Source organism: Desulfovirgula thermocuniculi DSM 16036 (assembly GCF_000429345.1).
GTDB lineage: Bacteria > Bacillota > Desulfotomaculia > Desulfotomaculales > Desulfovirgulaceae > Desulfovirgula > Desulfovirgula thermocuniculi.
Window position 1 is genome coordinate 1 of record NZ_AUBR01000009.1, and the last position, 57,334, is coordinate 57,334.

58 protein-coding genes and 1 pseudogene (1 of these 59 cut by a window edge) are annotated in these 57,334 nt (G+C 61.8%); 17 read left to right on the forward strand and 42 right to left on the reverse strand.

The features are described from left to right. Positions 1–215 precede the first annotated feature (215 nt). Entirely contained in the window at positions 216–1,130 is a 915-nt protein-coding gene (locus G454_RS0103540; protein WP_027717484.1) for a selenium metabolism-associated LysR family transcriptional regulator, read from the forward strand. 51 nt (positions 1,131–1,181) lie between these two features. Here G454_RS0103540 and G454_RS0103545 read toward each other — a convergent pair whose 3' ends face one another. The 14 genes and pseudogenes from G454_RS0103545 to G454_RS0103610 form a co-directional block, all read right to left on the reverse strand. Then, positions 1,182–2,906, reverse strand: a complete 1,725-nt coding sequence (locus G454_RS0103545) for an NADH-dependent [FeFe] hydrogenase, group A6 (protein ID WP_027717485.1) — start codon at positions 2,904–2,906, stop codon at positions 1,182–1,184. 16 nt (positions 2,907–2,922) lie between these two features. Further along, positions 2,923–4,716: an NADH-quinone oxidoreductase subunit NuoF gene (gene nuoF / locus G454_RS0103550; protein WP_027717486.1), complete on the reverse strand. Its 1,794-nt coding sequence runs from the start codon at positions 4,714–4,716 to the stop codon at positions 2,923–2,925. Between the two features lie 11 nt (positions 4,717–4,727). Next, positions 4,728–5,093 (reverse strand): (2Fe-2S) ferredoxin domain-containing protein, encoded by a 366-nt coding sequence (locus G454_RS0103555; RefSeq protein ID WP_425387428.1) that lies wholly within the window; start codon positions 5,091–5,093, stop codon positions 4,728–4,730. After that, entirely contained in the window at positions 5,059–5,643 is a 585-nt protein-coding gene (locus G454_RS0103560; protein ID WP_027717488.1) for an ATP-binding protein, read from the reverse strand. Before G454_RS0103560 ends, G454_RS0103555 begins: the two co-directional genes overlap by 35 nt. A gap of 20 nt (positions 5,644–5,663) precedes the next feature. Next, positions 5,664–6,146 (reverse strand): NADH-quinone oxidoreductase subunit NuoE, encoded by a 483-nt coding sequence (gene nuoE / locus G454_RS0103565; RefSeq protein ID WP_027717489.1) that lies wholly within the window; start codon positions 6,144–6,146, stop codon positions 5,664–5,666. 90 nt (positions 6,147–6,236) lie between these two features. After that, positions 6,237–6,605: a DRTGG domain-containing protein gene (locus G454_RS0103570; RefSeq protein WP_211229934.1), complete on the reverse strand. Its 369-nt coding sequence runs from the start codon at positions 6,603–6,605 to the stop codon at positions 6,237–6,239. Continuing rightward, positions 6,598–7,932 carry a [Fe-Fe] hydrogenase large subunit C-terminal domain-containing protein gene (locus G454_RS0103575; RefSeq protein WP_027717491.1) on the reverse strand — a complete coding sequence of 445 codons (1,335 nt, stop codon included), beginning with the start codon at positions 7,930–7,932 and terminating at the stop codon, positions 6,598–6,600. The genes G454_RS0103570 and G454_RS0103575 overlap by 8 nt, the downstream gene beginning before the upstream one ends. 21 nt (positions 7,933–7,953) lie before the next feature. Beyond that, on the reverse strand, positions 7,954–8,364 hold the full coding sequence (locus G454_RS0103580) for an ATP-binding protein (RefSeq protein ID WP_027717492.1): 411 nt from the start codon (positions 8,362–8,364) through the stop codon (positions 7,954–7,956). 18 nt (positions 8,365–8,382) lie between these two features. Beyond that, positions 8,383–8,700 carry a DRTGG domain-containing protein gene (locus G454_RS0103585; protein WP_211229935.1) on the reverse strand — a complete coding sequence of 106 codons (318 nt, stop codon included), beginning with the start codon at positions 8,698–8,700 and terminating at the stop codon, positions 8,383–8,385. A gap of 292 nt (positions 8,701–8,992) precedes the next feature. Beyond that, positions 8,993–10,405, reverse strand: coding sequence for a [FeFe] hydrogenase H-cluster radical SAM maturase HydG (gene hydG / locus G454_RS0103590; RefSeq protein WP_027717494.1), 1,413 nt, complete (start codon positions 10,403–10,405; stop codon positions 8,993–8,995). Next, positions 10,377–11,468 carry a [FeFe] hydrogenase H-cluster radical SAM maturase HydE gene (gene hydE, locus G454_RS0103595; protein ID WP_027717495.1) on the reverse strand — a complete coding sequence of 364 codons (1,092 nt, stop codon included), beginning with the start codon at positions 11,466–11,468 and terminating at the stop codon, positions 10,377–10,379. Before hydE ends, hydG begins: the two co-directional genes overlap by 29 nt. A gap of 10 nt (positions 11,469–11,478) precedes the next feature. Beyond that, the gene (gene hydF, locus G454_RS0103600) at positions 11,479–12,756 is read right to left on the reverse strand and encodes a [FeFe] hydrogenase H-cluster maturation GTPase HydF (protein ID WP_027717496.1); all 1,278 of its coding nucleotides are present in this window, start codon (positions 12,754–12,756) and stop codon (positions 11,479–11,481) included. A 2-nt stretch (positions 12,757–12,758) separates the two neighbouring features. Continuing rightward, positions 12,759–14,186 (reverse strand): annotated as a pseudogene (locus G454_RS0103605) (aspartate ammonia-lyase); the annotation flags it as partial. A gap of 15 nt (positions 14,187–14,201) precedes the next feature. Further along, positions 14,202–14,450 (reverse strand): TM1266 family iron-only hydrogenase system putative regulator, encoded by a 249-nt coding sequence (locus tag G454_RS0103610; protein ID WP_027717498.1) that lies wholly within the window; start codon positions 14,448–14,450, stop codon positions 14,202–14,204. A gap of 309 nt (positions 14,451–14,759) precedes the next feature. On the opposite strand from G454_RS0103610, the gene G454_RS0103615 reads away from it, so the two are divergent. Beyond that, a complete protein-coding gene (locus tag G454_RS0103615; RefSeq protein WP_027717499.1) occupies positions 14,760–14,996 on the forward strand; it encodes a hypothetical protein in 237 nt (78 codons plus the stop codon). Between the two features lie 7 nt (positions 14,997–15,003). On the opposite strand, the gene G454_RS0103620 is transcribed toward G454_RS0103615, so the two are convergent. The 3 genes from G454_RS0103620 to G454_RS17600 all read right to left on the reverse strand — a co-directional run bounded on the left by G454_RS0103620 (position 15,004) and on the right by G454_RS17600 (position 17,982). Then, complete coding sequence (locus tag G454_RS0103620; RefSeq protein ID WP_169719303.1) at positions 15,004–16,053, reverse strand: hypothetical protein; 1,050 nt, start codon at positions 16,051–16,053, stop codon at positions 15,004–15,006. 101 nt (positions 16,054–16,154) lie between these two features. Beyond that, complete coding sequence (locus tag G454_RS0103625; protein WP_027717501.1) at positions 16,155–16,985, reverse strand: SPL family radical SAM protein; 831 nt, start codon at positions 16,983–16,985, stop codon at positions 16,155–16,157. A gap of 145 nt (positions 16,986–17,130) precedes the next feature. Next, on the reverse strand, positions 17,131–17,982 hold the full coding sequence (locus tag G454_RS17600; RefSeq protein ID WP_051275837.1) for a trypsin-like peptidase domain-containing protein: 852 nt from the start codon (positions 17,980–17,982) through the stop codon (positions 17,131–17,133). A 213-nt stretch (positions 17,983–18,195) separates the two neighbouring features. On the opposite strand from G454_RS17600, the gene G454_RS0103635 reads away from it, so the two are divergent. Further along, positions 18,196–18,660, forward strand: a complete 465-nt coding sequence (locus G454_RS0103635) for a bifunctional nuclease family protein (RefSeq protein ID WP_027717502.1) — start codon at positions 18,196–18,198, stop codon at positions 18,658–18,660. Positions 18,661–18,750: 90 nt separating this feature from the next. Next, a complete protein-coding gene (locus G454_RS0103640) occupies positions 18,751–18,966 on the forward strand; it encodes a hypothetical protein (RefSeq protein WP_027717503.1) in 216 nt (71 codons plus the stop codon). On the opposite strand, the gene pheA is transcribed toward G454_RS0103640, so the two are convergent. The 3 genes from pheA to G454_RS0103655 all read right to left on the reverse strand — a co-directional run bounded on the left by pheA (position 18,918) and on the right by G454_RS0103655 (position 22,554). Beyond that, positions 18,918–19,781, reverse strand: coding sequence for a prephenate dehydratase (gene pheA / locus G454_RS0103645; protein WP_035106821.1), 864 nt, complete (start codon positions 19,779–19,781; stop codon positions 18,918–18,920). The genes G454_RS0103640 and pheA overlap by 49 nt on opposite strands. A gap of 23 nt (positions 19,782–19,804) precedes the next feature. Beyond that, positions 19,805–20,818, reverse strand: coding sequence for a 3-deoxy-7-phosphoheptulonate synthase (gene aroF, locus G454_RS0103650; protein ID WP_027717505.1), 1,014 nt, complete (start codon positions 20,816–20,818; stop codon positions 19,805–19,807). A gap of 530 nt (positions 20,819–21,348) precedes the next feature. Then, the gene (locus G454_RS0103655) at positions 21,349–22,554 is read right to left on the reverse strand and encodes a radical SAM protein (RefSeq protein WP_027717506.1); all 1,206 of its coding nucleotides are present in this window, start codon (positions 22,552–22,554) and stop codon (positions 21,349–21,351) included. Between the two features lie 101 nt (positions 22,555–22,655). On the opposite strand from G454_RS0103655, the gene G454_RS0103660 reads away from it, so the two are divergent. Beyond that, entirely contained in the window at positions 22,656–23,519 is an 864-nt protein-coding gene (locus G454_RS0103660; RefSeq protein WP_027717507.1) for a flavodoxin family protein, read from the forward strand. 53 nt (positions 23,520–23,572) lie between these two features. Here G454_RS0103660 and G454_RS0103665 read toward each other — a convergent pair whose 3' ends face one another. The 5 genes from G454_RS0103665 to G454_RS0103685 all read right to left on the reverse strand — a co-directional run bounded on the left by G454_RS0103665 (position 23,573) and on the right by G454_RS0103685 (position 28,624). Then, on the reverse strand, positions 23,573–24,622 hold the full coding sequence (locus tag G454_RS0103665; protein ID WP_027717508.1) for a TRAP transporter substrate-binding protein: 1,050 nt from the start codon (positions 24,620–24,622) through the stop codon (positions 23,573–23,575). A 6-nt stretch (positions 24,623–24,628) separates the two neighbouring features. Beyond that, positions 24,629–25,996, reverse strand: coding sequence for a TRAP transporter large permease (locus G454_RS17605; RefSeq protein WP_051275839.1), 1,368 nt, complete (start codon positions 25,994–25,996; stop codon positions 24,629–24,631). 1 nt (position 25,997) lies between these two features. After that, positions 25,998–26,507 carry a TRAP transporter small permease gene (locus tag G454_RS20260; RefSeq protein ID WP_027717509.1) on the reverse strand — a complete coding sequence of 170 codons (510 nt, stop codon included), beginning with the start codon at positions 26,505–26,507 and terminating at the stop codon, positions 25,998–26,000. A gap of 29 nt (positions 26,508–26,536) precedes the next feature. Further along, positions 26,537–27,292 carry an IclR family transcriptional regulator gene (locus G454_RS0103680; protein ID WP_027717510.1) on the reverse strand — a complete coding sequence of 252 codons (756 nt, stop codon included), beginning with the start codon at positions 27,290–27,292 and terminating at the stop codon, positions 26,537–26,539. 165 nt (positions 27,293–27,457) lie between these two features. Then, positions 27,458–28,624 (reverse strand): CaiB/BaiF CoA transferase family protein, encoded by a 1,167-nt coding sequence (locus tag G454_RS0103685; RefSeq protein WP_027717511.1) that lies wholly within the window; start codon positions 28,622–28,624, stop codon positions 27,458–27,460. A 325-nt stretch (positions 28,625–28,949) separates the two neighbouring features. Between G454_RS0103685 and buk the strand changes: the two genes are divergently transcribed. The 12 genes from buk (at position 28,950) to G454_RS21340 (ending at position 41,119) form a co-directional block, all read left to right on the forward strand. Further along, entirely contained in the window at positions 28,950–30,020 is a 1,071-nt protein-coding gene (gene buk / locus G454_RS0103690) for a butyrate kinase (protein WP_245574304.1), read from the forward strand. After that, entirely contained in the window at positions 30,017–30,964 is a 948-nt protein-coding gene (locus tag G454_RS0103695) for a bifunctional enoyl-CoA hydratase/phosphate acetyltransferase (protein ID WP_027717513.1), read from the forward strand. The genes buk and G454_RS0103695 overlap by 4 nt, the downstream gene beginning before the upstream one ends. A 35-nt stretch (positions 30,965–30,999) precedes the next feature. Beyond that, entirely contained in the window at positions 31,000–31,719 is a 720-nt protein-coding gene (locus G454_RS0103700) for an alpha/beta hydrolase (RefSeq protein ID WP_211229936.1), read from the forward strand. A 14-nt stretch (positions 31,720–31,733) separates the two neighbouring features. Further along, positions 31,734–33,833: a hydantoinase/oxoprolinase family protein gene (locus G454_RS17615; protein ID WP_051275841.1), complete on the forward strand. Its 2,100-nt coding sequence runs from the start codon at positions 31,734–31,736 to the stop codon at positions 33,831–33,833. Continuing rightward, a complete protein-coding gene (locus tag G454_RS0103710) occupies positions 33,830–35,599 on the forward strand; it encodes a hydantoinase B/oxoprolinase family protein (protein ID WP_027717515.1) in 1,770 nt (589 codons plus the stop codon). Before G454_RS17615 ends, G454_RS0103710 begins: the two co-directional genes overlap by 4 nt. 119 nt (positions 35,600–35,718) lie before the next feature. Continuing rightward, positions 35,719–35,994: a zinc-ribbon domain containing protein gene (locus tag G454_RS0103715; RefSeq protein WP_027717516.1), complete on the forward strand. Its 276-nt coding sequence runs from the start codon at positions 35,719–35,721 to the stop codon at positions 35,992–35,994. Positions 35,995–36,140: 146 nt separating this feature from the next. After that, entirely contained in the window at positions 36,141–36,710 is a 570-nt protein-coding gene (locus G454_RS17620) for an HPP family protein (protein WP_051275843.1), read from the forward strand. Between the two features lie 18 nt (positions 36,711–36,728). Beyond that, positions 36,729–37,520, forward strand: coding sequence for a prolipoprotein diacylglyceryl transferase (gene lgt, locus G454_RS0103725; protein ID WP_027717517.1), 792 nt, complete (start codon positions 36,729–36,731; stop codon positions 37,518–37,520). Between the two features lie 122 nt (positions 37,521–37,642). Continuing rightward, positions 37,643–39,778, forward strand: a complete 2,136-nt coding sequence (locus G454_RS0103730; RefSeq protein WP_027717518.1) for a DNA translocase FtsK — start codon at positions 37,643–37,645, stop codon at positions 39,776–39,778. Positions 39,779–39,827: 49 nt separating this feature from the next. Then, complete coding sequence (locus G454_RS21335; RefSeq protein WP_156896655.1) at positions 39,828–39,965, forward strand: hypothetical protein; 138 nt, start codon at positions 39,828–39,830, stop codon at positions 39,963–39,965. 98 nt (positions 39,966–40,063) lie between these two features. Beyond that, a complete protein-coding gene (locus tag G454_RS0103740; RefSeq protein ID WP_027717519.1) occupies positions 40,064–40,912 on the forward strand; it encodes a Gmad2 immunoglobulin-like domain-containing protein in 849 nt (282 codons plus the stop codon). A 33-nt stretch (positions 40,913–40,945) separates the two neighbouring features. Beyond that, positions 40,946–41,119: a hypothetical protein gene (locus tag G454_RS21340; protein ID WP_156896656.1), complete on the forward strand. Its 174-nt coding sequence runs from the start codon at positions 40,946–40,948 to the stop codon at positions 41,117–41,119. Between the two features lie 135 nt (positions 41,120–41,254). Here the strand turns inward: G454_RS21340 and G454_RS0103750 are convergent, their stop codons facing one another. The 17 genes from G454_RS0103750 to recA all read right to left on the reverse strand — a co-directional run. After that, positions 41,255–43,330: a penicillin-binding transpeptidase domain-containing protein gene (locus G454_RS0103750; protein WP_035106811.1), complete on the reverse strand. Its 2,076-nt coding sequence runs from the start codon at positions 43,328–43,330 to the stop codon at positions 41,255–41,257. After that, positions 43,331–43,954, reverse strand: coding sequence for an alpha-ribazole phosphatase (gene cobC / locus G454_RS0103755; RefSeq protein WP_027717521.1), 624 nt, complete (start codon positions 43,952–43,954; stop codon positions 43,331–43,333). Positions 43,955–43,973: 19 nt separating this feature from the next. Further along, positions 43,974–45,068 carry a threonine-phosphate decarboxylase CobD gene (gene cobD / locus G454_RS0103760; protein WP_027717522.1) on the reverse strand — a complete coding sequence of 365 codons (1,095 nt, stop codon included), beginning with the start codon at positions 45,066–45,068 and terminating at the stop codon, positions 43,974–43,976. Positions 45,069–45,085: 17 nt separating this feature from the next. Further along, a complete protein-coding gene (gene cobS, locus G454_RS0103765) occupies positions 45,086–45,838 on the reverse strand; it encodes an adenosylcobinamide-GDP ribazoletransferase (RefSeq protein WP_211229938.1) in 753 nt (250 codons plus the stop codon). Positions 45,839–45,850: 12 nt separating this feature from the next. Next, positions 45,851–47,242: a cobyrinic acid a,c-diamide synthase CobB gene (locus G454_RS0103770; RefSeq protein WP_027717524.1), complete on the reverse strand. Its 1,392-nt coding sequence runs from the start codon at positions 47,240–47,242 to the stop codon at positions 45,851–45,853. A 13-nt stretch (positions 47,243–47,255) separates the two neighbouring features. Next, positions 47,256–48,209, reverse strand: coding sequence for an adenosylcobinamide-phosphate synthase CbiB (cbiB, locus tag G454_RS0103775; RefSeq protein WP_027717525.1), 954 nt, complete (start codon positions 48,207–48,209; stop codon positions 47,256–47,258). Continuing rightward, positions 48,197–49,759, reverse strand: coding sequence for a cobyric acid synthase (locus G454_RS0103780; protein ID WP_027717526.1), 1,563 nt, complete (start codon positions 49,757–49,759; stop codon positions 48,197–48,199). Before G454_RS0103780 ends, cbiB begins: the two co-directional genes overlap by 13 nt. A gap of 4 nt (positions 49,760–49,763) precedes the next feature. Next, positions 49,764–50,348, reverse strand: coding sequence for a bifunctional adenosylcobinamide kinase/adenosylcobinamide-phosphate guanylyltransferase (gene cobU, locus G454_RS0103785; RefSeq protein WP_027717527.1), 585 nt, complete (start codon positions 50,346–50,348; stop codon positions 49,764–49,766). A gap of 13 nt (positions 50,349–50,361) precedes the next feature. Beyond that, a complete protein-coding gene (locus G454_RS0103790) occupies positions 50,362–50,775 on the reverse strand; it encodes a DUF3842 family protein (RefSeq protein WP_027717528.1) in 414 nt (137 codons plus the stop codon). Positions 50,776–50,793: 18 nt separating this feature from the next. Then, the gene (locus G454_RS0103795; protein WP_027717529.1) at positions 50,794–51,066 is read right to left on the reverse strand and encodes a hypothetical protein; all 273 of its coding nucleotides are present in this window, start codon (positions 51,064–51,066) and stop codon (positions 50,794–50,796) included. Positions 51,067–51,129: 63 nt separating this feature from the next. After that, a complete protein-coding gene (locus G454_RS0103800) occupies positions 51,130–52,293 on the reverse strand; it encodes an LL-diaminopimelate aminotransferase (RefSeq protein WP_027717530.1) in 1,164 nt (387 codons plus the stop codon). Positions 52,294–52,321: 28 nt separating this feature from the next. Continuing rightward, positions 52,322–53,155 (reverse strand): PHP domain-containing protein, encoded by an 834-nt coding sequence (locus G454_RS22560; RefSeq protein ID WP_211229939.1) that lies wholly within the window; start codon positions 53,153–53,155, stop codon positions 52,322–52,324. Positions 53,156–53,174: 19 nt separating this feature from the next. Continuing rightward, a complete protein-coding gene (locus G454_RS0103810; protein WP_027717532.1) occupies positions 53,175–54,158 on the reverse strand; it encodes a dipeptidase in 984 nt (327 codons plus the stop codon). Between the two features lie 100 nt (positions 54,159–54,258). Next, positions 54,259–54,519 (reverse strand): stage V sporulation protein S, encoded by a 261-nt coding sequence (locus G454_RS0103815; protein WP_027717533.1) that lies wholly within the window; start codon positions 54,517–54,519, stop codon positions 54,259–54,261. A gap of 87 nt (positions 54,520–54,606) precedes the next feature. Further along, positions 54,607–55,113, reverse strand: coding sequence for a hypothetical protein (locus tag G454_RS0103820; protein ID WP_211229940.1), 507 nt, complete (start codon positions 55,111–55,113; stop codon positions 54,607–54,609). A gap of 132 nt (positions 55,114–55,245) precedes the next feature. Further along, complete coding sequence (gene rny, locus G454_RS0103825) at positions 55,246–56,763, reverse strand: ribonuclease Y (protein ID WP_035106834.1); 1,518 nt, start codon at positions 56,761–56,763, stop codon at positions 55,246–55,248. 262 nt (positions 56,764–57,025) lie between these two features. Next, positions 57,026–57,334: the end of a recombinase RecA gene (gene recA / locus G454_RS0103830; RefSeq protein ID WP_027717536.1), read on the reverse strand. The gene runs 747 nt beyond the window's last position; the window shows 309 of its 1,056 coding nt (coding positions 748–1,056); its start codon lies beyond the right edge, outside the window; the stop codon is at positions 57,026–57,028.

A 57,334-nucleotide genomic window follows, 5' to 3' on the forward strand; every position in this document is an offset into this window, starting at 1 on the left:
TCGGGAGCTTACTGGAAAGGGTAAGAGCTAACGCAGCAAAATTGCTCGTCGTATCCCCTCAATAAATTGAGGGGGATTACAGCCCCCTCGCGCTCCTCATTTCTCTAAGTAATTTAACTGCAAAACCAAAATAATTCATACTTTTTAGGTAATTAGTCTTATGATATGATTATGCCAGCAGGCCATAAATAAACGTAAAACCGGGGTTATGAACGATGAACATTAAGCAACTAGAGGCTTTCCTGCTGGTAGCCGAGTTACGGAATTTCACCAAGGCGGCAGGGTTGCTGGGCATGAGCCAGCCCGCTGTAAGTTTTCACATCAAATCGTTGGAAGAGGAGCTAGGAGTAACTCTCCTGGAGCGCAATGAGAAAAAGGTTGTACTCACCGAAGCAGGGCGCCTGTTGTGTCCAGAAATCAGGCAAATTATGCGCCATTACCGCAAGATCAAGGCCATGGTCAGTGAGCTCAAAGGCTTAAAAAGCGGTCACTTAATTTTGGGAGCTACCGGTACACCCGCAGAATGCTTTCTGCCTTTCTTTATTGGGGGCTTTCGGGAGCAATACCCGGGAGTCAGGATTACCCTGCAGTTAGGAAATAGTGCCAGCATAGCCCGCTGGCTTGAAGAGCGAGAGGTAGACTTGGGCATCCTAGGAGCCAGCCTGCGCTGTGAAAACGTCGAATATCACCCCTGGCTGGAAGACGATCTGGTGATTATCGTTCCCCCCTGGCACCCCTGGGCAGGAAAGCGCATATCTCTCGAAGAGCTAGTCCGAGAACCCCTGGTAGTCCGGGAACCCGGCTCTGCCACCCGCCAAGCCCTGGAAGGCAGGCTGGCAGGACAGGGTATGACCCTGGAACACTTTCCGACTGTTTTAGAGCTGGGGAGCAATCAGGCAGTAATTCAAGCCGTACGCGTCGGCTTAGGAGTTGCTCCGGTATCCCGCCATGCTGCCCGCAGTGCCCTGAAAGAAGGTCAGGTGGCGGAGGTGCAAGTACCGGGCCTGGAGGTGCACTACTACTACTACCTGGCCTGGCCCAGGCAAGAGAACAGCCTCTCGGCCAGCATTTTCAGGGGCTTTTTGCTAGACCGGGAAATCTGCCGTCGCCTGCTGGAAGGAGATAAGTAAGCCACCCGGGGAAGGCCGGGTGGCTTACTTATTCAGTAGCATCTTAGAATCTTAGAACCGCTCCCGCGGCGTGTAGTGAGTGTGCAATAATTCGTGAGACTTGTGCCCCGAAGGCTTGCCAAGGAACTCTCTGTACAGGGCCTGTACCGCCGGGTTCTCGTGGGACTTGCGCAGGGGCAACTGACGATCCACCTGGTAGATGGCGGCCACGCGTCTTGCGCGAGTCTCCCTATTGGTGGGGATCGGCTGTCCGCCGCCACCAATGCACCCGCCGGGACAGGCCATGATCTCAATAAAGTGATACTCCTTCTCACCGTTTATTACCGTATCCAGCACTTTCCTGGCGTTATCCAACCCATTGGCTACGGCCACCCTTACCTCGCACCCGTTGACCCCCACCACTGCCTCTTTTATTCCTTTCAACCCCCGCACTTCTTCAAAATCCAGGGAAAGGAGGGTAGCACCTGTAAGCAACTCATAGGCGGTACGCAGGGCGGCCTCCATCACGCCGCCGGTAGCTCCAAAAATGGCTCCCGCTCCGGTAGAGATGCCCAGCGGCTCATCGTAGTCCTCTTCCGGGAGAGACGCAAAATCAAAACCTGCTTGCTTGATCATGCGACCCAGCTCCCTGGTAGTGAGCACTACATCCACATCCCAATAGCCGCTGGCCCTCATTTCCGGACGCCGCGCCTCGAACTTTTTTGCTGTGCAGGGCATGATGGAAACCACAAAGATCTTTGCCGGATCAATGCCGGCCCTTTGAGCATAATAGGTCTTGGCCAGGGCACCAAACATTTGCTGGGGAGATTTGCAGGTAGAGAGATTTGGCAGCAGCTGCGGGTAGAAGTGCTCGATAAACTTAATCCAGCCGGGACTACAGGAGGTGATCAGGGGTAAAGGCCCCCCGTTCTGCAGGCGGTGGATAAACTCGTTAGCCTCTTCCATAATGGTCAGGTCAGCGGCAAAGTCGGTATCAAAGACCCGGTCAAAGCCTAACCGCCGCAAGGCAGCTACCAGCTTGCCGGTGACGATGCTTCCCGGTTCCAGGCCAAACATTTCCCCAACGCTCACCCGTACAGCCGGGGCAGTTTGCACCACCACGTGTTTTTCCGGATCAGCCAAGGCGGCCCATACCTCCGCCGTCTGGTCACGTTCATGGATGGCCGCCGTCGGGCACACCAGCGAACACTGTCCGCAGTTGACGCAGGACACCTCTCCCAGGGGGGCCAAAAAGGCCGGAGCAACTACGGTATCAAAGCCTCGTTCCTGGACGGCTATAGCGCTGACCCCCTGCACCTCTGAGCAAACGGCCACGCACCTGCGGCAGAGCACGCACTTGCGGGGGTCCCGGACAAGAGCCGGGCTGGAATCATCCACCCCGTAGGGAGACATTTCCCCTTCAAACCTGACCTGGTCAACTCCCAGCTCGGCAGCTAGCCTCTGGAGTTCGCAATTGGTATTGCGCAGGCAGGTCAGGCACTCCCGGGGGTGGTTGGAGAGGATCAGTTCCAGGTTTACGCGGCGCGCCTGCCTTACCGCCGGCGTGTTGGTGTGCACGACCATGCCCTCGCCGGCCTGGGCTACACAGGCGGCTACCAGGGTACGGGCTCCTTCCACCTGTACCAGGCAGAGGCGGCAGGCGCCAATAACACTTAATTCCTCCAGGTAGCAGAGGGTAGGAATCTTAACCCCTGCTTTCCTGGCTGCCTCCAAAATAGTGGTGCCGGGAGGAACTTGCACCGGTCGGCCGTCTATGGTTATATTAATAAGGGACATATCTCTCCCTCCGTAATCACAAGCTGTAAATAGCACTAAACTTGCATTTCTCCATGCACGTGCCACACCGGATACACTTTTCCACCTCTATCCGGTGGGGCTTCTTTTTCTCTCCGAATATGGCCCCGGCTGGGCAGACCACCCTGCAGCGGCCACATCCGTTGCATTTTTCTTCATCTATGGTATAGACCACCAGTTCGCGGCAGACACGGGCGGGACATTTCTTCTGATAAATGTGGGCCTCGTACTCCTCACGGAAGTAGCGAATGGTACTGAGCACCGGGTTTGGCGCCGTCTGACCAAGGCCGCAAAGGGCAGATGACTTGATGTGGTGGCCCAGTTCTTCTAAAAGTTCGATATCCCCATCACGACCCTCTCCACGGGTAATGCGTTCCAGGATTTCCAGCATGCGCTTAGTTCCGATACGGCAGGGAGAACATTTACCGCAGGACTCGTCCTGCACAAACTCCAGGAAAAAGCGCGCCAGGTCAACCATACAGGTGTCTTCATCTAGAACAATCATACCGCCGGAGCCCATGATGGCCCCCAACTGGGTGAGGGATTCATAATCCACCGGCACATCCAGGTAGCGGGCCGGAATGCAGCCCCCCGACGGTCCTCCTGTTTGCACTGCCTTAAACTGCTTACCTCCCGGTATCCCCCCGCCCAGGTCAAAAATAATCTCCCGCAGGGTGGTACCCATGGGCACCTCCACCAGGCCGGTATTGTTCACCTTGCCGGCCAGGGCAAAGACCTTGGTACCCTTGCTCTTTTCCGTGCCGATGGAGGCAAACCACTCCGGGCCGTTGAGGATGATGGGCGGAACATTGGCCCAAGTCTCCACATTGTTGATCACCGTTGGTTTGCCCCACAACCCGCTCTGGGCCGGGAAGGGGGGTCTGGGCCTTGGCTCACCGCGCCGCCCTTCAATGGAAGCCAGCAGGGCCGTTTCTTCCCCGCAGACAAAAGCCCCTGCGCCTACGCGGATTTCCACGTCAAAGCTAAAGCCCGTGCCAAAAATGTTCTGGCCTAAAAGGCCGTACTCCCGGGCCTTTTCAATGGCCAGGCTCAACCTCTGCACGGCCAGGGGGTATTCCGCCCGGACGTAGACGTAGCCCTGGTTGGCCCCAATGGCGTAACCGCAGATGGCCATGCCCTCCAAAACACTGTGTGGGTCGCCCTCCAGGATGCTGCGGTCCATAAAGGCTCCGGGATCACCCTCGTCAGCGTTGCAGACCACATATTTAGGGCTGCCCGGTGCCTTGGCCGAAAACTCCCACTTTAGTCCGGTGGGGAAACCGGCACCTCCCCGCCCCCGCAGGCCCGATTTCTTGACGCACTCAATTACTTCCTGGGGGCTCATGCTGGAAAGCACCTTGCCCAGGGCCCGGTAGCCGTCCCGGGCAATGTACTCCTCCACCGATTCGGGGTTGATGATGCCCGTGTTGCGCAAGGCAATGCGGGTTTGCTTTTTAAAGAAGTCAATCTGGTCAAAAGTGGCGGCAGTTCTGCCGTCCTCTGGAACCCGGTAGAGCAGGCGCTCCACCACCCGCCCCTTTAGGAGGTGTTCCTCGGCAATTTCCACTGCATCGGCGGGCTTAAGCTTGCGGTAAAAGACGCCTTCCGGGTAAACCACAATGACCGGGCCCAGGTCGCACGGGCCCATGCAACCGGTCTCCACCACCTTTACTTCCCGCTCCAAGCCCAGGCGGCTGATGCTTTCCAGGAGAGCGTTTTTCACCCCCTGGCATCCTGAGGAAATGCACCCGGCCCCGGCACAAACCAGGACGTGTGCCCTGTACAGGTTCATCCCTTCACCCCCTACTTAATGGTCCATTCTTTTATGACCTGGCCATTAACCAGGTGCTTAGACACAATTTCCCGGGCCTTCTTTTCATCCACGTGGACGTAGGTAACCTTTTCCGTGCCCGGCCGCTCCACTTCCACCAGGGGCTCATAGTGACACAGCCCAGCACACCCGGTCTGGCCCACGGTTACCCCCTTGAGCCCCCGCTTGCTGATTTCCTCCAGGATGGCGGTGATAACCTCCCGTGCCCCGGCGGCAATGCCGCAGGTGCCCATGGTCACCACCACTTTTACCTCCTCTCCCCCCTCCCGCAAGCGCATTTCCTCCTGGAGTCTCTCCCGTAACTTATCCAGCTCGGCGAGCGAGTCTATCCTGGCCATCTTCGCCACCTCCACACAGGTTGTTTATGCTTTCCGCCAGGTGCTGGCGCAACCAGAGCAGCACCTCCGGCGTTTGAAGAGGTATACCTCTCAGGCGTAACCGAATCTCCACGGTATCCAGCTCGAAAACCTGCCCGTTGTACACGTGCCGGTAGCACAGGTCCACCTGGTCGCTGCCCGCCAGGAGGCCCACCACCGTCCGGGGAATGTCCCCCAGAGGGGGCCGGTCCCAGCAGTAATAGGGAAAGGTTGCCACCACGGTGGTGCCCTGCCCGGGGGCGCTGCTCACTTCCAAGTGGCCGCCGCACCGCTGCACAGCCATCTGCAAGAGGGGCAGGCCTAGGCCCACCTTCTTGCCGCTCTTGGTGGTAAAGAATGGATCAAGCATGCGGCGCCGTACGTGCTCGGGCATACCCGGGCCGTTGTCCCCCACGACAAAGCGAAGTACACCGCTCTGGGTGTCCTCTTCCACGGTGATTTCCAGCCTGGTGGCACCGGCCTCCACGGAGTTCCGCGCAATGTCGAGAATGTGGTGGGCCAGCTCTTCCATCACGGGAAATCCCTCGCCTTTTAGCTGCGGTAAGCGGAAAGGATGTCCGGAATCCGCTCAGGCATCACCCGGGCGTGTACGTCCTCGTCCACCATGATGACCGGTCCCAGGCCGCAGGCACCCAGACAGCGCACCACTTCTAGGGAAAACTCCCCGTCGGCAGTGGTTTCCCCAGGCTTAATCCTCAGCTCCTCCCTTAAGTGTTCCAACAGCTGTTCGGCCCCTCGCACGTAGCAAGCCGTACCCTTGCAAACGCTGATGCGGTGCCGGCCCTTGGGATGAATGGTAAAGAAGGAGTAAAAGGACACCACGCCGTAAACCTGGCTTAGGGGCACGTTCAGGGCTAAAGAGACCTTCTTCAACACTTCACGGGGAAGGTAGCCGTAAATTTCTTGGGCCTGGTGCAGCACCTGTATTAAGGCCTGGGGCTGCCCGCGGTAGCGGTCCAGCAACGCTTCCAATTTACGAGTTCTCTCTCCCCCGCACTGGCAGGTAACGGCCATATTAAGACAACCCCCTCTTGGATTACCCTTTGCATTAAGTTTCAGAACTCGCCGCTTAATCAAGAAACCTCAGCTGCGTATTAAGGTGTATCACCCCCCTTGGATGCCAGGAACCAAGCCAGCTTTAGCCAATATCCGGTAAAGCCTCCCCGCTGCCTGAAAATTGTCCAGGGGCGTAGAAAAAATGGGCAACTTTTCTTTCTCGGCCAGCGCCACGGTATCTTCAGGAGGAACCCTCCCTCCGGTAACAACCACCCCGCTGATGCCAACCAGGGTGGCCACAGCCACCACGTTTCGATGACGCTGTATGGTAATCCAGAGATCCCCCCGGCGGGCATGGGCCAAAACATCGCTCATCATGTCCCCGCAGTAGGCACCGCGCACAGGCGGCAGGGGCAAATCCTTAGGATGGTGAGGCGTTAGCTCCAGTGCGGCAACTATTTCTTGCCAGTCAATCAACTTCCCCACGCTCCCTGGCCTGCCTCCACTCCCGCCCCATAGCCGGGGGTTGCTTTTGAGCCAGCTCCACTATTTCTTCGGCCAGCTTTTGCAGGCGCTCCCGCAACTCAAAGATGCAGTAGCTGCGGCGGGCGTAACCCTGCACAATGTCCTCAGCCAGGGCCCGGCAGCTGGGGGAGCCGCAGGAACCGCAGTCGAGCCCGGGCAACTCCCGGGATATCTTTTCCGCTTCCTCCAGGCGGGCCAGGGCTAGCTGAGGGTCTTCGGCCAACTTGAGAGCCGGTCTGGCTGATATTGACACCTTGCGGTGGTAGAATCCCAGTTCCCGGGGGAAATCCCACTCTTCCTGGGAGCGATGGGATTTCACCAGGTTGCCCATGCGCACCCGGGCCACAAAGGGATTTTGGGGCACCAGGGGTCCGCCAATACAGCCCCCGGTGCAGGCCTGGGCTTCAAGATAATCTATGTCGGCCAGGCCGCCCCTTTCTATCTCTTCCAAGACACCAATGACGTTGTGAATACCATCCACCGCCAGCAGCGAACCTGCGCGAATGGCCTCGTTTTCTCCTCCCGCCCGCCCCCAGCCAATTCCCAAACCTGAAGCCCGCAAAGGCAAGGGGTAAGCCTTAGCTGTTTCCAGCCGCCGGAGCAAAGCCCCATAAAGGTCGGACATGGATATGGCCCCGTCCACACTGGATATGCCCCCAAAGGGCTGCTTTACCTCCGTCACCTTGGCCGGGCAGGGAGTAATAAAAAAGGTGCCTACTTGATGGCCCGGAAAACCGGTCATGCGGCAGACCCGCTCCCGGGCCAGGCGGCCAGCTATTTCCATGGGGGACTCGATGGGGATGATGTGACCGAGAAGGCTTGGAAAGCGGACCTGGATTAACCGTACCACAGCCGGACAAGCAGAGGAAATCAAGGGCCGGGGCCGGTCAGGATTGCTTTGGAGATATTCCCGGATGGCCCAGGAAACAGCTTCCGCCGCCAAGGCCACCTCAAAGACCTCGTCAAAACCCAGTGTCAGGAGCCCACCCCACACTTTTTCCGGCGCTACCTCAGACTTGAACTGAGCCAAAAAGGAGGGAGCCGGCAGGGCCACAGTGTAGCGGAATTCCCCCAACCTTTCCAGGCTATCGGTAATGGCCAGCTTGGCCTGGTTAGGGCAAACGCGGATGCACTCTCCGCAGTCAATGCAGCGCTCCTCAATGATGCGCGCCCTGCCTTTACGCACCCGAATGGCCTCGGTAGGGCAGCGCTTGATGCAGTTGGTGCATCCCTTGCACTTGTTTTCGTCCAGGCGCACGGAGTGAAAGTACGGCTGCACGCTTTGTCACCACTTCACCCACTAAATGAAAATAGCAGCCCTTAACCTTGTGCCTTTGTTCACCTCGGACTGAATGTCCAAATCGTCAGCGCTTTTCTTGATATTGGGCAAGCCCATGCCTGCACCAAAGCCCATCTCCCGGATATGGGGCGGGGCCGTGGAATAGCCTTCCTGCATGGCCAAGGAAATATCGGGAATGCCCGGTCCTTCGTCTTCGGCTACAATTTCAATCTTACGGGGAGTAATGCTGGCCGTCAGGGTGCCGTGGTAGGCGTGGATGACGATATTTAGCTCCGCCTCGTAGGCTACAATAATGGCCCGCCGGACGATGCCGGGCTCCACGCCCACCTGTTGCAACACCTTTTTAATTTTCGCGGCAGCCTGCCCGGCCCGGCTGAAATCCATCCCCTGCACTTCAAACCTCAGCTGCAAGGCTACATGCCCCCGCACTTACGAACTACGTAACCCTGCCTGGTAGAGAATGCCACAGCTTTCAAAGAGAAACATGTTGGTGGCGAGCAGTGGCAGGTTCTTCTGCCGAGCCAGCTCAATTACCTCCGGCCCGGGCCTTTTGCCCCTTACGAACACTATGCCCCTGGCCTCCACCATTTCGGCCAGGCGGATAATTTGGATGTTGGTAAGTCCAGTCAGCAAAAGGCAGCCGGGCCGGGCATAACAGAGGGAGTCGCTGATGAGATCGCAGCCAAAACCGGAAGTAACCTCCCTATCCAGCAAATCGTCACCGTAAATCACTTCAGCCTTTAACATCTCGCGAACAGCATGTAATTTTATACCTGCTCACCTACCATTAAGAAATTTTTTTGCCTCAAAATTTAGCAATAAATCATGCTTATTACTTGTAATATAATGTTTTTATCATCAGTTGGAATGTTAGTTGTTTTCTAAAAAAAATGCAAGTTCAACGAAAAGCTGCACAAAAAGAAAATTGCCCTTGAGCTTGCCATTTAATCACTTTTCACGGAATTTTGCCTTTTTTTAATTAAAAATAAAAAGCACGGGCAACAAAAGACTGCTGCCCGTCTCCCGGAACCACCCGAAATTAAAAATATAAATCCCTCTCACCCTGCTCAATACGCCCCAGGCGGGCTATGGTTTCCTGTCTCACAGCAGGGTTTTCAATTAAATCCAGATGTTTCCGGATGGCCTCCTCTCCAACCCGCCGTGTTTCAGCCGATGCGTAGTCCAGGAGGAATTCCTTGAAGGTGAGTATTGCGTTAGGCTGGCAGACGTTTTGGATCTGGCCTGTTTTGGCCAAGGCCATGAAACGATCCCCGGTGCGTCCTTTACGGTAGCAGGCCGTGCAAAAGCTGGGAATGTATCCCGAAAGGCAGATGCTGCGCAACACTTCATCGGGACTGCGATGGTCCTCCACCTGAAACTGGGAAGTATCCTCACCGTCCCGGCGGTACCCCTCCAGAGCACGGCGGTAGCCTCCCACACCCGTACAGGAGCCCGCACTAATTTGGGACACACCCACGGCAAGCAACTCGTCGCGAAACTCCGCCTTCTCCCGGGTGGAAAGAATGATGCCGGTGTAGGGCACGGCCAGGCGCAGGATGGCCACAATTTTTTTAAAGTCACGATCGGAAACAAGATGGGGGAATTTGTTTGGGTCAACATTTAAAGCCGGGCGCAGGCGAGGTACAGAAATGGTGTGGGGACCTACGCCAAAGCGCTCCTCCAAATGCATGGCGTGGAAGATAAGGCCGAGTACCTCGAACTTGTAGTCGTAAAGACCGAACAGCACGCCTAAGCCCACGTCGTCAATGCCGGCCTCCATGGCCCGGTCCATGGCCGTAGTGTGCCAGTCGTAGTCCCGCTTGGGTCCTGAGGGGTGCATAGTCCGGTAGGTTTCCCGGTGATAGGTTTCCTGGAAGAGTATATAGGTACCGATGCCCACTTCTTTTAAAAGCCGGTATTCCTCCACCGTGGTGGCGGCAATGTTGACGTTCACCCGCCGGATGCTGCCATTCTTGTCTTTTACGGAATATATGGTGCGGATGGCCTCTAAAACGTAATCGATGGGGCAGTTCTTGGGATCCTCACCAGCCTCCAATGCTAGCCGCTTATGACCCATGGCCTCCAGGGCCACTACCTCGTCCTTTATTTCTTCCATGGTCAATCGGCGCCGGACCAGTTCCCTGTTGTCCCGGCGGTAGCCGCAATAGCGGCAGTTGTTGACGCAGTAATTGCTGATGTAAAGGGGAGCGAAAAGGACCAATCGCTTGCCGTAAATCCTCTCTTTAACCTGGTAGGCGGCAGCATACATCATCTCGAGGGTTTCCGGGTCCTCCACGTGGAGTAGCACAGCCACCTCAAAGGGAGTAAGGCCCTTTGCATCCTGGGCCCTTTCAATAATCTTCCGGGCTAGGGACTTTGGTGCCCGGCGGCCCTCTTCTAAGAGGGTATTGATTTGTTCCTCGTTAATAAAGCTGGCCGGCTCGCATCTCATACAATTCTACCCCTCCTCGCCATTTAGGTGAATGTCCCGGCCCGCGCCCAATGCTCCGTCCCAAGGAGGCAATTAGGTCCCGGATGGAAGCCACATTGGTCTCTATTTCCTGGTCCACACCAGCTTTGCCAGGGTAAATCTGGTAGTGGCGCCGGTAGGGCAGCGGGGTTATATCGGGCATAATTACGTTGCCCCCGTAACAGAGACCCAGGCGCCTTCCCTGGGGGTGAATGGTTCCCAGGGCAGTGGTAGCCGGCAGATGGGCCAGAGGAAGTAACAGCCTGGTAACGGCCAGTGTTTTCAGGGTCAGGTCCAGGCTACCCCCGGCTTCCCCGGCCAGGGGCGTCTGGGGATGGGGGATGAAGGGCCCTATGCCGGCCATCTCCACATCCAGCTCCTTTAGCAACAAAATATCCTCAGCCAGAGTTTCCAGGTCCTGGCCCGGCAGGCCCACCATGTTCCCCGAGCCCACTTGATAACCCAGCTCCTTAAGCCACAGCAAGCACCGCAACCGATTTTCCCAGCTGGTGCCCGGACGCAGGCAAGCAAAAAGCTCCCGGTTTGCCGTCTCGTGCTTTAAGAGGTACCGATCCGCACCGGCCTGGCGCCAGAGGCGGTAATCTTCCCGGGAGCGCTCCCCTAGGGAGAGGGTGATTGCTTTTACCCCCACCTCTTCTTTCAAGCGCCTGATAATCTCTGCCACCACGGGGGCGCTGTAATAAGGGTCTTCTCCCGACTGTAGGACCACCGTGGGCAGCCCCAGCTCGACCGCCTTTCGGGCGGCGGCCAGGATTTCCTCCGGGCTCATGCGATACCGCCGTAAGTGCTTGTTGTCCCGCCGCAGGCCGCAATAAAGGCAGTTCTGGCGGCAATGGTTGGAAAACTCGATGATCCCCCGCAGGTGCACCTCGCGCCCCAGGTACTTCTCCCTCACCTCATCGGCTGCCCGGCCCAAGGCTTCCAGTTCCTCTCCCTCGGCCTCAAGAAGCACTATTATTTCTTCCCGGGAAAGGTCGTGGTTTTTTTGAGCTTTAGCCAGCGCTTCGCAAAACTCTTTACGCATGCCATCCACCCTATTTTTGCCGCCCCTGCCGTAAAAGGGCTAATTCATCCTCCATGTCCACCCGTTCTTCTAATACGACTAGAGCTTGGGGAAAGGGGGAAAGGGCCCGCTTGAGCACCCCGTGCAGGTAAGCCATGAGCACCCCGTAATTGACAATAGGCACTCCAGCCTCTCGGGCCTGCAACAAACGGTAGAGCATCTCCCGGCGGTTGAGCATGCAGGCCCCGCAGTGTACTACCAACTTATAGTCCGCCAAGTTTTCCGGTAGGGGACCGCTACCACTGATCACATCAAAAAGCAAGTCCCCACCAACGGTCTGCCGCAACCAACGGGGAATTTTCACCCGGCCAATGTCGTCCTGGATGGGGTGGTGGGTGCAAGCCTCGGCAATCAAGACCCTGTCCCCGGGCTTTAAGCTCTTGACTGCCTTTGCTCCCTCCACCAGGGTAAGCAGGTCCCCTTTGTAGCGGGCAAAGAGGATGGAAAAGGAAGTAAATGGGACATCCGGCGGGGTATCGGCGGCAGCCTTTAAGTAGGCCGAGGCATCCGTCACTACCAAACCGGGTTTGACACCCAACGCTCCCAGGGCATGCTTCAACTCCCGCTCCTTGACCATGACCGCTACAGCATCGTGTTCTAACACATCCCTAATAACCTGCTGTTGGGGTAGAATGAGCCTTCCCCTGGGAGCTGCTTTGTCAATGGGGATGACCAAGACCACCACATCCCCCGGCTGGATGAGGTCGCCCACAATGGTAGGCAGGGCCCAGTCCTTAGGCACATGGCGTACCAAAGCCATCTTGAGCCGGTCTATACCCCAGCGCAAAAGAGCGCTGACTGCTACAAAGGGAATGCCCAGTTCCTGTTGCCAGGGCCGACTGGCAGCCTCGGGATAGAGGTCGATTTTGTTGATTACCCCCACCACCGGCACGCCTATTTCACCAGCCCGTTTCACCACCTCCTGTTCACACTGCCCAATGCCCCGGACTGGGTCAATGACTAAAAGGGCGAGGTCGGTCTTGCTCAACACCGCCAGGCTCCGCTGCACCCGCAGCTCCCCCAGCGGGCCCACGTCGTCCAGCCCCGCCGTGTCAATGATCATCACCGGCCCCAGGGGGAGGAGTTCCATGGCCTTAGCCACCGGGTCGGTGGTGGTACCGGGAACTTCGGAGACAATGGCTACCTCCTGGCCGGTAAGGGCGTTGATGAGGCTGGACTTGCCGGCATTGCGCCGACCAAAGAGGGCGATATGCAGCCTTTCCCCTTTGGGGGTGGCGTTAAGGGTCATGGCTAACCACCTGCCTTGTTTAGAAAACGCTTTAACTTGCTGATCCCCGCCACGCCCGGTGTAGTAAGCTCCTCTGGACAAAGAACGGCCTCGATCTCTTCCTTGGTGAACAAGCCCTCCTCCAGCAGGAGGTCCGTCACCGGGCGGTTTTCCTGCGCCGAGCGCCGGGCCAACGCGGCGGCCTTCTCGTAGCCAATATAGGGCACAAAGGCGGTGATGAGGGCCTGGCTGTTCAGGAACAACTCCCGGCAGCGGGCTTCGTTGGCCGTAATGCCCCGCACACATCTTTCGGCCAGCAGGAGGGCGGCGTTGGCCAACATCTCCATGGAGCAAAGCAAATTGTGGGCAATGAGAGGGAGAAAGGCGTTTAGCTCCAGCTGGCCGGAGGCGGCAGCCATGTTGATGGCCACGTCCGCGGCCATTACCTGGTAGGCCACCTGGGTAACCATCTCCGGAATGACCGGGTTAACTTTGCCGGGCATGATGGAGGAGCCGGCTTGTACCTCAGGCAATTTGATTTCAGCCAGTCCCGCTCGCGGCCCGGAAGACAAAAGTCGCAGGTCTCCAGAGATTTTTGCTAGGTTGACGGCGGCGGCCTTCACCAGACCCGAAACTTCCACAAAAACATCGGCGTTCTGGGTGGCCTCCACGCTGTTTTCGGCCCGGGCCAGGCCAAAGCCAGTGAGTTCCCGCAGGATCTCGATGACCCGGAAGATGTAGCGGCGGCTGGCGTTTAGCCCGGTGCCTACAGCAGTGCCGCCCAGGTTAACCTGTCGCAGGCGCTCCTCGGCCTTGTAAAGTCGCCACCAGTCCCGGGCCACCGCCTCGGCCCAGGCACCAAACTCCTGGCCCAGGGTTATGGGCACCGCGTCCTGGAGTTGGGTGCGGCCCACCTTAAGGATGGAGGCAAACTCCTTTTCCTTTTCCTGCAGCGCTCCCTGCAACTCGGCCATGGCCCGGCTGAGTTCCCGCACCAGCTTGATGGCTGCCACGCGCAAAGCCGTGGGGTAAACGTCGTTAGTAGACTGCCCCAAGTTGACGTGATCCAGAGGATGGACCAGTGAGTAATTGCCTTTTTCCCCGCCCAAAAGCTCAATGGCCCGGTTGGCAATAACTTCGTTGACGTTCATGTTGGTGGAGGTCCCAGCTCCCCCTTGAAAGGCGTCCACCACAATTTGCTCCCGCCACAGCCCTTGGGCCAGCTCCTCAGCGGCCTGGACGATAGCCCGGGCCACACGCTCCTCCAAAAGGCCTAGCTCCAGGTTGGCCATGGCTGCCGCCTTTTTCACCAAGGCCAGGGCCCAGATCAGCTCCCGGTGGACGGGCAGGCCAGACACGGCAAAGTTTTCTCTGGCCCTCTGCGTGTGGATGCCGTAATAGGCTTCTCTGGGAATGGCTCTCTCACCCAGAAAATCTTTCTCTACCCTGAAGGCACATCACTCCTTTTAGCGGGAAATCAAAGCACTCCTTACCATCACCCCCTTAATGTTACCCAACTTTCCCGTCATAGCCCCAATTTCGTCGGTAGTGCCATCCACAATGAGGGCAATCACGGCCAGATTTTTTTCGCGGTAAGGTACACCCATGCGCCCAACAATGATCTCTCCGTACTCGCTTAAGATGCTGTTGATTTTTCCTGCCGCTTGCCGGCGGTCCTGCACTAGGATACCTACTACCCCTATGCGTCTTTCCAAGGATCCCACCCCTTCTTAAGCAAAAAGGCCTGCTTTTCCCACGAAAAGCAAGCCTTGCCTTGCCTTACCTTTCACCCCCCTTGACGGCAGGGAAACCCCTTTTCGCAGGAAAGGTTAACTACATTTTTGGCCCCTCCCGGCCAGTTCATAAAACCCAACCGGTCAGGGCGAAAAGATAAAGTTTTCTGTAATTATAACCAATTGTCTCCTTAAAAGCAACAGCAAGCATACCGACAAAAAAATCACGTATAGTTATGTATAGCCAGGAAAACCGGCGGCCATCTTAAACTCAGTTAGGGGGGCGGAGAAATGGCCGATATAACCATTCACCTGGAACCGGCCATCAGCGGGCGCGGCCTGGGGCAGCTGAAGTCCGCCCTGGACACCATGGGCGAGGAAGACCAGCTGAGCATTGTCATGGAAGCCGCCGATGCCCACCAGGCCACCCGGGTCATCAAAATGCTGGAGGCTCACGGCCTGGATTACCAGCCGCGGGGAAGCCACGATGGCAGGTTCTACTACATCATCGCCCGCAGGAAAAGATGACGCGCCGTTACGAGCTGAGCTCTTTCCACCTTTCCAGGTCCCGGCGGGTTTCCTGCGGGCGGCCCGCCCACAGGGCCGCGGCCAGGAAAGTGAGAGCCACGCCCACGACGAGAGGGAAATAACGCACCTCCCCCCCTAAAAGCCCTCGCCCCAGTGCCAGGGCCGCTCCGTAAAGGCCCAGGCCGGTAATGACCAGCGCGTAGTTGCCCAGCCCCAATTCCAGGCCCAGGCCGGCGAGGGCCAGCAGCACCGACGCCCAGCGCACCCAGGCGGGGGAATAACCCGCCAGGGGGCACAAGAGTTCCCCCAGAATCCCCACGGCAAACAGCCAGCGCCCCGCAGGCGCCAGGCGGAGAAACCAAGTGGACTTTTCCGCGGCCAGGGCATAGTAATCCCCCAGCAGGAAAAAGACGTCCCGCCAGGCCTTTAACTTTTCCCCCAAACTCAGTGTGGGGGTGATTACGGGCAGGGAATCCAGGGGGTGCCGGCGCTCCGGGTACAGGTGCCCCAAAACGTGGGGGAGAAAGGCAAAGCCAAAGGCGGCCAGCACATAGGCCCAGCCCGCCGCAGGCGGGTACTGGACAAGAAGGTAGGCGGCAGTATAAAGCAGGGTGTGCAGCGCGCGCCATGATGGAGCCCAGAGGGGAAGGAAGCAGAGCCAGCATGCCGGGAAGAGTATTACCGCTACCCCGCCGGCCCCGCCGTACTTCATGAGCAGGCCCCACAGCACGGCCCAGGTAACCGTGGTGAGCCAGGCCAGGGGCGAGCGGTAATAAGTGGCAAACAGGTGTCCCCAGGAGAAGAGGTGGAAGGCCGCCTTCACCGCGACCGCCACCACCAGCACATCCACGGCTTCCCACACCCGGAAAGCTCCGCCGGAAAAACAAAACGCCAGGTTGGCCAGCCCTGCCCCCGCAGCCAGCCCCGCCAGCAGGGGCAGCAGCCTCGCCCTTGCCGCCCGGAAGGAGAGGTAGAGCGCCAGGAAAAACAAGAGCGGGTAATAGAGCGGGCCGCCGCCCCCCAGCAGCGCAAGAGCCGCCAGCCCCACTCCTTCCAAGAAAACATTCAGCCGCATTCCTGCAAACCTCACCTCGTTTCCCCTCAGCGGTACCTCGGCACCGCAGAGAACTTTCAAGGAGCAAGATTACGGATCATCGGTCAGGGTAGCCTCATTCCGGAGTCGCCTTCTGGGGAAAGAGCCGCCAGCCTTCTCGAGAACAATCTCATGTAGCTCTGCGGGTCCCTGAGGTAATCTTCCAGCCGCCCCAGTGCCCTGCGAAAAGCCCGGCGGTAGGCGACCTTTAAACGCCGTACCGCCGCCGGGTAGGGGTTTAACGGGTCAAAATATATTTCCCTGATCCCGGCTCCCCTTAAAGCATTCAGGAGCCCTTCCAGCGCCCCGGGGGCATCCGTGATCCCCGGAAGGACCGGGGCCACAAACGCCCACACGCTTATGCCTCCCTCTATAAGCCTTCTTGCCGCACGGAGGCGCGCCGAGGGCGGCGCAGCCCCCGGTTCCAGCACCGCCGCCGCCCCGTCATCGGCGGTGGTCACCGTAAAGCCCACCGAAGACCCTTTGAGGCTCTTAAACAAATCAAGATCCCGCACCACCAGGTCGGACTTGGTGAGCAGGTCTATCTCCACCTCAGGCCATTCCGCCAAAAGAACCTCCAGGGCGCTCCTGGTGAGGTTGTACACGGCCTCTGCCGGCTGGTAGGCGTCCGTCACCGTGCCCAGGATAACCCTCCCCGCAAGGCTCTTTTTGCGCCGCAGCTCGCGCCGCAAGACCTCCGGAAAGTTCACCTTGGCCCGCACAAACTCGCCCCATTCCGCAGCGTGCCCTGCAAAGCGGAGCACCGTGTCCGCGTAGCAGTAACGGCACGCATGGACGCATCCGGTATACGGGTTTAGGCAGAAGCGGTAGCCGGGGATGCCGGTTTTACTGAGAGCCGTTTTGCAGCAGACGGCCTCTACCGCCTTTACGGGCACTTCGACAAGCCCCCCATCTCCCCCCTGCCCCTCCGGCAAGCCCTATGCCCCCATGCGCACCCGTAGCGCGGAAAAAGAAGGGTCCCACCAGCAAGCCGGGAGCAGCAGCGCCCCGGGGAAGGACAGCCGCGGGCCGGGCAACGGGCTATTTATTACCGGTAAGCCGGGGCAAGACTTCTTTAATGGTATTGGCCGGGATGGCAAAGCCTATGCCCTCGGCCTGCGCCGCCACCGCCGTGTTCATGCCGATAACTTCCCCCCGGAGGTTTAGGAGCGGCCCGCCGCTATTGCCGGGGTTGATGGCGGCGTCTGTCTGCAGCAGGTTCTTGTAGGTGCGGTTTTCCACCTGCACGGGGCGCCCCTTTGCGCTCACCACTCCCACCGTCACGGTGTGGTCGAGGCCGTAAGGGTTGCCAATGGCCACCACCCAGCTGCCCACCCTAATCTGATCCGAATCCCCCAGGCTCAGCACCGGAAGTTCACCGGCCACATCCACCTTTAGCACGGCCAGGTCCAGGTCGTAGTCATAGCCCACCACGCGCGCCGGCACCGGCCGCTCGTAGCCAATGATGGTTACCTCTACCCTCTGGGCCCCGTCAATTACGTGCTCGTTGGTTAAAATATACCCGTCCGGGCTGATAATAAAGCCGGAGCCGAGGCTGTGTTCTTCGCGCCTGATGGTCCGCGGCAGGCTAAAGGAGGGGTCGAAAAACCGCCGGAAGAAGGGGTCGCTTAAAAAAGGGTCAAAGGTTACCTCGTTAACCACCTTGTAAACGTCAATTTTTACCACCGCCGGCCCGGCCCTGTCCACAATGTCCGCCACCACGTCCTGCCCGAACACGGGCGGCGACTGCGCGTAAGCCGTCCGGGCGGCGGTCGCCCCGGACAAGCCCGCCGGAGCTAAAAATCCGGCCAGCAGTCCCCCGGCGGCAAAAAGCATCCCGCAGAGAAAGGAAAGCAACGCCACCGTCGCCAGCTTGCGCTTCCAGGTTCCCATACTCTTTCTCCCTCCCGGAAGTGTATTGGCCAGGATTACCGCTATGAAAAATTTTAAAGCCCTTTTGTTACAGGTGTGTGGGAAAAAGGTGAAAAACGTTCAAACCTAATTATACACCACCCCACAAGGCACGAGCCCCGGTGAACGCCACAGGACGTTGTTAATCTAGCAAGATAGTGATAAAATAACAGTAAGACCCGGGAGGTGGGAACAGTGATCCGCGTGAATGTAAAGGGAATTGCCTATGATGTGATGGGCAATCCCATTATCCTCCTCACCGATCAGAAAGAAGAAAAGGTGCTGCCCATCTGGATAGGATTGCTGGAAGCCCACTCCATAGCCGTAGCCCTCGGACAAATGAGCGTGCCACGTCCCCTGACCCACGATCTCTTTAAAAATGCCCTGGATACGCTGGGGGCCCGCATATCCCAGGTGGTCATTACCGATCTTAAGGACAACACTTTTTACGCCGAAGTGCACCTGGCGCTGCCCGAACAGGGAATAGTCCTGGACGCTAGGCCCAGCGATGCGGTGGCCCTGGCCCTGCGGGCGTCGGCTCCCGTCTACCTGGACGATAAGCTTACGGAGCACATGCTCTCCATAAAGGATCTCTTTGACGAAGAGACAAAGGCCGAGCTGGAAAAAGCCCTCGAGGAATACAAAAAATCCCTTCACTAAAAAATAAACCCTCCAGGCAGGAGGGTTTATTTTTTTGCCCCCGGTGCAAGCATAAGTCAGGGGGCGATCCTTTAAGCCGGAGGTGAAACCTTGAAACCGTACGTTCCGGGCGACAAGGGGTACAGGAGGCCGGAAACCATTGCCGACCTGCACCGGCCTTCCGGGGCGCCGCAGGCCAGAGAGGTGAAATCCCAGAAGGCACAGCTCAAGAGCATCCACCGCCACGGCACGAGCAAGGGGCTCAAGGTGCCCATGGCCTATAAAATCGGGCTGAGGGAGCCAAAGGGCAGGGAGGACGACGGGTAAGAGCCGAGCAGCCTGACCTCCGCGCGGGCCGAGAGGGCCTCCAGGGCCTCCCTGACCTTTTCATCCTGCCGGTGGCCTTCAAAGTCAATAAAGAACAGGTATTCTCCCAGCCGGCGGCGGGAAGGCCGCGATTCAATGCGCGTGAGGTTGATGCCCCGGCAGGCAAACTCACCCAGCGCCTCGTAAAGCGCTCCGGGGCGGTGGGGGAGGGAGAGGATGAGGGACGTTTTGGCGGGCAGGGCGTAGGGCCCCTCCTCCCTCCCCACCACCACAAAGCGGGTGGCGTTGTGAACAAAGTCGTTGATCCTTTCGGCCAGCACCGCCAGCCCGTATTTCCCTGCCGTTTCCAGGGGGCCGATGGCTGCCCAGGGGGCACCGGCAGAGGCCACCGCTTCCGCTGCCGCCGCCGTGCTGGCCGTCTCCACAAGCTCCGCCCCGGGCAGGTGGCGGGACAAAAATTCCCGGCACTGGGCCAGCGCCTGGGGGTGGGAGAGTACCCTGGTTACCTGCCCGAGCCCCACTCCTGGGGGAGCCAGGAGGCAGTGGGCAACCGGCAGCACCACCTCTCCGCAGAGGCGCAGGTCTTTGAAGCTGTGGGCCAGCAGGTCCTGCACCACCCCCACCGACCCCTCGCTGAAATTTTCCAGGGGCACGACCCCTTCGTCCACCCTCCCTTCCCCTACCGCCGCGAGGACTTCGTAAATGGAAGCCAGGGCCACCAGCTCCACCTCTCCCGCCAGCCGTTCCCGGTAGCGGCGGGCTGCCAGCTCCGAGAAAGTCCCGTTTGGCCCGAGGTACCCGACTTTCTTGGCCACGGAAATCCTCCCCCCGCCGGGCCTCACGCCGCACGCCCCACGGCAGCGGCCACCGCCCGCAGCTCTTCCATGAGGTAAGAGAACTGCGCAAGGGTGAGGGACTGCGGTCCGTCGCAGAGGGCCCGGGCAGGGTCGGGGTGAACCTCTACGAGCAGGCCATCGGCCCCCGCCGCCACCGCCGCCCTGGCCATGGGAATCACCAGCCGGCGGTCCCCCGTGGCGTGACTCGGATCCACCACCACCGGCAGGTGGCTTAAGGACTTAACCAGGGGCACCGCGCTTAAGTCCAGGGTATTGCGGGTGGAATTTTCAAAAGTGCGGATGCCCCTCTCGCAGAGCACCACCTGCTCGTTCCCCTCGGCCATGATGTACTCGGCAGCCATCAGCCACTCCTCCACCGTAGCGGACATGCCGCGCTTCAAGAGCACCGGCTTGCCCGCGCGGCCCACTGCCTGCAGGAGGCGAAAATTCTGCATGTTGCGGGCTCCCACCTGCAGCATATCCACATACTGCACGGCCAGCTGCAGGCTGTACTCGTCCACCACCTCGCTGATGGTGGCCAGGCCGGTTTCCCGCGCCACCTCGGCCAGCAACTGCAGGCCCTTTTCCTTTAGGCCCTGGAAGCTGTACGGCGAGGTGCGGGGCTTAAAGGCACCGCCGCGCAGGATCAGTGCCCCGCTCCGGCAGATCAGCTGGGCAACGGCTGTAAGCTGTTCCCTGCTCTCCACGGCGCACGGGCCGGCCATGACCACCACCTGGTTGCCCCCAATTAGGGCCCTGCCCACCCGCACCACCGTATCCTCTTCCTTGGCCTCGCGGCTGGCCAGCTTGTAAGGGCGCCTGACCACCACCACCCTCTCCACGCCCGGCATTTTTTCCACCGCCAGGAGTTTAAACGCCTCCAGGTCCCCCGAAACGCTGATGACCACCCTCTCCGCCCCGTAGACGGGGTACACCAGGAAGCCGCGCGAAACCAGCTTCTCGCTCACCGCTTCCACCTGCTCCGCGGGAACCCCCTTTTTCATAACCACGAGCACGGAAACGCACCTCCCCAAGGGCAATCTCGGGTAAACATAAAAAGCCTGCAGCCTCCATCCCGGGGACGAAAGCTGCAGGCTTCCGCGGTACCACCCCAATTGGCCGCGCCAAGGCGGGCCCTCTCGTTAAGGGTACGGGAAGATGTCCCCTCCGGCCATTAAAAAAGCTCCCCGCCCTAGGGACGAGAAGCTTTACGCTTTCCGCGTTACCACCCTACTTGGCCGCGCGGCAAGGCGCGGCCCACCTCGGCCAGGGTACGGGAAGGACCTTCCGATACCCCCTCCCTGCTAACGGCGGGAGATGCCGGCCCAGCCTACTTGCCCCGCCGCCCAAGCGGCGGGTTTCAGCCTGCTCCTCCGGGGAGAACTTCAACCGGTCATACCCTAGGAGCGCTTCCAGTCGCCGGCGCCCCCTCCCTGGAGGGCTGTTTCCGGTCTACTTTTCCCCTTCACAGGATTTTGCGGTGTGCCTTTTGCGGTTAATTATACACCAAAGGGGCGGGGATGGCAAGAGCGTTCCCGGCTACATTTTAGACAAATGCCTGCTTGACCCGCTCCAGGACCCGCTGCACTTTTGCGGCGGCGGCAGGGTCCTCCCGGCGCACCGACTCCCACGCTTCTTCCACCTCGCGCTCCAGCGGGGGCGGCAGGCTGCCCCACACCATGAGGTAGGAGGAAAGGCGCCGCTCCAGTTGCACGGCCAGGCGCTCGTGCAGCGGCTTCTCCAGGTAGCTGCGGATGGCTTGCAAAATGGCCGGCTTGTCTTCGGGGAGCCGTCCTTCTACCTCCCAGAGAAGGTTGGACATCTGGTCGCTGGCCAGGTAGGTACGGCAGTGCAGGTTTTCCACAAAAAGCCCTATTTCTTCCACTACCTCGTCTTCCGAGAGGAGCGCAAATTCGCCGGAGCGGACCTTTTCAAGGAGGGGTGTACCGGGGCGCGGCACGAGGGTGCGCAGGCGAATGAAGTGGGGGCCGATCTCGTTTAAAAGGCGGGCGGATTCCAGGGCGTGCTTTTCCGACCACCTCCTGCCGCCCAGGCCGGGCATGTAGTATTCGCTTAGTTCCATGCCCGCCTCAAGGGCCTTCCTGCCGGCCAAAAGATGCTCGGCAGCCGTGGTCCCTTTCTGCATGAACGCGAGCACCTCGTCGCACCCGGACTCCAGCCCTACGTGCAGGCGCACGAGGCCGGCATCCCGCAGGCGCCTTAAAACGTCCGGCGCCTTGCGGGCAAGGGTTTTGGAGCGAGCATAGGAAGTGACCCTCTCCACCGAGGGGAAGGTTCCCTTTAAGTGCTGCAAAACCTCTACCAGCCGGTCGGCAGGGTACTGGAGCGCGTTGGCATCCTGCAAAAAAACGGTTCTGGCCCCGGAGGCCAGCCAGCCGGCCACGTTGTAGAGGCTTTCCAAGCGGCGGCGGACAACCTCCGGTGCAGCGCCGCCTTCCCCGTACCGGTCCGGGTGACGGCGCACAAAGTAAGCCACCACTTCCGCCGTGATGTTGCCCCGCAAGCCCAGGCGCCAGGAAGTCACCTTTAGGCCTTCCGCAAGGGCGGAAACGGTATCGATATCCCTTTTTATTTCCTCCACGGCGCGCAGGCCGTAGGCTTTGTTTTTGTACGTGGCGCAAAAAATACACCTGTTCCAGGGGCAGTTACGGGTAACGCGGAGCAGCAGGGAGCGGTCCCTGCCCTCGCTGGGCGGCCTGATGGGGCCCATCTCGTGATAGCCGGGGTTCATTTTACACGCCTCCCACCGGAGGATTTTCAGCCCTTGCAGGATAAGGCAAGGTGCGGTACCGAACTCTGTGTAAAGTTAATTATAACTCCGGAGGCGATAAAATGACCACCGTCCTGGGTGTATGTTGCTCGGCCCGCCACCCGGGTAACAGCGAGGTGCTTCTCCGGGAAGCCTTAAAAGGGGCCGGCGAAGGCGGGGCCGACGTGAAATTCCTCCGCCTCACCGACCTGCGCTTTGAGCCCTGCCGCGGCTGCCTGGCCTGCGTTTACAAGGGGAAGTGCGCCATTAAAAACGACGGCCTGCAAACGCTCCTGGAAAAAATCCTCTCCGCCGACGGCCTGATTGTCGCCGCCCCCACTTACCTCCTGGGCCCTGCGGGGGTGGTAAAGCTGGTCGCCGACCGCGCCTTAAACCTTGCCCCCCACCTGGAAACCCTCGCCGGGCGGACCCGCGCAGGGGCCACCATCAGCGTGGCCGGAAATGCCCTTTGGAATCCCCTGGGCGTGGAGCTGCTTAACCTCTTCGTCCTGGCCTTCGGGTACGAGGTCATCGACTACCTCGAAGCCTACGCTCCCGGGCCCGGGGAGGTGCTCTTAAACCCGGAAAACGTGCGGGGCGCCCGCGAGCTGGGCCGCAGGGTGGCCCTGGCCCTGCAGGGCCGGGCACCGCGGCGCTCCCCCGCGCCGGATCAGTGCCCCCATTGCTACAGCCGCCTTTTCCGCTTTGCCGAGGGGGGCCGGGCCACCTGCGCGGTGTGCCTGACCACGGGAAAAGTGGAGCACCGCGGTGACGGGAGGCCTGCCTTTATACCGGACCCGCCCGGCCCCCACGGCCACTTCTGGTCGCCGGCGTACCGCCGCAAGCACCTTGCGGACTGGATCATCCCCACCCGCGACCGTTACCTGGCCAGGCGGGCGGAGATCAAGGAGTTGCTGGCCAGGCATCGGGAAGGGTGGCGCGGGTAGCGTTTGCGGCGGGCGGCGGCCTTTTCGCCGCCGCCCGCAAGGCTCATTTTCCCCTACTTTCTAACCAACTGCTGGCAGAGCTTGTGGAACTCCTCGTAAACCTTCTTTCCGGGCAGGCCTTTCTTTTCCATCTCGTCAATCCATTCCTGCTCAATGCCCTTTAAGGGAGCCATCCACTTTTCCTTTTCCTCGGGGGTGATGTAGCGGATCTTCATGCCCTTCTGCTCGAACTCTTTAATTAGCTTTTGTTCCTCCTGATCAAACACTTCGCCCGCGTGCTTGGAAGCTTCTTCGCCCGCCTGCAGGATGGCCTTCTGGACGTCTTCAGGCAGTTTCTTCCACGTGCCCTCGTTAATGACGTAGGCCACGGGGTAGCCGCCCAGGGCCAGGCCGTAAGTGTGGTACTTCTCCAGCTCGTCCACCTTATACTGCCTGGCACTGATGATATTCAGGATGTTCCCTTCCACCACGCCGCGCATGGTAGACTCGTAGATCTCCGGCGAGGGCACGACCACCGGCACAACCCCGTACCGCGCCGCTATCTTGTCAAACAGGCCCCCGGAAGTTTTTAGCTTTAGCCCCTTCAGGTCCTCGGGGGAGTTGATAGGCTTGTTTACCGTGCCTACGTTGTACTGCGGGAAGGTGTACATGAAGATGGGCCTGACGCCGTGCTTCTGGAACTCCTCCATGAGAACCCCCTTGGCCAGCTTGTCGTAAACGGCGCTGCCCTCGCTGGCTTTGGTCCACTCGGGCAGGATCATCACCGTATTCAGGGGCAGCTGCCCGGCCAGGAAGGATGCCGGAGCAATGGCAATATCCACCACACCCTGGCTGGCCAGGTTAAGCTGGTCCTTGAGCTTGCCCAGCTGCTCGGCGGGGTAGTATTCTATCTTCACCCTGCCGCCGGTCAGCTTTTCTACCTGGTCAATGAAGAACTTGGCCAGGTCGCGGGAGGCAATGTGGGTTACAGGGTAGTAGTCGGACATCTTAAGGGTGAAGGTCTGCTGCTGTCCTCCCGGTCCCGTGGCGGCCTTTTGTCCGCCGCAGCCGGCCAGCACCCCGAGGACCAACACCAGACAAGCGAGAACGGCAAACCTCTTCATTTCTCCTTACCCCCTTGGCGCAAAGTCTCTTTCCCGCCCTGCACGCCGCACGTTTACCTGCATCCGGCCATTTAGCTCCCACCCCCTTACTTCATGAACGAGGGCAGCCAGGTGGCGATGATGGGGAAAAGCCAGGAGGAGGCAGAGGGTCACAAACTCAAACATGAGCATGACCCCCGTTCCCCGGAACACCTGCTCCAGGGGAGCCTTGATGGTGGCGCTGACCACGTAGGCGTTCATCCCCACCGGCGGGGTCACCAAGCCGATTTCCGCCAGCTTGGTCACAATCACCCCGAACCAGATGGGGTCATAGCCCAAAGAGGTGACCAGTGGGAAGGTCAGCGGCAGGGTCAAGAGCAGGATGGCAATCTGGTCCATGATGCAGCCCAGGATGAGGTAGAGCAAAACCACAAGGCCCATAATAAACCAGGTGGGAATATGCAGCGAGCTGATGAACATGATGGCCTTCTGGGTGGCCTGGGTGAGGGTAAAGAAGTAGCCGCAGATCATGGCGCCGATGATGATGGTGAAAATCATGGTGGTTATCTTGGCCGTCTGCAGGGCCGCGGCATAAAGGCCCTTCAGATCGAGGCGGCGGGTGGTGAGGGAGATGGCCGCCGCGCCGAAGGCCCCGATGGCTGCCGCTTCCGTGGGCGTACCTATGCCCGTGTACAGGGTGATGAGGACTACCGAAGCAAGGATAAGAAAGGCCCACAGCGGCCTTAAAGAGGCCATTTTCTCCCGGAAGCTATACGCCTGCCCTTTGGGCATAATCCCAGGCTTTAACCTGTTCCACAGGAGAATGCCTATGGAATAAATCAGCGCAGTCATGATACCCGGCAGGATGCCGGCAATGAGCAATTTGCCTATGGAGGTTTCGGTTACCAGCCCGTAGATGACCAGGGGGATGCTGGGAGGGATCATGATGGCCAGCGTCCCGGCCACGGTGACCACCCCGGCGGCCACCTCCAAGCCGTAACCGGCGCGGCGCATTTCGGGCACGGCAATGGAGGACATGCAGGCGGCTGCCGCCGTGCTGGAGCCGGACATGGCGCCCATGCCTGCGGAGGCAACTACGGCGGCAATGGCCAGGCCACCCGGGGTCCGCCCGAGCCACTTCCGCGCCGCTTCGAAAACCTCCGGCACGATGTTGGCGCGGGAAATTATCTCGGCCATGAAAATGAACATGGGTACGGTGCTCAGGGCAAAGTTGGCCGCCGAGCGGTAGGGGGCATTGCTCAAGATGGAAGCCAGGGCATTCAGGCCCCCTTTGAGGTAAAGACCGACGACGCCGGAAACTCCCATGACAAAGCCCACGGGCATGCCCAAAAACAAGAGCAGGAGCATGAAGAGGAGTATGGCGGCGGCAAGCACTTCAGTGTTCCTCCCACTTGATTTTTCCCGGCCGGAGAACGGATTCCGCAATGCGCACGCACAGGAGGGCCGCCCCCAGTGTAAGGAGGAAATAGGCGGGGGCCAGCGGGTAGCCCAGGATGCAGCTCGTCGTCTCCCCAAAGCGCCAGGCCTTCAGCGCCTTTTGCCAGCCGTAAAAGGCAATGAGGGCAAAGAGCAGCAGTCCCAGGGCGTTTAAGCAGGGGTCGATGGCCCGCAAAAACGACGGCGGCAAAAAGCGCCGGAAAAGGGTGACGCGGACGTGCCCCCCCTGTACGTAAACGTAGCTCATGGCCAGGTAAACCAGCGTCACCATGAGGTACTCCTCGTTTATTTCCACGCTGCCGGGAATGGGATGACGGAAAAATTTCCGTCCCGTCACGTCGGCGGTGACCAGGAGCATCATGGAGATGACGCTCAGCACGCTACCCGTCATGCAGGCCTTTTCCAGCAGGTCGACGGCTTTTCCCAGGTAAGCAAAAAATTTTTTCATCACCAGCACCACCTCATCTAATCACTGCGTCATGTTTGGCGGTAACCAAGCTGCCTGGAAACCTCCCTCCCTCCCCACTGCAGGATTTTTATACATTCGGCAAGCTTCTTTTCTTCTGCCCGCACTTCGGGGAGGCCGATGGAGAGGCTGGCCACAACCTTGCCGTGCCGGTCAAAAACGGGCACGCTGATGGCCACCAAGCCCGCATTACGCTCCCCCCAGCTCACGGTGTAGCCCTGGCGGCGGATCTCTTCGATGCGCCGGCGGAGCTCTTCCTTGCTGGTGATGGTGGTGGAGGTGAAGGGCTTCAGCTCAAGGCTCCTGATGATCTTCTCCCTTTCCTCGCTGAAGGCCAGGAGCACCAGGGCCGAAGCCCCTACATAAAGGGGCGAGCGCTGGCCGATATTTACCGCAGCCTTGAGGGCGTGGGAGCAATCCAGAAACTCCACGCACACCCTTTCGCCCTCCAGGACCACGTTCAGGTAAACCGCTTCGTTGACCTTATCTCTTATCTCGCGCATGACGGGCAGGGCGACGGCGCGGACCTCCATCTGCCCGACAATGATGCTGCCCAAATCGAAAAGGCGCATCCCCAGGCGGTATTTCCTGCTCGCACTGCTTCTGCTCACAAAGCCGTATTTTTCCAAAGTATTTAAAAGACGCAACACGGTGGGCTTGGCCCAGCCGAGCTCCTTGCTCAGCTCGGCCAGGGTCCACTCCGGCTTTTCAGGGCTGAACTTGTTTAAGATCAGCAACGCCTTCTCTACGGCGGCAATGGTCTTCACCGCGAAAAAACCAGCCTCTCTGCCGGGTGTTACACGATATGTAACATCATTTCACATTCTGTCAATTCTAAGCTTTCACAAGATTGCTAAGGGTGCAACATTTGCCCCGCAAGCTGTCGATTTTAAAGCTTGAACGGTTGGTTTTGCGGGGCAAACGGCAAAAGGCTAGCCGGCCACACCTGTGGCCAAAAATTGCCCTACCTCCTCCTCGCTGTAGCCCAGGGAAAGCAAGACTTCCCGGGTGTGTTGCCCCGGCGCCGGGGCCTCCCGTACGGGCAGCACCCCGGCCCCCTGTATTTTGAGCGGCAGGCCAACGGTGATAATGGTTCCCCCTTCTGCCGGCTGCTCTATGAGGATGTTACGGGCCTTTACCTGGGGGTGCTGCGGCACCTCTCCCACTTCCAGCACGGGCTCGAGGCAGGTGTCCGCCCGGCCAAACAGCTCCTCAATTTCCGCGCGTGTAAGCCGGGCAAAGAACTCTTCTACCCTGCGGCGGGCTTCGCCGTCCCTGGCAAACTGCAGGGGGATAAGGTCGGGCCGTCCCGCAGCGCGGCAGAAGTTCTCCCAGAACTTGGGCTCGAGGTTGCCCACGGCCACAAAGCGCCCGTCCCCGGTACGGTACACACCGTAGCAGGGCAGGCCGCCGTTTAAAAACTCCTCTCCCCGGCGGGGCTCGCCGGCACCGGCCAGGTACTGCGTGAGGTAGAGGGTCATCCAGGAAACCGCCACGTCAAGCATGGCCACGTCCAGGTAGGCCCCCTGCCCGGTGGCCGCGCTGCGCACGTACGCGGCCAGGATGCCCACGGCAGCCGTAAGGGCGCCGCCCAGGTCCGCCACCTGCACTCCCGGGGGGATCGGGGGCCCATCCCGCTGCCCCGTGAGGGCCAGGGCCCCTGCCAGAGCCAGGCAGTTTATATCGTGGCAGGGCCGCTGGCTGTGCGGGCCGCTTTGCCCAAAGCCGGTTAAGGAGCAGTAAACCAGGCGGGGGTTAATTTCCGCCAGCTCCCGGTAACCCAGGCCCAGCCGCTCCATGACTCCCGGCCGGAAGCTTTCCACCAGCACGTCGTACTCCCTGACCAGGCGGAGGAAAATCTCCCGCCCGTCAGGAGACTTCAGGTTGAGGCGCACGGACTTTTTGTTGCGGTTGATGGCATGGTACCACACGCTCATTTCTCCAAGCCGGGGGCCCAGGTCGCGCATGTAATCGCCGGCAACCGTGTCTTCGACCTTCAAAACCTGGGCCCCCAGGTCGGCCAGGAGCATGGTGGCGTAACCGCCGGGCAAGAGCCGGGTCAGGTCCAAAACCTTCATGTTTTCCAGCAGCCGGTACATAATCAGCCCCCCTTGTTTTATGTCCGTAGTCGTGTGCCACTATAAGTCGTCAAACTTGAGGTGGTTCAGTAGAGGCAGGGTTTAATTGCCATTACATGCAATTATGAGGCCGGAAAATCCCTCCGCAGCCGTTGGTGGCTTCGCGGCAGCCCGGCCCCTTCAAGATGTCTTGAAACCATGACACCCCGTGCGGTCAGTTTACAGTGCCGGTCCGGCCCGCGCGGTGCCCAAAGGTTTTGCCCCGCAAAAGGAATGGACCGGCGCCGGGTCGAATTATGGATTTTGGCAAAAAGGTACGGCGGGAGCGTGGTTAACCCTGCGCCTTTTGGTCGTTAACCCGGGATCGACCAGCACCAAGGTGGCAGCCTTTGAGGACGACTGCCGCCTGTGGCAGCAAAACATCAGCCACCCCGAAGAAGAGCTTAGCGAGATTGGGGACATTCTGGAAGAGGCAGACTACCGTTATAGGGCCGTCTTAAAGGCCCTTGAGGAGCGGCAGGAAGACGTCCGCCGGTTTGACGCCGTGGTCGCCAGGGGCGGCCTGCTGAAGCCCCTTCCCGGCGGTGTTTATGCCGTGGGGGAAGAAATGTACCACGACCTCTCCACATGTAGGTACGGGCGGCACGCCTCCAACACCGGGGGCATCATTGCCTACCGCCTCCACCGGGAAGCGGGCATTCCCGCCCTGGTGGTGGACCCGGTTTCCGTGGACGAGTTTACGGAGCTGGCCCGCTACTCCGGGCTTTCAGGGATCGAGCGCAAAAGCCAGCTCCACGCCCTGAACATGAAGGCTGCCGCCCGCAAGGTGGCCTCGCTTATGGGCAGGTCGCCGCATGAAGTAAACCTGGTCATCGCCCACCTGGGGAGCGGCATCTCCGTGGCCCCTTACCAGGAAGGGCGCCTGGTGGATGTCAACAACGCCAACAACGAGGGGCCCTTTTCCCTGGAGCGCTGCGGTACCCTGCCGTCACTGGACCTCATCGATCTGTGCTACAGCGGCAGGTATACCCGCGAGGAAATGACTTCCCTGGTCACCCGCCGGGGCGGCATTTACTCTTACCTCGGCACCAAGGATTTCCGGAAGGTAGAAGAAATGATTGCTAACGGGAACCGAGAAGCCCTGCAGGTGGTTTTGGCCATGTGCTACCAGGTAGCCAAGGAAATCGGCGCCATGGCCACCGTCCTTTGCGGCAGGGTAGACGGGATCGTCCTCACGGGGGGCCTAGCCTGCTCACGCCTGGTGGTGGACAGCATCACCTCCCGCGTTTCCTTTATTGCCCCGGTGACGGTCATACCCGGCGAGGAAGAAATGGAAGCCCTGGCAACAGGGGCGTTGGCGGCCCTGCGGGGCGAGGAGGAAATTAAAAACTACGCAACCACTGGAGTGAGAGCATGAGGTTTGAAAACTTCCGACAACTCATCAGGGCGGTCAGGGACCTACCCAAGGCGCGCCTCTGTGTGGCCGCAGCAGCCGAAGAAACGGTCCTCCAGGCAGTGCGCGACGCCCGCAAGGAGGAACTGGTCGATGTAACGCTGGTAGGGCACGAGGAGACCATCTGGCGGCTGGCCTGTACCGTGGGCTTAAACCTAAAGGGCATAGAGATCATCCACGAAAAGGACCCCGCAGCCGCCGCCCAGCGTGCCGTTGCCGAGGTGGCCCAGGGAAGGGCCGACTTTTTAATGAAGGGGATGGTTAACACGGCGGACTTCCTGCGGGCCGTCTTAAACCCTCAGGCGGGCCTGCGCACGGGCAGAATCTTGAGCCACCTGGCGGCCTACGAAATTCCCGGCTACTACCGCCTCATCTTCCTCACCGACGGGGGATTTAACATTGCCCCGGACCTGGAGCAAAAGAAGGCCATCATTGAAAACGCCGTTTCCTTTCTCCACACCATCGGCCTCCGCAAGCCGCGCGTGGCGGTGCTCTCGGCCAACGAGCAGGTAAACCCCCGGATGCCGGTGACGGTGGAAGCCTACGCCTTAAAGCAAATGGCCGAAAGGGGCGAGATTAAAGGGGCCTACGTGGACGGGCCGGTGCCCCTGGACGTGGCGGTCAGCTACGAGGCCGCCGCACACAAGGGCATCCAGAGCCCGGTAGCCGGGCGGGCAGACCTGCTGGTGGTGCCCAACATTGAGGCCGGGAACCTCCTGGGCAAGGCCATCATTTACTTTGCCGGGGGCAAAATGGCCGGCCTGGTACTGGGGGCCGCCCGGCCAATCATCCTCACCTCGCGCAACGAGACCGCCTACGGCAAGGTGGCTTCCATTGCCCTGGCCGCCTATTCCGTGGTCAGCGCGCGGCAGGCCGCCGCAGCCGAGGAAAGGACGGGACTGCCGTGAAATGGCAGAAGGTTTTCTTCCAAAACTCGCGTGGTTTGCTCTTGGCGGGCCTCCTCTGCGGCGGCCCCGGGAATACCCGCGGGGTGATCATCAACTGCCACGGCTTTACGGGAAGCAAGGAAGGGGGCGGGCGGGCGCTGGAAATGGGGGAAGAGCTGGTGCGGCAGGGCTGGGCCTGCCTGGTGTTTGATTTTGCCGGCAACGGCGAAAGCGAGGGGAACTTTGCCGACCTTACCCTTTCCGGCCAGATCGACGACCTCACTTGCGCAGTAAGCTGGGCCCTGGAGCAAGGATTCTGCCGGGTGGTCACCGTGGGGAGGAGCTTTGGCGGTACCACGGCCATCTGTCAGGGTGCCCGCGATCCGCGCGTTGCCGGCGTCTGCACCTGGGCGGCGCCGGCCAGGCCCTGGGAACTCTTCTACGGCCTTACCGACGAGCCCCTGGAAGGGCCCGCCGAAACCGTAGCCCTGGCCAGCGAGGGCGGCCTCATTTACCTAAAGAAAGATTTCTTTTTCGACCTCCGGCAGTACGACGTCCCCCGCTGCGCCTCTCTGCTGGCCCCGCGCCCGCTTCTGGTCATACACGGCACACGGGACAACCTCGTACCCCCTGAAGACGCCCGGCTCATTTACGAAGCCGCCCGCGAGCCGCGGGAGGTGGTGCTCTTAGAGGGAGCGGACCACCGCTTCAGCCAGCACCACCGCATGGTGTGGGACGCGCTTTTCGACTGGCTGTCCAGGCACTTTGCCGCATGAGGCGGGGAGGCAGCATGGCGCCACCCGGTTGCCGCGCCGCCGTAGATGTGGGGAGCGCCTTTACCCACGTGTGCCTTATGGAGGAGGAAGGCGGCAGGACCTACACCGCCAGGGTCCCCTCTACGCCCTGCCACCCCGGGCGCGCCGTACTGGCAGGCCTGGCGGAAGCCGCACGCCGGGCGGGGCTGGGAGGCGCGGTCCCGGGGCAGGTCGTCTTGGGCCACACGCTGGCCGCCGCCGCCCTCCTGGAAGGCCCCCGCCGGGCAAAGGTAGCCCTGCTGCTCACCCGCGGCTTCAAGGACGTGCTCTTCACCGGGCGGCAACAGAGGCCGCAGACCTACCTTTTATCAGCTGCCCCGCCCCCTCCCCTCGTACCCCGCCGCCTTACCTTTGAGGTCACGGAAAGGCTGCTGGCCGGCGGCGAGGTGCTGGTTCCCCTGGAGGAAGGGGAGGTAGAAGCTATTGCGGCAGAGCTGAGGCGCAGCGGGGTGACTTCCGTGGCCGTGTGCATGCTTCACGCTCCCGCCAACCCCAGCCACGAGCTTAAAGCGCGGGAAATCCTCTCCCGCCTCTGCCCCGGCATGCACGTGAGCCTCTCCGCGGAAGTCCTCCCCGAAGCTTACGAGTACGAGCGCGCCGTAGCCACGGTGGTTGACGCCCTGGCCGCTCCCGCCCTGGCATCCATCCTGGCCGAGCTGCAGGACAATCGGGGTAGCCCTCTCCGCGCCGCAAAGCCGGGTCTCTTCCTGCTCTCGTCCGACGGTACCGCGCTTGACGCCCGCCGGGCTGCGGGGCAGAGCGCGCACACCGTCTTCTCTTCCTTTGCCGGCGGGGCAACGGCGGGGCTTCATCTGGCCCGCCAGACGGGCCGGCCCAACCTGATAATCCTCGGCATGGGCAATAGCTGCACGTACATAGCCGTAATCCAGGGCGAGCAGCTGCGCTGCGTGCGCGGGGTACATTGCGGAGGCTACCCGCTGGCCTTTCCCTCCCTGGAGGTGCGCGCCCTGGGGCTTGGCGGCAGCAGCACGGTGGTCGCCGATGCCGGCGGCGTGCTGCGCCTCGGCCCGCCAGCCGCGCCCGCCGGCCCTGCCCCGGCCTGCCGCGGCACGGGCGGCGCGGAGCCCACCCTCACCGGTGCCCAGCTGGTGCTGGGCCGCCTGTGCCCCTGCCCGGTGCATCCCCGGGGCGAGCAGGAGTTACACGGCGAGCAGGCCAGGGCGGCCCTGGAACAGAAAATTGCCCGGCCCCTGGGCATTGCCCCCGAAGAGGCTGCCCGGAAAACGGTCGAGGTGGCCAGCGCCAGCGTGGCCCGGGAAATCAGGGCGGCCCTGGCAAGGCAGGGCGGCGATTTCCGGGACTTTGCCCTCGTGGCCTGCGGCGGAGCCGGCCCCCAGTACGGCGTGGAAATAGCGCGCCTTCTGGGCATTGCCCACGTGCTCATCCCCCCCCGCGCCACGGCCTTTGCCGCCCTGGGCATGCTGCATGCGGGCATCCGCCAGACCCGTGCTTTCCCCGCCGGACTGGTCCTGGACCCCTCCTCGCTGCCCAGGCTGGCAGAAATCTTCGCTTTCCTTGAGGAGGCGGAACGCCGGGAACTGGCGGGCGAAAGGCCCAGTGCCGGGGAGGCGCACCTTTTCCGCGAGGTAGACCTGCGGCTTAGCGGCACCTCCCGGCTCTTCACCGTACCCTTCCCGCGCGGTCGCCTCTGCCCGGAGGACCTGGCCATCCTGCGGCGCAGCTTTCTCCTCCAGTACGAGCAGGAGAGCGGTTTCCCGCCTCCGGAGGAAGCGGTGGTAGAGGTGGTCAACGCGCGCGTGGCGGTAATCGCGGCGCCGCCGTGCCCCAGGCCCGGCCCGCCGGCGCAAGGAGAGGCAGGCCCCGGAGTAAAACCGGTACCTGCAGGGGAGCAGGCGGTTTACTTTACGGGGCAACGCCACTCTGTGCCCGTGTACGTGCGGGACGAGCTGGGGCCGGGAAGCGTCCTGCCCGGGCCGGCACTCATTGTTGAGGAGGGCACCACCACCGTGGTCTGGCCCGGCGCCGCGGCTCGGGTTGACCGGTGGGGCAACTTGGTCATCGACGTGCGTGCCGGGGGAGGCGAGGACCGGTGACGGGCGAACGGAGGACTTTCTCGCCCGGCAGGGAGGCCGTGCAGGGTAGGCTGGAGGAAATAGCCCGGGAAATGGGCGAGGTTTTAAGCAGCACGGCCTTCTCCCTAAACCTCAAGGAGGCCCGGCATTTTTCCTGCGCCATCTACACCCCCGGGGGGCTGCTGGTGTCCGCGTCGGACAGCTTTCCCCTTCACTTAGGCCCCCTGCTCCAGCTTGCCGCAGGGGTAACCGGCATTTATCCTCCGGGGCAACTGGAGGCAAAAGATGTCATCATCACCAACGACCCTTCCCTGACCGGGTCGCTCCTCCCGGACGTTTGCCTGCTGGCCCCCGTTTTCCACCGCGGCAGGCTGCTGGCGCTGGTAGCCGCCCTGGCCCGCCATCCCGACGTCGGTGGCTGCTTCCCCGGCGGCATGGGCGCTTCCTGCGAGGGAGCCCTCCAGGAAGGGCTCTGCATACCTCCCCTTAGGCTTTTCCGCGGCGGCAAGCTTAACCACGAGGCGTACAGGCTGATCGCCCGGAACCTGCGCGCCGCGCGGGAGTTCCGGGGGAACGTGGAAGCCCAGCTGGCGGCCATCAACTGCGGCGCGGGGAAGCTGGTGGAAATGGCGGAGCGCCTCGGGCCGCACAACTTGCAGCGTCTCATGGAAGAAATCATCGGCCACACCGCTTCCGCTTTTGGAACCGCCCTAGAAGCCATCCCCCAGGGCACGTATACTTTTGAGGACTTCCTGGAGGGGAACGGCCCGCAGGAAGGCCTGGTAAACATCCGCGCCACCGTTACCCGCCACGGGAAAAGCCTGCAAGTGGACTTTACCGGAACCCACCCCCAGGTGCGGAGCCCCTTCAACCTCACCCGTGCCCTAACCCTAAGCTGCGTTTATTACGTGCTCAAAGCCCTGCTGGCCCCGGACCTCCCCTTTAATGCCGGCTATGCCGGGGCGGTAGAGGTGATAACGCCCCCGGGAACCCTGGTCAATCCTTCCCTGCCCGCTCCCCTTGCCTGCGCCGGCCTTACGGCCCAGTGCCTGGCCGACACCCTGCTGGGGGCCCTGGCCGGGGCCCTGCCTTCCCTGGTCACGGCTGCCAGTACGGGCGGCATGAGCACCCTTACCATCGCCTGGACGGATCTTCCCGGGGGTGAACCGGCCGTTTGCCTGGAAACCCTTGGCGGGGGTGCTGGCGCTGCAAGCGACCGGGATGGCGCCAGCGGGGTGCACGCGCACATGATTAATGCCCGCAGCATTCCGGTGGAGGCCCTGGAAGGGGCGTACCCCCTGCTCGTGGAGAGGTGCGCCCTCGCCCGGGACTCCGGGGGGGCCGGAAAGCACCGCGGCGGCCTGGGCCTGGTCAAGGAAGTGAGAATCCTGCGGGGCACGGCCAGGGTAGCCGCGTGCCTGGAAAGGAGCGCGGTTTCCCCCCGGGGCACGCAGGGCGGCCTCCCGGGAGAAAGGGCAAGAATAAGGGTGGTCGGCCCGGACGGAGGGGAAGAGGGAAAAACGCCTGTGAAGGGATGGGTCACCTTTGATGCTCCCGCCGGCACCCGCATTATCCTGCAAACCGCCGGCGGGGGCGGGTTTGGTTCCCCCCTGGAAAGGGACCCGGAACTGGTCAGGCAGGACGTTCTGGAGGGACTGATAAGCCGCCGGGCGGCAGAAGAAATTTACGGGGTAGTCCTTACCGCAGACCTCAAGGTGGACGCAGCAAAAACGGCCCGGCGCAGGAATGAGCTAAAGGCTGGACTTGGTACGCCGGGTATGATATAATAAGGCAAACTGGTAGGCGGTTACCGGCAAATACTCTTCTCCTAGGGACAGGGTAGGGGGGAGTTTTGTTAGGGCCCCTTCACCAGTAAAAACCCAACCCCGAAAGGAGAGGAGTATTTGTGTACCAGGACAAAGTGCTCACCTGCCGTGAGTGCGGCGCCGAGTTTATCTTCAGCGCAGGGGAGCAGGCCTTTTACGCCGAAAAGGGTCTGGTAAACGAGCCTGCCCGCTGCCGTGACTGCCGCCGCCGGCGCAAGCAACAGGAGCGCCAAATGTACGAAACCTTCTGTGCCAGTTGCGGAGCGCCAACGCAGGTGCCTTTCAGGCCCACCGGGCGCCGCCCCATTTACTGCCGGGAATGCCTGGCCACCACCCGCCGCATGAGCTACCGGTAACCCGGACACGCGGTGACAAAACCCTACCAGCCGGTAGGGTTTTTTATTTATCCCCTACCCTGTGATCCAGGTCATAGGCCCTATTACCCAACCGGCATAAAAGTAATAGCAAAAGGACCTTGCTCCAAAAAAGGTGGGTGACCGCCATGTCCTTGCCCGCTGCCCCTTTCCCCACGCCGGATAAGGGGGGAAAAACCTTTTTTCGCCGGGGCCTTTTAGACAGGATAAAGACCCTCAGCGCCTGCCCCACCTGCCGTCCCACAGCACGGGAAATGGCCTGGATAGGCCTGGGGAGCCTCCTGGGCATAGGCGCAGTGTCCTTCCTGGCCTTCCATTACCGCCTGCCCCTTCTGGTGGCCTCTTTTGGCGCCACGGCGGCAATTATTTACGGCTTTCCCGAAAGCCCCTTTGCCCAGCCCCGCAACGTCCTGGGCGGCCACCTCATTTCCGCCCTGGTGGGGGCGGCAGCTTACCATTTCCTGGGAGCAAGCTGGGTGGCGGTTACGCTGGGCGTGAGCCTGGCCATAGTGCTCATGTTCTATACCCGCACTGTACACCCTCCCGGGGGCGCCACGGCCCTCACCGCCATCTTAGGCGGGCAGGGGTTCGACTTCGTGCTGCGGCCCGTCCTGGCGGGCCTGGTCATACTTCTCTCCGTAGCGCTGGCAGTGCACCGCTGCCGCGGAAAGCATTGCTACCCCACATACTGGTTTTAAGCGGAGGTGCCAAGAAGCGTGATCGACCCCGTAGCTGTTAAAATCGGCCCCCTCGCCATACGCTGGTACGGCATTATTATGGCCTCGGCCTTCCTCGTGGGCACCTGGCTGGCGGCCAGGCGGGCACAGCAAAACGGCGTGGCCCCCGACCACATTTACAGCATGATCCTCTGGATTATCCCCTGCGCCATCATCGGCGCCCGCCTCTACTACGTGGCCTTCGAGTGGCCCGCCTACCGGGAAAACCCCCTGGAAGTCCTGGCCATCTGGCACGGCGGCCTGGCCATTCACGGCGGGCTCCTGGGAGGTACCCTGGCTGGCCTCCTTTACGCCCGCCGGCACAAGCTCCCCCCCTGGCTAATAGCGGATATCCTCGCCCCCAGCGTGATCCTCGGCCAGGCCATTGGCCGCTGGGGCAATTTCATCAACCAGGAGGCCCACGGGGGCCCGGTGTCGGCCGAGTTTATGGCCCGCTTCCCCGCCTTTATCAGGGAGCAGATGTACATTGGCGGTCAATATTATCACCCCACCTTCCTTTACGAGTCCCTCTGGAACCTGGCCATTTTCCTCTTCCTCACCTGGTACTGGCAGAGGAAGCGCTTCACCGGAGAGGTAGCCCTGCTCTACCTGGGCCTTTACTCCGTGGGGCGCTTCTTCATCGAGGGCCTGCGCACCGACAGCCTGATGCTGGGGCCCGTCAGGGTGGCCCAGCTGGTAAGCGCCATCCTGATCGTCCTGGCGGCAGCGGGAATCGGCTACGGCAGGAGGAAAGCCGCGAGAAGCAAAAACCTGCGCCTGCGCAGGATATAATTCCCGCAAAAAGCATTTGTCACCGGGGCAAGCTTGCCCCGGTGACCATTTTATGGTAAGCTCAAATTATGGCGAGAGAACAAGGCTCATGTCGGCATACATACCGGGAGGTTCAAGCGAAGGTGCCCAAGTCACCGCGTCCGGCCCTCACAAGCGACCTTCTGGGGCTGGCGGTCATGACGCTGGCCCTCCTGAGCCTGGCCAGCCTGTTTACCACAGCCGTGGGCCCGGTGGGAGAGCTGCTTTTCAGGGCCATGCTGGTCACCGCCGGCAAGGGACGCTATCTCCTCCCTGTGGCCATCCTTTTTTACGGCCTCAAGCTCCTGCTGGAGGGGGGGTTTAAGTGGACCTCCCAGCACTGGGGGGCCCTGGTGCTGCTCCTGACCGCCCTCACCACCCTTCACCTGCCCATTTCTGCCGACGAAGCGCTGCGGATGGGCCTGGCGGGAGAAGGCGGTGGAGTGGTGGGCGCCGCCTTTAGCTTTGTGCTGCAGCAATCCTTCGGCAGCGTGGGCAGCCGCATCGTCCTGGCCTCCCTGGCCCTGGCAGGTTTCTTCTTCTTTACCGGCCGCTCCCCGGGTCGGCTTCTGGCCATCGCATGGGCCGGAGCCAAGGACGCCGGGCGCCGGATCGGCAGGCGCGTGGCGGGCCTTCTCTTTGAGGAGGTCGTTGAGGAAGAGAAAAAGCCTCACCGGCAGGAGGAAAGAAAGGCCAGGGTAAAGGAGACCCGGCAGGCGGAAGCCACCGCCGGGGAGCAGGCCAAGCAGCCCCCCCTCCCGGTGCAGGTTACCCGCCCGCCCCGCACGCTGGCCGACGGGCGCCCCTACCGGTTACCCCCCGTTACCCTGCTGGCCAAGCCGCGGCCCCGGGACGACCAGGTACTCGAAAAGGAAATCGCCGAGAAAAAGCAAATCCTGGAGGAAACCCTGGCCAGCTTCCACATCCCGGCCCGGGTGGTGCAGGTTACCGTGGGGCCGGCCATTACACGCTACGAGATCCAACCCCCGGCAGGGGTAAAGGTGAGCCGCATTGTGGGCCTGGCCGACGACCTGGCGCTGGCCATGGCCGCCCCCGACGTGCGCATCGAAGCGCCCATCCCAGGGAAGGCCGCCGTGGGCATTGAGGTGCCGAACCGGGAGGTGGCCACGGTAGGCTTAAGAGAGCTGTTGGAGAGCAGGGAGTTTACCGAAAGCCCTTCCCCCCTCACCGTGGCCCTGGGCAGGGACATCGCCGGCACGCCGGTGGTGGCCGACCTTACCCAGATGCCCCACCTCCTCATTGCCGGGGCAACCGGCTCGGGCAAGAGCGTGTGCATCAACACCATTATTGCCAGCATCCTCTTCAAGGCCACCCCCGACGAGGTCAAGTTCCTCATGATCGACCCCAAAATGGTCGAGCTGACCACCTACAACGGCATCCCCCACCTGGTCTCACCGGTGGTAACCAGCGCCAAAAAGGCCGCCGGGGTGCTGCACTGGGCGGTAAAAGAGATGGAGCGGCGCTACGAGCTTTTTGCCCGCGCCGGCGTGCGGGAGATCAGGCGCTATAACGAGGTCTGCCGGCGGGCGGCAGAAGATACCCTTGCTCCTCTACCCTACCTGGTGATCATCATTGACGAGCTGGCCGACCTGATGATGGTGGCCCCGGCCAATGTAGAGGACTCCATATGCCGGCTGGCCCAGATGGCCCGCGCCGCCGGGATACACCTGGTTGTGGCCACTCAGCGGCCTTCGGTGGACGTCATTACCGGCCTGATCAAGGCCAATATACCCTCGCGCATTTCCTTTGCCGTCTCCTCGCAGATGGACTCCCGCACCATCCTGGACATGGGCGGTGCGGAGAGGCTGCTCGGCAGGGGCGACATGCTCTTTTTCCCCGTCGGCGCTCCCAAGCCCCTGCGCGTACAAGGAGCCTACCTTTCCGAGCAGGAAGTGGAAAGGCTTACGGCCTTCATCAGGGAGCAGGCGGAACCGGTATACGACCAGCGGGTGCTGGAAGAACCGGAAGTCGAGGAGGAAAGGGAAAGCTGGGAGGAAGAGGACGAGCTTTTGCCCCAGGCGGTAAGGGTGCTCATCGAAAGCGGGTGCGCTTCCATCTCCATGCTGCAGCGGCGGCTGCACATTGGCTACGCCAGGGCCGCCCGCCTCATAGACATTATGGAGAGGCGGGGCATTGTGGGCAAGCACGAAGGGAGCAAGCCCCGGGCCATCCTCATTACCATGGAACAGTACCAGCAAATGTTTGGCCGCACCGGTTGATTTTTTCTCTGCCGGGTGGTACATTTAAAAGCGAGGAGGCGGAGCAGAAGTGGCGGACTGGACGGCCTTTTACGCCGGTTTGGCCATCGTGCTGGGGATAGGCATCGTTTCCGCCGTTTTTGGGCAGCCCATTGCCAGGATCATGGAGAAGGTAGAGGAAAAGGCGAGCGGGCATTATTCCCACTGAGGTAAGTTTTTACCAGTTCCCCCGTAAAGGGGGGATCTTTTATTTTTTTGTGGAAGTATACTATATAAAAAGCACGGCAAGCGAGGGCGGGGTTTAAAATGTTGAAAACATTCTTAAAGGCACTGGCCCTTGTGGGCATCGCGCTGCTTCTGCCCTCCTGCGCCAAGACCAGGAGCAGCCCCGGAGGACCGGTGCCGGGTGCCGCCGCCGCAGAGCCTCTCACCCTGGCAGTATACTACGTGAAATTTACCGCGCAGGACAGCTATCTGGTCCGGGAGGTGCACCAGGTGCCCCCGGGAAAGGACCCGCACGTGGCCGCGGTGGAGGAGCTTATCAGCGGGCAGGTAATTACTCCCGGAGCCTCGCGCATCCTGCCCCCCCGCACCAGGGTGTTGGGAGTCACGGTTAAGGACGGCACGGCCACGGTGAATTTTTCCCGCGAGGTTCTGGAACAACACGGCGCAGGGGCAGAGGGAGAGGCCCTGGGCATCCAGAGCGTGGTGAACACCCTTACGGAGTTCCCGGAAATCCGTCAGGTATCCTTTGAGGTGGAGGGAAAGGTTGACGAGCGCACCCGCGACTGGTGGGGGCACGTAGGCCTTTCCGGCCAGCCTTTCCGCCGCGATCTCTCCAAGACCTATGAACCGGCCATCTGGGTAACCCACCCAACGCCCGATCAGGTGGCAGGGAGCCCCCTGCTGGTAAAGGGCAGCGCCAGGGTTTTTGAGGGCCGCGTTCAGGCCCGGCTGCTGGACGACCAGGGGAAAGTGCTGGCCACCGCGGCCACCACGGCCAGCAAGGGGGCTCCGGAGCGCGGGGACTTTGAATTGCGGCTCAACTACCAGCGGCCGCAAAAAGGGGGGGAAGGCACGCTGGAAGTGTTCTCCCCCAGCCCCAAGGATGGCTCTCCGGAAAACAAAGTAACGGTTAAAGTGCGCTTCCCTTAAAAAATACCAGCCGCTAAAGCGAGGTCGATTTCTATGGCTTCAAAGGTTAAGGGCAGGGCTACCACTACCGCTCCCGGTGCCGCCGCCCCCGCGAGGGATACGGAGCACCTGGTGAAAAGGATCAAAAAGGAACTCCTGTGGATCCTCATCAGCAGCGCTGTGGCCATGGGCCTGGGACTGGTGGCCGGAAGCCTGCTCAAGCTTTAAAAAGAAAAAACCCACCCCCTTTTCAAGGGGGGCGGGGAACGGGAAGAAGGAGGTTTTGAGATACCCTGCGTGCTAAACTTATTTTGACACAAAACGCCGCCCTTTTTCTGTCATCCAGCAGACAATCCTCCTGGTTTAAGGGGGATTAAATTTTACCTTCACCTCCATGCCCGGCCTGACCCGGCTGCCCGGCGGCGGTTCCTGAGAAACGGCAATGCCGCTCCCCAGGGGGTTAAAACCGAGGCCCAGCTTTTCCAGAACCGCGCCGGCCTTTTTAACCGTCAACCCCGCCAGGTCGGGCACTATAACCATGTCCTGAACCAAGCCGGAGGAAACACGGAGGCTTACCACCGTCCCCGGAGGCACGTTCCTCCCCGGCGGCGGGTCCTGGCCCAGCACCACACCGGTACGCTGGCCCGCCCAGCTATTAAAGCCGCGCTCCTCCAGGAGCCAGCGGGCCTCCTCTACCGGGTAGCCCACCACGTTGGGCACGGTTAACTGCTCTGTTTTTTCTGCCGCAGGCGCGGCATCCCGGGCCCTGCCCTCGGGGGCCTCGGGTACGCCGAGGTAGCGCAGCGTATCCCGCACCACCGCGCTGAATGCCGGGGCGGCCACCTCGCCGCCGTGATACTCCCCTTTGCCCGGCTCACCCACCACCACCAGCACGGCAATGCGCGGGTCTTCCAGGGGGGCAAACCCGGCAAAGGAAGCCACATACTTGTCCTGCAGGTAGCCCCCGGAGCCGGGAACCTGGGCCGTACCCGTCTTCCCGGCCACGCGGTAGCCTTCCACTTTGGCCAGCTGGCCGGTGCCCTCCAAGACCACCCTCTCCAGGAGGTCGGCCACCTGCCGTGCCGTAGAAGAGGAAATTACCTGGCGTACCGCCTGGGGAGTCCTCGCCCAGACCACTTCCCCTCTCTCGTTCTCCACCGCCTTTACCAGGTAGGGCCGCATGAGGTAACCCCCGTTGGCAATGGCCGCCACGGCGCAAAGCTGCTGCAAGGGTGTTACGGCAATGGCCTGCCCTATGGCCATGGAGGCCACATCCAGCTCCCTGGCCTGCTGCTGGGGGATGAGCAGCCCCAACTCCTCCCCCGGGAGGTCGATGCCCGTAGGCGACCCAAAACCAAAGCCGCGTATGTACTTGTAAAGCCGCTCCCGCCCCAGCCTCTGCCCCACCTGCACAAACACGGGGTTGCAGGAATTCTCCACCGCCTGGGCAAAGGTTTCAAAGCCGTGGCCCTGGCGGTTCCAGCAGTATATCTTCCGCCCGCCCACGGCAATGTAGCCGCCATCCTCAAAGCCCTCATCCGCCCGCACCACGCCTTCTTCCAGGGCCGCTGCCGCCACCACCACTTTAAAAGTTGAACCGGGCTCGTAGGTGTAATGCGTGGCCGGGTTTTTCTCCCACACCTCCTGGGGGAACTCCGGCCACCGCGAGGGGTCAAAAGTGGGGCGGCTGCCCATGGCCAGGATTTCGCCCGTTTTGGGGTCCATAACCAAAATGACGGCCCACCTGGGCTGGTGCACGCGAACCAGCCTGTCCAGCTCCCGCTCCACGTAATACTGCACGGTCTGGTCCAGGGTGAGGACGAGGTTGTTTCCTGCCCTGGCCGGCTGTACGAGCCGGCTGCTCTGCGGGATCTCCCTCCCCTGGGCATCCACCTCCACCAGCACCTTGCCCGGCACCCCGTGCAGCTCTTTCTCGTAGCTCTTCTCGATGCCGGTCAGACCCTGCCCCTCGCTGCCCACAAACCCCAGGAGGGCGGCGGCCATCGTACCCTGGTGGTAGAAGCGGGTGCTGGAGTCCACCAGCCCGAACCCTTCCAGGTCCCGCAGTTGCTGGGCCTTATCGTAATCCACCCCGTGGGCAATCCAGACAAAGAACCTGTGGGCGGCGAGCTTCTTGAGCACTTCCTCCCTGCGGAGCCCCAGGACTGCGGCCACGCGCTCTGCCGCTTCCTGGGGGTTCCTTACCTCCTGGGGGTTTGCATACAGGGAATAAGCCGGCTTGCTGCTCACCAGGAGGTTGTGCTGGCGGTCGTAAATGTTGCCGCGCCGCGGGTGGAGGATGACCTCCCGGGTGCGTATTTTGGCCGCCTCGCTGCGCAGCTGGCCGCCCCACACCAGCTGCACCCAGAAAAGGCGGGCCAGCAAGAGGGAAAAGGAAACCAGCACGAGGAGCAAGAGGATGCCCAGGCGGCGAGCCAATTAGCAGGCCCCCCTTTCCAGGTGGCTGCAATCGTTAAAGAGGGTGAGAACCCCCTTTTCCCAGGACGAAAACTCCAAAATGGAAAGGGATGCGTTGTAGAGCACCAGGCGCCAGTAATCCCTCAGGTTCATGCCGAGGACCCTGGCCACCAGGGCACGGATGGGGCCGCCGTGTGAAACCACCACCACCTGCTGGCCGGGAAATCTCTCCACAATGCGGCAGACGGCCGCGCTCGTCCGCTCCAGCATTTCCAGGAGCGTTTCGCCCCCGGGCACGCGCGTGGACACGGGATCCCCCCACCACTGCTCAACCTCCCGGGCATAGCGGTTCCTTATTTCTTCCCCGGTCAGGCCCTCCCAGGCCCCAAAGTGGAGCTCGCGCAATTCAACCAGCGTCTCCACCGCCAGTCCGTGCGGCGCGGCTAAAATGCGGGCCGTTTCCACGGCCCGCTTAAGGTCGCTGGCATAAAAGGCGGCAAACTTCTCTCTTTGCAGGCGGGCCGCCAGGGCACGGGCCTGCTCGATACCCCTGGGGGAAAGAGGGACATCGGTATGGCCCTGAAAGCGCATCTGGGCATTCCACACGGTCTCGCCGTGCCTGACCAGGAAAAGGCGGCAGCCCATCTTCCCTTCCCGTCCTTTCTCAGCTCCGGTCCAGGACCTCTTGCAAAGCGGCCAGGAGGCGCTGGTTTTCCCCCCGGCCCCTTACGGCCAGGCGGAAGTAGTCGGCGGAAAGGCCCACAAAGTTGGCGCAGTGGCGCAGGAGGATGCCTTTTTGACCCAGGCGGTAAATCAGCTCCGGCGTGGAAAGGCGGTCCAGCCGGGCCTCCACCAGCAGGAAGTTGGCCTCACTCCGGAAAGGGCGGAGCCCCGGCACCCGGCCCAGCTCCCGGAAGAGGAATTCCCGCTCCCGGGCCACCGCCCGGCGGGTGAGCGCGAGGTACTCCCTGTCCTGCAGCCCGGCCACGCCGGCCACCTGGGCCAGGGCGTTAACGCTCCAGGGGATTTTTACCCGGGAAAGCTCCGCCGTGATCTCCGGCGGCCCCAGCAAGGCCCCCAGGCGAAGGCCGGGTATGGCCAGTATTTTGGTGAGCGAGTAAAGGAGGATGAGGCGGGGGTGCCGCCCGGCCAGGGGCAGGAGGGTATGGCCGCCGGGCTCAAGCACAAAATCCATAAAGGCCTCGTCCACCACCACATACACTCCCAGCTCTGCGGCCAGGTCGAGCAGTTCTTCCAGCTCGCGCCGCGCGTAAAGGTTGCCCGTGGGGTTGTTGGGATTGCACAAAAACAGGCTCCCTGCCCCCCTCACAAGCTCCGCCTTGACTTCCTCCAGCGGCAGGGAAAAGCCGCTGCCCGGGTCCATGAAAACGTACTTGACCTCACCGCCCGCCGCTTCCACCGCCCGGGCGTACTCGCTGAAGGTGGGCACGGGGATTACGGCGCGCCCGCGCGGCAGCACCCTCACCAGAAGGTAAATCAGCTCGCTGGCCCCGTTGCCCACCACGATACAGCGCTCCTCCACGCCCAGGTGGCCGGCCAGCGCGTCTTTCAGCTCCCGGCACTCCGGATCGGGATAGTGCGCCACCCGCCAGAGGTTGGCCTTTATGGCCTCCAGCACCGCCGGACTCGGGCCCAGAGGGTTGATGTTGGCGCTGAAGTCCACAAAGTCCTGCGGGGGAAGGCCGTAGGTCGCAGAGGCCCAGGCCAAGTTGCCGCCGTGGGAAGGGAAAAAATGCATAAAAATGCCCCCTGAAATTATCTTAAAACCTCCGGCAACAAAAGGCTCAAGGGATAGGTCCCGTACAGGAGAAAGACCTCCAGGGCCTCGTTTAGAAAGCCGTATGTGTCCCCCGTCAAGCCGCCCAGCCGGCGGCTGAGGTAGCGGGCCATGCCGTGCACCGCTATCCAGGCCGCCGGGAAGAGGGCCAGCCCCGGCGGGCCCGCCGCTACCGCGGCGCCGAGGGCCCAGCAGGTGGCCAGGAAAAGCTCCTTCTTTCCGGTGCAGCTGGCCTGCCAGTACCCCAGGCCCTCCCGGCGGGCACTGGGAAAGCTGGCCAGGGCATAGACCATGCCCCAGCGGCTCAGGGCAGGCACCACCAGGAGGGGAAAATGCTTTTCTTTTTGCAGCAAGGCCAAGATCACGGCATACTTGAGGAGCAAGAGGCAGGTCAGGGCTATAACGCCAAAAGCCCCCACCCGGCTGTCCCGCATAATTTCCAGCATCTGCTCCCGGGGCCGCCCGCTAAATACCCCGTCCACCGTATCCATGAACCCGTCGAGGTGGAGCCCGCCTGTTAAAAATACCATGGCGGCAACCAGGAGGGCGGCCACCACCGCCTCCGGGAAGAGAAGCAAGAAAAAGCGCGCCAGCCCTAACCAGATTGCCCCCAGGAGGAAGCCCACCAGCGGGAAGAAAACGGGGGCCCGCCCGAATGCCTGCCGGTCAAATTCAACCTTCCAGAATCCCAGGCGCGTTAAGAAGTGCAGGGCGTGCAAGAAAGCCTTCAACATTGTTTCGCTTCACCCTGAATGGCGCTTTTCCCTGTAAGCGCGGCAGCAGGCGAGAAAGCGCCGGGCGGCCTCAGGGCAGGCGGCAAAGTGCAGGTGGAGGTAGGAGGCCAGGAGGTTGCCCAGGACGTAGCCGTCTTCACGCCCCTCCTCCCCCTCCCGGTAAAGGAGGTAGGCGCGGGGAACTTCCCCGGGAACGCCCTCCACGTAGGAGTAGTGGAACTCGTGCCCCACCAGGCGTGTACCTGCAGGAGCCAGGATGTTACCTGTCAAGACGCGGGCCTCCACATAACCCAAGGCCTCCCGGCGCCGCGCCATGCGGCAAATTCCGGGTATGAGGCCGACCATGGGGTATTCGCGACCGGAAAAATCAACAATGGCCCGGCAAAGGTACATCATCCCCCCGCACTCGGCATAGAGGGGCATACCGCGTTCAAAGGCGCGGCGCAGGCTTTCCATAAAACTGCGGTTTCCCGCCAGGCGCTCCAGAAACATCTCCGGGTAACCGCCGCCAATGTAGAGGCCGTCCAGATCTGCGGGCAGGGACGGGTCGTCCAGGGCGCTCACGGGCACCAGCTCCGCCCCCATGGCCGCCAGGAGGTCGAGCCCGTCCTGGTAGTAAAAATGAAAGGCGGCATCCCTCACCACGCCCAGACGCACGGCAGGCGGGGCCGCTTGGCGCGGGAAAATGAGGGGGGCTTGTTCCTCAAGGGGCGGGGCGTCGCGGGCTATCTCCAGGAGGCGGGAAAGGTCCACCGTGGAAGAGACGATTTCCGCCAAGCGCTCCAGGTAAGGCGCCAGGGCCTCCTTTTCTACCGCCGGCAAAAGGCCCAGGTGGCGCTGGGGGAGGGATATTTCCTCGCGGCGGGGGCAGTACCCCACCACGGGAACCCCGGCCTCCCCCTCTATGGCTTCCCGCAGGAGGCGGTAGTGCCTTTCGCCGCCCACCCTGTTGAGGATAACGCCGGCCAGCCGCACCCGGGGATCAAAGAGGCGGTAACCCAGCACCATGGCCGCCGCGCTGCGGGCCAGCGACCTGGCGTCCACCACCAGCACCACCGGTGCCCCCAGGATTTTGGCCACCTCTGCCGTGCTGCCCTTTTCCCCGGCCCCCTTGCCGTCGTAAAGGCCCATGACCCCCTCAATAAGGCAAAGGTCGGCTCCCCGGGCGGCCCGCGCAAAAAGCTCTCTGACGCCTTCCGGCCCCAAAAAAAAGGAGTCCAGGTTGCGGGAGGGGCGACCGGCAGCCGCCGTGTGGTAGCCGGGGTCGATGTAATCGGGGCCCACCTTAAAGGGCTGCACCACCAGCCCGGCGCGGTAAAAGGCGGCGGCCAGGGCGGTGGCCAGGGTGGTTTTGCCGGTCCCGCTGTGGGTTGCCGCCAGAACGAGGCGCGGTACCTGCAAAAGGAATTCCTCCTTAAAAAAACTTGCCCGCCAGCGCCCGGGCGACCAGCCCGCTGGCTACCGCCAGGGCAGCGGTGAGGTAGAGCATGTCCACCGCCTGGGAAATGTGCCGCGCGCGGGGAGGCTCCCCCGCCTCGTTTAAGTAGGGGCGAAAAGAAGGCCTACCGCGGTAATAGTTCCAGCCTCCCAGGCGCAACCCCAGGGCCCCGGCCATGGCCGCCTCCGGGAAGCCGCTGTTGGGACTGGGGTGCTTGCACGCATCGCTTTTGAGGGCGCGCCAGGCCGCACCGGCCCGGCGGCCTGAAAGCCAGGCCGCCACCACCAGGAGGAGCCCCGCCCAGCGCGCCGGCAGGAAGTTGGCCAGGTCGTCCAGGCGCGCGGAAGCCCACCCCAAGTCGCGGTAAGCCTCGTCACGGTAGCCCACCATGGAGTCCAGGGTATTCACCGCCCGGTAGGCCATGGCCAGAGGGGCCCCTCCCAGGAGGGCATAGAAAAGGGGGGAAACAAAGCCGTCCACAATGTTCTCGGCTACCGTCTCTACAGCAGCCCGGGCCACGCCCTCCTCATCCAGGGAGGACGTATCCCGCCCCACGATCATGGCCACCCGCCGGCGGGCCAGCAACAGGTTGCCCTCCCGCAGGGGCTCACCCACCTCCCGGGCGGCCTCGGCCAGGCCCCTGACGGCAAAGGTGGTGGAAAGGAGCCAGATCTCCAGCGCCACGGCGGCCCAGGGATGGAGAAGGGACGCCAGCCTGAGCAAGAGCAGCGTGGCCGCGTAGCTGGCCCCCACCACGGCTGCGGCCAGGAAAGCCCCCGCCGCGCGCAGGGCCAGGGGGCGGCGGGCCAGGCGGCGCAGCAGCGCCTCCAGCACGGCAATGAGCCGTCCCATGGCCACCACCGGGTGAGGAATGCGGGGTGGGTCCCCCACCACGAGGTCGAGGAGGTACGCCAGGGCTACCTGGAGCATGCCCACCGCGGACCGGGCAGGCCCAGGAGCTGGTAAATTTTGTCCATCCGCAGGCTACCCCGCACAACCGCCGCCAGGCGGTCGTAGTCCCGCTGCCTCTGCTCCCAGTGATCGAGGCGGGCAGCCTCCTCAAGGGGGGGCAGTCCCTTTCTGGCCCGCAGGGCATTTAAAAAGCCCCGCCGGAACTCCCTGGCGTCGAAAAGCCCGTGGATATACGTCCCCCAGACCAGCCCCCGCTCATCCTGCGCCCCGTCGGGGCAGTCCACTTCCTCCCCCAGGCGGCGGTAGACGCGAAAAACGGGACGCGTCCCTTCTCCCAGGACGGTACGACCCATGTGGATTTCGTAGCCCACCACTTTTTGGCCACGCGTGGGGGATAAAAGGGGGCCGTCGCCCGCCACTTCCGCCTCCACCTGGGTGGTCACCTTATGGGAAAGGAAAACGGTTTGCACGTCCAACAGCCCCAGCCCTTCCGTGCGGGGCACGCTGGACTCCAGGTGCTGGGGGTCGCACAGTTCCCTGCCCAGCATCTGAAAGCCCCCGCAGATGCCCACCACCGGAACCCCTCTCTCCCTGTGCAGCCGCACGATAGCCGCAGCCATGCCCGAGCGCTTCAGGTAAATCAAATCTTCAATGGTGTTCTTGCTCCCCGGCAAGATGATGAGGTCAGGCTCACCCAGGGGCGTGCCCTGCCCGACATAGCGCAGGTTTACATCCGGCTCCTCCTGCAGGGGGTCGAAATCGGTGAAATTGGAAATGTGGGGCAGGTGAACGACGGCAATGTCCAGGTCTTGCCGGCGCGGCAACCTAGCGGCGGCAATAATTTCTTCGGCCACGGTGTCCTCCTCCGGGATGCGGAACCCCTCAAAGTAGGGCACCACGCCCACCACCGGCACGCCGGTCCGGGATTCCAAGAAGTCCACCGCCGGGCGAAAGAGCTTTAAATCGCCGCGGAACTTGTTGATGATAATTCCCGCCACGCGGGAGCGGTCTCCCGGCGGGAGAAGTTCCAGCGTGCCCACCACCGCCGCCAGGGCGCCGCCCTTATCGATATCGGCCACCAGCAGCACCGGAGCCTCCGCCTGGCGGGCCACCTTCATATTGACTATCTCCGTGGCCTGCAGGTTGACCTCTGCCGGACTGCCGGCGCCCTCAATGACCACTATCTCAAACCGGCGGCGCAGGCGCTCAAGGGCCCCGCAAATCGCCTCCCAAGCCTTGCCGGCGTACTTCAGGTGATATTCCTGCGCGCTCAAATTGCCCACAGGCCTGCCGAGCACGATCACCTGCGAAGAGGCCTGCCCCGTAGGCTTCAGCAAAACGGGGTTCATGTCCACGTGGGGCTCCAGGCCGGCTGCCTCCGCCTGCACCACCTGCGCCCGGCCCATCTCCCCACCTTCTCTGGTGACAAAAGAGTTGAGGGCCATGTTTTGCGATTTAAAAGGGGCCACGCGGTAACCGTCCTGGTAAAATATGCGGCAAAGAGCGGCCACCAGCACGCTTTTACCCACGTGGGAAGCCGTTCCCTGTACCATGATGGTTTTGGCCAGCAATTCAATTACCTCCTATGTGACTGCCGCGGTTGGCGGCGAGGCCCTTAATCTCCACCGGCAGCCCGGCCACTACCAGGTAGACCTGCTCCGCGTGGCGGGCCATGAGCTGGTTTACCTCCCCGGCCACGTCCCGGAAGGCACGGCCCAGGGGATAGGGGGGGACCAGGCCCATGCCCACCTCACCGGCCACGGCAATAACCCTCGCCGGCAGGGCGGCGGCAGCCCTGGCCAGCCCATCGGCCCGCCGCAAAATGTACTCTTCTTTCTCCTCCGGCGTACAGCCCGCGCGGGGAAGGCCCTCCGCCAGGAGAAGGTTTGACACCCATCCGGTGAGGCAGTCCACGAGTATGGATGAGGCCCGGTGCCCGTAACGGCGGATGACCTCCTCCAGGGCAAGCCCTTCCTCCACCGTCTGCCACTCCGGGGGGCGGCGGAGGCGGTGCCTGGCAATGCGCCGGGCCATCTCCTCATCGCCCGCCGCCGCCGTGGCCACGTAGATCACCCGGGGACCGGAGGCCGCCGCCAGCTCCTCGGCAAACCTGCTTTTACCGCTTCTGGCCCCGCCCAGCACCAGCACCAACGGCACAGCGCGCCCTCCCTTAACCGGGCAGGTGCTCTTTTACCCGCCTTACCAGCTCGTCCACCAGATGGGGCAGGGGCTCGGAGCGCAGGCCCACCAGCTCCACGGGACCCCTGATCAGGGGCAAGAGTATCTTTTTGGCCGGGCTGGCCGCCAGGGCGGCGGCCATGGCGGGCGTCAGCTCACCCATCATGGCGTGGGGAAAGAGAATCCCCACCGGCCCGACGATTAAATCCACCCTGGAGGCGTTAAAGACCACCGCACCTTCCCCTGTCGCCCCTTCGTTGGCCCCCGCCTTGAGCATTACAGAGGTGGCCAGGGCGTTGGTCCCCAGGGCCAGGATTTCCACCTCTTCGGGTAGTTCCCGCCGCAGCTTTTCCACAATGTGCTTGCCTATACCTCCGCCCTGGCCGTCGACAACGGCAATGCGCATGGGGTTTTCTCTCCTCAACTAGCGTGGTGGGGTTTGCGGGGAGAGGATCTCCCGCAATTTGGATTCCAGCTCCATGATGCGCATGTTCTTGCGCCAAAGGGAGCGCGCGTAGCGGTAATTGGCCCGGTGCAATTTCCTGTTTTCCCTTTCCAGCCGGACGAGGTGGGCCGCCCTTTCCTTTTCCATCCTCTCCAGGAGGCACATGAGCACGCGGCGGCTCAGGCGCAGCTGATCTACCTTCTCCTCCAGCTCCCGCACGCGCAGCTTCAGCTCCAGCACGTCCAAGCGCATACACCCCCGGCAGGCAATTTGTTTTTAGTATATGACCCTGCCGCCGGTTATAGAAAGGAGCCCTCAAAAGGCAAAAGATCTCCTGATGCGCTCCACCGCCTCCTCCAGCACCTCTACTTCCTGCACCAGGGCAATGCGCACGTACCCCTCTCCCCTGGCGCCAAAGGCCACCCCGGGTATGACCAGCACGCCGGCCCGGTGCAATAGCTCCAGGGCGAACTGCCGGGAAGAGGTGTAACCCGGTGGCAGAGGGGCCCAGACAAACATGGAGGCGCGGGGCTTGGGCACGTGCCAGCCGCAGCCGGCCAACCCTTCCACCAGCACGTCCCGCCGCTTCATGTAGGTGCGGGCCATCTCCTCCACACAATCCTGCGGCCCCTCCAGGGCGGCAATGGCCGCTTCCTGCACTACCCTGAAGACGCCGTAATCTATGTTGGACTTTAACTGGGCCAAAACGGCCAGCACTTCCCGGTTGCCCACGGCAAAGCCGATGCGGCACCCGGCCATGTTATACGTCTTGGAAAGGGAGTGAAACTCAATGCCCACTTCTTTTGCTCCCGGGACTTCCAGAAAGCTCGGCGGCTTAAAGCCGTCGTAGGCCAGCTCGGAATAGGCCGCGTCGTGGCAGACCAGGATATCGTAGTGGCGGGCAAACTCCACTACGCGGGCAAAGAAACTCCTGTCCGCCGAAGCGGCCACCGGGTTGTTGGGGTAGTTAATCCACAAGAGCCTGGCCCTCCTGGCCACATCTTCCGGAATTGCCTCCAGGTCGGGAAGGAAGCCGTTCTCCGCCAGCAGGGGCAGGGGGTAGATTTCCCCGCCGGCCAGGAGGATGCTGCCGGCATAGATGGGGTAACCGGGATCGGGCACCAGGGCCAGGTCACCCTCTTCCAGGTAGGCCAGGGCCAGGTGGGCCAGCCCGTCCTGGGAGCCCATCAGCACCAGGACCTCGCTCTGCGGGTCCAGCTCCACACCAAAGCGGCGCCGGTACCAGGCGGCAACCGCCTGGTGCAGCCGCGGCAAGCCGGCCAGGGGGTAACGGTAATTGGTCGGCTCGTCAACGGCACGGTGCAGGGCGGCAATGATGTGGGGTGCCGGCGGCCGGTCCGGGCTGCCCACGCCGAGGTTAATCACCTTTACCCCCCGCGCCTCGACGGCCTTTTTGTGCGCCTCCATCTCGCTGAAGATGCCCGTGCCCAGGTTTTTAATGCGTTTGGCTACCCTCACTTAAAAACACCCCGATACGCTATATTTCTCAGGCGGTCCTCCCCGCCAGCGCAAGCATCTTTTCCACCACTTCATCGGGGGCCGTAACCTCCCCCAGGCGGCTGTACCTGCGGTGGCCCGCGCCGTGGTAATCGGAGCCCCCCGTGGCCAAGAGGCCGTAGCGCCGGCACAGCCCCCGGTAGTGCTCCACCATCTGCGGCGTGTGTTCCGGGTGGTAGACTTCCAGGCCCTGCAGGCCCGCGGAAACCAGCCGGGGTATCAATTCCTCGCACCGGGAAAGCCCCGGGTGGGCGAGCACTGCCACCCCCCCGGCGCGGCGGATGAGCAGCACGGCTTCTTCGGGAGCCATCTTCAGCCTGGGCACGTAAGCCGGGCCGTGCCGCTCCAGGTACCTGGCAAAAGCCTCCGCCACCGAGCCCACCGCTCCTATTTCCACCAGGGCCCTGGCCACATGGGGGCGGCCCACCGTCCCCTCCCCGGCCAGCGCCAGCACCCGCTCCAGCGCCAGCGGGATGCCCAGGGCGCGGATTTTTTCCACCATCCTTTCCACCCGGGCCAGGCGCGCCTTTTCCAGGCGGGCCAGTTCCTCCCGCAGGAGAGGGTGGTGCGGGTCAAAGAGGTATCCTAGGAGGTGCACCTCTCCGTCCTCTTCCTCGGCTGCCAGCTCCACGCCGGGTAAAACGGTGATGCCTATCTCCCGACCCGCCTCCAGGGCAGGGGCAACGCCCCTGATGGTGTCATGGTCCGTAACGGCCAGGGCCGTCAGCCCCGCCTTCCCGGCCTTCTCCACCACCTCCGCCGGGTTTTCCGTACCGTCGGAGGCGCTGGTGTGCACGTGTAAGTCGCAAGGCAAGGTGTTCACCCCATTGTTTTTTCGACTTTTAGAGCGCTAAATCCTGCCGCGGCAAGACCTGGTGTAAAACCCGCCAGAAATTGCCGCCCAAGATGGCAGCAATTTCCTTTTCCCGGTAGCCCCTTTCCCACAGGGCGCGGGTGAGGTTTGGCAGGCGGGACACGTCCTCCAAGCCGGGAACCACGCCGTCTATGCCGTCGAAGTCCGAACCTATCCCCACGCAGCCAATCCCGGCCAGGGAGACGATGTGGTCCAGGTGGTCGAGGAGTCTCTCCAGGGAAGGCTCCGTGGGGTGGATAAAATCCGGGCAAAAGCACAGTCCCACCACGCCCCCCGCGGCGGCCAGGGCGCGGATCTGTTCGTCGGTGAGGTTGCGCCTGTGGGGACAGATCCTGCGGCTGTTGGAGTGGGAGGCAACGACCGGTTGGGCCGACTCCTCCAGCACGTCCCAAAAGCCGGCCTCAGAAAGGTGGGAAACGTCCACCACCATTCCCAGCCGGTTCATCTCCCGCACCACCTCCCGCCCGAAGCGGGTGAGCCCGCCCCGGGTCCCCTCCTCGCCCACCCCGTCGCCGAGCTCGTTACGACCGTTCCAGGTCAGGGTGAGGCACCTCACCCCCAGCCGGTAAAACATGCGCAGCACCTCCAGCCTACCGGCCAGCGCCTCCCCTCCTTCGACGGCCAAGAGCACGCCCGTCTTGCCGCTTACCCGCGCCCTGACCATGTCGGCAGCGCACCTGACCGGCATCAATTCTTCCCGGTTCTTCTCCAGTTCCTCATACGCGCGGGCCAGGAGTTCAAGGGCCCTCACCGTAGCCCGCTCACGGTGGGCCGGGGAAATAAAGGCGGCCATAAACATTAAGCCCACGCCGCCCCGGCGCAGGCGGCGGAGGTCCACATGCCCTCCCCGGCCCACATCGGCTAGAGAGCGGCCCTGCTCTTCCATGGCCGTGAGCACGTCGCAGTGGGCATCGATGATCATAAAGCGGTAATGAAGGGCCAGCCATTCCATGCCGCACCAGCTCCCAAAATTAAAAACCTGTTTATTCTTTATGCAAGAATAAACAGGTTTAAAAGCAAGATAAAAATTAGCAAAAACCCCGGCATAATCTTTAACGTGGCTGCACAATTAACTTGATGGCCGTTCTTTCTTCACCGTCAATGATGACGTCCGTAAAGGCAGGGATGCAGATGAGGTCCAGCCCGTGGGGTGCCACAAACCCCCTGGCTATGGCCACTGCCTTTACCGCCTGGTTAAGGGCACCGGCGCCAATGGCCTGCAGCTCCGCACAGCCGCGCTCCCGGATGACCCCTGCCAGGGCACCTGCTACAGAGTTGGGGTTTGACTTTGCCGAAACCTTTAATACCTCCATGCTTGATGACCTCCCCGCAACCTAGTGCAACTCCTGAAGTATATATTTGCTAAAGCCTAATAAATTCCTCTCGCCCCGCAATAATTTTTACAATCTTTCCACCTGTTTGTTGAAGACCAGAACCCTGCCGCCTTCGCGGAAGGCAAAGAGGTGCTTTTCCTCGGCCATGTAGCGCATGCCGTCCAGCATGTGCTTGATGAGCCTTTCCCGCAGGATGAGCTCTTCCTCGTAAATTGCCTCGTTGGTTTCGGCCACCAGGTCCTCCCCCAGGAAGTGGCGCAGCACTTCCACCATCAGGGCTATTTCCTCCTGCACGAGGCTTTCCACATCGCGCTGCACCCTGATGATGGTCAGGTTGCCGTAAGAGCGGTGGTCGACCCGCTTTATGCGAACTTGCCTCTCCTCCAGCAGGTTAAAAACCTCAATGCTCTCCGCCAGCCGGCCTTTTAAAGCGCTTTTCTCCGCGCGGGAGAGGGCCCGGGAAGCAATAAAGTTGAACTCCAGCACCTGGCGGTCGGGCGCGAAATTTATGGTTGCCACCTCCGGGTAACGCACCAGTATGGCGGTCAGCAGTTCCACGCTACCCTCAACCAAAGGCGACACCCTCCCGGCTCAAACTGCAACACGTATAACTTCTTTTCCGGAGGATATAATCCTGCCTCCGCCGCCACGCCGGGAAGAAAATTTTTTCTCCCAGAAAAGGAAAGCGACCCCTTTTGAAGGGGGTCACTTGGCGTACTCCACCACCCGCACTTCCCGGATGATGGTTACTTTTATCTGGCCCGGGTACTCCAGCTCTTTCTCTATCTTCTTGGCAATCTCCCGGCAGAGGCGCACGGCTCCCAGGTCGTCCACCTTCTCCGGCTTGACCATAATGCGCACTTCCCGCCCGGCCTGAATGGCGTACGACTTCTCCACACCCTCAAAGGAGCTGGCAATTTCCTCCAGTTTCTGCAGGCGCTTCACGTAGGCCTCCAGCGTCTCCCGGCGGGCCCCCGGGCGGGCTGCCGAAATGGCGTCTGCCGCCTGCACCAGGACGGCGGTGATGCTCTGGGCCTCGTGATCCCCGTGGTGGGCGGCTATGGCATTTATAACCTCGGGGTGCTCCCGGTACTTTTTGGCCAGTTCTACGCCAATGGCCACGTGTGGTCCTTCCACCTCGTGGTCCACCGCCTTGCCTATGTCGTGCAGCAGGCCGGCCCTTTTGGCCAGCTGGGCGTCCACGCCCAGCTCGGCGGCCATGATGCCGGCCAGGTGGGCCACTTCAATGGAGTGCTTCAAAACGTTTTGCCCGTAACTGGTGCGGAACTTCAGACGGCCCAGGAGGTTAATGAGGTCGGGGTGCAGGCCGTGCACGCCGACCTCCATGGCCGCCTGCTCCCCGGCCTGCCGGATCTGGCTCTCCACTTCCTTCCTGGCCTTTTCCACCATCTCTTCGATGCGGGCGGGGTGTATGCGCCCGTCCACAATGAGCTTCTCCAGGGCCACCCTGGCAATCTCGCGGCGGATGGGATCGAAACCGGAGAGGATTACCGCCTCCGGAGTGTCGTCGATAATCAGGTCGATGCCCGTTAAGGTTTCAAAGGCCCGAATGTTGCGCCCCTCCCGGCCGATAATGCGGCCCTTCATCTCGTCGCTGGGAAGGGGTATTACGGATACGGTGGTTTCGGTGACGTGATCGGCGGCACACCGCTGGATGGCCAGGGAGATGATGTCCCTCGCCCTTCTTTCTGCCTCTTCCCTGGCCCTGCTCTCAATTTCCTTAATCATTAACGCCGCTTCGTGCTGCACTTCCTTTTCAATTTCCGCCAGGAGCTGCTGGCGTGCCTCTTCGCTCGTTAGTCCGGAAATGCGTTCCAGCTCGCTCCGCTGCTTGCGGCAGAGCTCTTCCAGCTGCGCCTTTAAGCCCTCGACTTCCGCCTCCTTGCGGCAGAGCGCCTCTTCCTTGCGCTCGACGGCCTCAATCTTGCGGTCGAGGGTTTCCTCCTTTTGCAGCAGGCGCCTCTCCAGCCTCTGGAGCTCGAACCTCCTTTCCTTGTGCTCCCTCTCCACTTCATTGCGGAAGCGCAGGATTTCTTCCTTTGCCTCCAGGATTGCCTCCCGCTTCTTGGCTTCGGCTGCCTTTTCGGCTTCCTCAATGATCTTCTTTGCCTTTTCCTCGGCGGAAGCTATGCGGCCCTCCGCCAGGAACTTGCGCATGAGATAACCCGCGGCAAAGAAGACCACGGCTGCCAGCACCAGCATCAGCACACTGGGTACCGACAACTTCTCACCTCCTCACAAAAAAAAGACCGAGTATGCCTCGGCAGAAAAAAGAATCGGTACTACCTTGTCGCCGTAACACGGGCGGCAAAAACAGCCCAACCCCTCCTCCGGAGGGGGATCCTGCAGCCTTGCGTTTTGCCCCCGAGAAAGGGGTTGTCGTTTATATCAAACCCGTGCCGCGCCTGGGCGCGCACCAGTAGTAACCAATTCTATTTTCTCCCAAAAGTTATTCTATACGTTTTCAGGTAGGCGTGTCAAGCCCGCCAGCCCCCGGCCCTTCCACATCCACGGCGGAGGGAGGCTTGAGGCCGCCCATGTTGAGCTGCTGGCGAATTTTTTGCTCTATCTCGCCGGCAATTTCCGGGTGCTGGCGCAAGAACTCCTTGACGTTCTCCCTACCCTGGCCGAGGCGTTCCTCCCCGTACGAGTACCAGGTACCGCTCTTGGTGATGATCTTTAGTTCGGTGGCCAGGTCGAGGAGGGCACCCTCCTTGGAAATGCCCGTACCGTACATGATGTCGAAATCTGCCTGCCTGAAAGGCGGGGCCAG

Coding starts and splice junctions, on each gene's coding strand:
- G454_RS0103540 (WP_027717484.1), top strand. CDS start 216: ATGAACATTAAGCAACTAGAGGCTTTCCTGCTGGTAGCCGAGTTACGG.
- G454_RS0103545 (WP_027717485.1), bottom strand. CDS start 2,906: ATGTCCCTTATTAATATAACCATAGACGGCCGACCGGTGCAAGTTCCT.
- nuoF (WP_027717486.1), bottom strand. CDS start 4,716: ATGAACCTGTACAGGGCACACGTCCTGGTTTGTGCCGGGGCCGGGTGC.
- G454_RS0103555 (WP_425387428.1), bottom strand. CDS start 5,093: ATGGCCAGGATAGACTCGCTCGCCGAGCTGGATAAGTTACGGGAGAGA.
- G454_RS0103560 (WP_027717488.1), bottom strand. CDS start 5,643: ATGGAAGAGCTGGCCCACCACATTCTCGACATTGCGCGGAACTCCGTG.
- nuoE (WP_027717489.1), bottom strand. CDS start 6,146: ATGGCCGTTACCTGCCAGTGCGGGGGAGAGAGAACTCGTAAATTGGAA.
- G454_RS0103585 (WP_211229935.1), bottom strand. CDS start 8,700: ATGTTAAAGGCTGAAGTGATTTACGGTGACGATTTGCTGGATAGGGAG.
- hydG (WP_027717494.1), bottom strand. CDS start 10,405: ATGAGATGCGAGCCGGCCAGCTTTATTAACGAGGAACAAATCAATACC.
- hydE (WP_027717495.1), bottom strand. CDS start 11,468: ATGCGTAAAGAGTTTTGCGAAGCGCTGGCTAAAGCTCAAAAAAACCAC.
- hydF (WP_027717496.1), bottom strand. CDS start 12,756: ATGACCCTTAACGCCACCCCCAAAGGGGAAAGGCTGCATATCGCCCTC.
- G454_RS0103615 (WP_027717499.1), top strand. CDS start 14,760: ATGGCCGATATAACCATTCACCTGGAACCGGCCATCAGCGGGCGCGGC.
- G454_RS17600 (WP_051275837.1), bottom strand. CDS start 17,982: ATGGGAACCTGGAAGCGCAAGCTGGCGACGGTGGCGTTGCTTTCCTTT.
- G454_RS0103655 (WP_027717506.1), bottom strand. CDS start 22,554: ATGAACCCCGGCTATCACGAGATGGGCCCCATCAGGCCGCCCAGCGAG.
- G454_RS0103660 (WP_027717507.1), top strand. CDS start 22,656: ATGACCACCGTCCTGGGTGTATGTTGCTCGGCCCGCCACCCGGGTAAC.
- G454_RS0103665 (WP_027717508.1), bottom strand. CDS start 24,622: ATGAAGAGGTTTGCCGTTCTCGCTTGTCTGGTGTTGGTCCTCGGGGTG.
- G454_RS20260 (WP_027717509.1), bottom strand. CDS start 26,507: ATGAAAAAATTTTTTGCTTACCTGGGAAAAGCCGTCGACCTGCTGGAA.
- G454_RS0103685 (WP_027717511.1), bottom strand. CDS start 28,624: ATGTACCGGCTGCTGGAAAACATGAAGGTTTTGGACCTGACCCGGCTC.
- G454_RS0103695 (WP_027717513.1), top strand. CDS start 30,017: ATGAGGTTTGAAAACTTCCGACAACTCATCAGGGCGGTCAGGGACCTA.
- G454_RS17615 (WP_051275841.1), top strand. CDS start 31,734: ATGGCGCCACCCGGTTGCCGCGCCGCCGTAGATGTGGGGAGCGCCTTT.
- G454_RS17620 (WP_051275843.1), top strand. CDS start 36,141: ATGTCCTTGCCCGCTGCCCCTTTCCCCACGCCGGATAAGGGGGGAAAA.
- G454_RS0103740 (WP_027717519.1), top strand. CDS start 40,064: ATGTTGAAAACATTCTTAAAGGCACTGGCCCTTGTGGGCATCGCGCTG.
- G454_RS21340 (WP_156896656.1), top strand. CDS start 40,946: ATGGCTTCAAAGGTTAAGGGCAGGGCTACCACTACCGCTCCCGGTGCC.
- cobC (WP_027717521.1), bottom strand. CDS start 43,954: ATGGGCTGCCGCCTTTTCCTGGTCAGGCACGGCGAGACCGTGTGGAAT.
- cobD (WP_027717522.1), bottom strand. CDS start 45,068: ATGCATTTTTTCCCTTCCCACGGCGGCAACTTGGCCTGGGCCTCTGCG.
- cbiB (WP_027717525.1), bottom strand. CDS start 48,209: ATGCTCCAGGTAGCCCTGGCGTACCTCCTCGACCTCGTGGTGGGGGAC.
- G454_RS0103790 (WP_027717528.1), bottom strand. CDS start 50,775: ATGCGCATTGCCGTTGTCGACGGCCAGGGCGGAGGTATAGGCAAGCAC.
- G454_RS0103795 (WP_027717529.1), bottom strand. CDS start 51,066: ATGCGCTTGGACGTGCTGGAGCTGAAGCTGCGCGTGCGGGAGCTGGAG.
- G454_RS0103810 (WP_027717532.1), bottom strand. CDS start 54,158: ATGGAATGGCTGGCCCTTCATTACCGCTTTATGATCATCGATGCCCAC.
- G454_RS0103815 (WP_027717533.1), bottom strand. CDS start 54,519: ATGGAGGTATTAAAGGTTTCGGCAAAGTCAAACCCCAACTCTGTAGCA.
- rny (WP_035106834.1), bottom strand. CDS start 56,763: ATGCTGGTGCTGGCAGCCGTGGTCTTCTTTGCCGCGGGTTATCTCATG.